The sequence below is a fragment of the Georgenia sp. Z1491 genome (assembly GCF_049856175.1).
In the GTDB taxonomy this organism is placed as follows: Bacteria; Actinomycetota; Actinomycetes; order Actinomycetales; family Actinomycetaceae; genus JB111.
Genome location: NZ_JBNDNA010000012.1, coordinates 1 through 57,360 on the forward strand (window position 1 = coordinate 1; position 57,360 = coordinate 57,360).

At 73.6% G+C, this 57,360-nt stretch carries 50 protein-coding genes (1 of these 50 only partly in view); 26 read left to right on the plus strand and 24 right to left on the minus strand.

The genetic code is table 11. The features are described from left to right. Positions 1-684: 684 nt before the first annotated feature. Positions 685-1,035 carry an antitoxin gene (locus ACPYO4_RS12390; RefSeq protein WP_425709553.1) on the minus strand — a complete coding sequence of 117 codons (351 nt, stop codon included), beginning with the start codon at positions 1,033-1,035 and terminating at the stop codon, positions 685-687. Between the two features lie 124 nt (positions 1,036-1,159). Continuing rightward, positions 1,160-1,600, minus strand: coding sequence for a hypothetical protein (locus ACPYO4_RS12395; protein ID WP_425709554.1), 441 nt, complete (start codon positions 1,598-1,600; stop codon positions 1,160-1,162). 437 nt (positions 1,601-2,037) lie between these two features. On the opposite strand from ACPYO4_RS12395, the gene ACPYO4_RS12400 reads away from it, so the two are divergent. Further along, complete coding sequence (locus ACPYO4_RS12400; RefSeq protein WP_425709555.1) at positions 2,038-3,849, plus strand: glycoside hydrolase family 15 protein; 1,812 nt, start codon at positions 2,038-2,040, stop codon at positions 3,847-3,849. 69 nt (positions 3,850-3,918) lie between these two features. Here the strand turns inward: ACPYO4_RS12400 and glp are convergent, their stop codons facing one another. The 7 genes from glp to ACPYO4_RS12435 are packed head-to-tail and all read right to left on the minus strand — an operon-like array spanning position 3,919 to position 14,362. Further along, positions 3,919-5,169 carry a gephyrin-like molybdotransferase Glp gene (gene glp / locus ACPYO4_RS12405; protein WP_425709556.1) on the minus strand — a complete coding sequence of 417 codons (1,251 nt, stop codon included), beginning with the start codon at positions 5,167-5,169 and terminating at the stop codon, positions 3,919-3,921. Between the two features lie 53 nt (positions 5,170-5,222). After that, the gene (locus ACPYO4_RS12410) at positions 5,223-6,083 is read right to left on the minus strand and encodes an NTP transferase domain-containing protein (RefSeq protein ID WP_425709557.1); all 861 of its coding nucleotides are present in this window, start codon (positions 6,081-6,083) and stop codon (positions 5,223-5,225) included. Beyond that, on the minus strand, positions 6,083-6,814 hold the full coding sequence (gene narI / locus ACPYO4_RS12415) for a respiratory nitrate reductase subunit gamma (protein WP_425709558.1): 732 nt from the start codon (positions 6,812-6,814) through the stop codon (positions 6,083-6,085). Before narI ends, ACPYO4_RS12410 begins: the two co-directional genes overlap by 1 nt. Beyond that, complete coding sequence (narJ, locus tag ACPYO4_RS12420; RefSeq protein WP_425709559.1) at positions 6,814-7,710, minus strand: nitrate reductase molybdenum cofactor assembly chaperone; 897 nt, start codon at positions 7,708-7,710, stop codon at positions 6,814-6,816. Before narJ ends, narI begins: the two co-directional genes overlap by 1 nt. After that, entirely contained in the window at positions 7,710-9,338 is a 1,629-nt protein-coding gene (gene narH / locus ACPYO4_RS12425) for a nitrate reductase subunit beta (RefSeq protein WP_425709560.1), read from the minus strand. Before narH ends, narJ begins: the two co-directional genes overlap by 1 nt. A 27-nt stretch (positions 9,339-9,365) precedes the next feature. Then, positions 9,366-13,100: a nitrate reductase subunit alpha gene (locus tag ACPYO4_RS12430; protein WP_425709561.1), complete on the minus strand. Its 3,735-nt coding sequence runs from the start codon at positions 13,098-13,100 to the stop codon at positions 9,366-9,368. Then, positions 13,097-14,362 (minus strand): MFS transporter, encoded by a 1,266-nt coding sequence (locus tag ACPYO4_RS12435; RefSeq protein ID WP_425709562.1) that lies wholly within the window; start codon positions 14,360-14,362, stop codon positions 13,097-13,099. The genes ACPYO4_RS12430 and ACPYO4_RS12435 overlap by 4 nt, the downstream gene beginning before the upstream one ends. Before the next feature lie 220 nt (positions 14,363-14,582). Between ACPYO4_RS12435 and ACPYO4_RS12440 the strand changes: the two genes are divergently transcribed. Continuing rightward, positions 14,583-15,797, plus strand: a complete 1,215-nt coding sequence (locus ACPYO4_RS12440) for a GNAT family N-acetyltransferase (RefSeq protein WP_425709563.1) — start codon at positions 14,583-14,585, stop codon at positions 15,795-15,797. A 36-nt stretch (positions 15,798-15,833) separates the two neighbouring features. Continuing rightward, a complete protein-coding gene (locus ACPYO4_RS12445; RefSeq protein WP_425709564.1) occupies positions 15,834-17,939 on the plus strand; it encodes a M3 family metallopeptidase in 2,106 nt (701 codons plus the stop codon). Positions 17,940-18,054: 115 nt separating this feature from the next. Here ACPYO4_RS12445 and ACPYO4_RS12450 read toward each other — a convergent pair whose 3' ends face one another. Next, positions 18,055-21,438: a S8 family serine peptidase gene (locus ACPYO4_RS12450; protein WP_425709565.1), complete on the minus strand. Its 3,384-nt coding sequence runs from the start codon at positions 21,436-21,438 to the stop codon at positions 18,055-18,057. A gap of 219 nt (positions 21,439-21,657) precedes the next feature. Between ACPYO4_RS12450 and ACPYO4_RS12455 the strand changes: the two genes are divergently transcribed. Next, entirely contained in the window at positions 21,658-22,974 is a 1,317-nt protein-coding gene (locus tag ACPYO4_RS12455; RefSeq protein WP_425709566.1) for a M20/M25/M40 family metallo-hydrolase, read from the plus strand. A 15-nt stretch (positions 22,975-22,989) separates the two neighbouring features. On the opposite strand, the gene ACPYO4_RS12460 is transcribed toward ACPYO4_RS12455, so the two are convergent. Further along, entirely contained in the window at positions 22,990-23,214 is a 225-nt protein-coding gene (locus ACPYO4_RS12460) for a DUF5703 family protein (protein ID WP_425709567.1), read from the minus strand. A gap of 100 nt (positions 23,215-23,314) precedes the next feature. On the opposite strand from ACPYO4_RS12460, the gene ACPYO4_RS12465 reads away from it, so the two are divergent. Beyond that, positions 23,315-23,608 carry a DNA primase gene (locus ACPYO4_RS12465; RefSeq protein ID WP_425709568.1) on the plus strand — a complete coding sequence of 98 codons (294 nt, stop codon included), beginning with the start codon at positions 23,315-23,317 and terminating at the stop codon, positions 23,606-23,608. A gap of 33 nt (positions 23,609-23,641) precedes the next feature. Here ACPYO4_RS12465 and ACPYO4_RS12470 read toward each other — a convergent pair whose 3' ends face one another. Continuing rightward, positions 23,642-24,610, minus strand: coding sequence for an aldo/keto reductase (locus ACPYO4_RS12470; protein WP_425709569.1), 969 nt, complete (start codon positions 24,608-24,610; stop codon positions 23,642-23,644). Positions 24,611-24,667: 57 nt separating this feature from the next. Here ACPYO4_RS12470 and ACPYO4_RS12475 point away from each other — a divergent pair, with 57 nt between their 5' ends. From ACPYO4_RS12475 to ACPYO4_RS12485, 3 genes are all read left to right on the plus strand, one after another. Continuing rightward, positions 24,668-25,531, plus strand: a complete 864-nt coding sequence (locus ACPYO4_RS12475) for an undecaprenyl-diphosphate phosphatase (RefSeq protein WP_425709570.1) — start codon at positions 24,668-24,670, stop codon at positions 25,529-25,531. A gap of 121 nt (positions 25,532-25,652) precedes the next feature. Beyond that, positions 25,653-27,008, plus strand: a complete 1,356-nt coding sequence (gene mshC, locus ACPYO4_RS12480; RefSeq protein WP_425709571.1) for a cysteine--1-D-myo-inosityl 2-amino-2-deoxy-alpha-D-glucopyranoside ligase — start codon at positions 25,653-25,655, stop codon at positions 27,006-27,008. Between the two features lie 68 nt (positions 27,009-27,076). Then, a complete protein-coding gene (locus ACPYO4_RS12485; protein ID WP_425709572.1) occupies positions 27,077-27,949 on the plus strand; it encodes a VOC family protein in 873 nt (290 codons plus the stop codon). Between the two features lie 4 nt (positions 27,950-27,953). On the opposite strand, the gene ACPYO4_RS12490 is transcribed toward ACPYO4_RS12485, so the two are convergent. After that, positions 27,954-28,904, minus strand: a complete 951-nt coding sequence (locus ACPYO4_RS12490; protein WP_425709573.1) for a PAC2 family protein — start codon at positions 28,902-28,904, stop codon at positions 27,954-27,956. Between the two features lie 48 nt (positions 28,905-28,952). Between ACPYO4_RS12490 and ACPYO4_RS12495 the strand changes: the two genes are divergently transcribed. Further along, positions 28,953-29,636 (plus strand): HAD family hydrolase, encoded by a 684-nt coding sequence (locus ACPYO4_RS12495; RefSeq protein ID WP_425709574.1) that lies wholly within the window; start codon positions 28,953-28,955, stop codon positions 29,634-29,636. A gap of 73 nt (positions 29,637-29,709) precedes the next feature. Here the strand turns inward: ACPYO4_RS12495 and ACPYO4_RS12500 are convergent, their stop codons facing one another. Then, positions 29,710-30,561, minus strand: coding sequence for a RecB family exonuclease (locus tag ACPYO4_RS12500; protein WP_425709575.1), 852 nt, complete (start codon positions 30,559-30,561; stop codon positions 29,710-29,712). Between the two features lie 80 nt (positions 30,562-30,641). Between ACPYO4_RS12500 and ACPYO4_RS12505 the strand changes: the two genes are divergently transcribed. From ACPYO4_RS12505 to ACPYO4_RS12535, 7 genes are all read left to right on the plus strand, one after another. Then, positions 30,642-31,505, plus strand: a complete 864-nt coding sequence (locus tag ACPYO4_RS12505; RefSeq protein WP_425709576.1) for a site-2 protease family protein — start codon at positions 30,642-30,644, stop codon at positions 31,503-31,505. Between the two features lie 11 nt (positions 31,506-31,516). Next, a complete protein-coding gene (locus ACPYO4_RS12510) occupies positions 31,517-32,743 on the plus strand; it encodes a tRNA (adenine-N1)-methyltransferase (protein WP_425709577.1) in 1,227 nt (408 codons plus the stop codon). Between the two features lie 64 nt (positions 32,744-32,807). Next, positions 32,808-34,550 carry a proteasome ATPase gene (gene arc / locus ACPYO4_RS12515; protein ID WP_425709578.1) on the plus strand — a complete coding sequence of 581 codons (1,743 nt, stop codon included), beginning with the start codon at positions 32,808-32,810 and terminating at the stop codon, positions 34,548-34,550. Positions 34,551-34,575: 25 nt separating this feature from the next. After that, positions 34,576-36,141 (plus strand): depupylase/deamidase Dop, encoded by a 1,566-nt coding sequence (gene dop, locus ACPYO4_RS12520; protein WP_425709579.1) that lies wholly within the window; start codon positions 34,576-34,578, stop codon positions 36,139-36,141. Between the two features lie 88 nt (positions 36,142-36,229). Continuing rightward, complete coding sequence (locus ACPYO4_RS12525) at positions 36,230-36,418, plus strand: ubiquitin-like protein Pup (RefSeq protein WP_425709580.1); 189 nt, start codon at positions 36,230-36,232, stop codon at positions 36,416-36,418. Continuing rightward, on the plus strand, positions 36,415-37,824 hold the full coding sequence (gene pafA, locus ACPYO4_RS12530) for a Pup--protein ligase (RefSeq protein ID WP_425709581.1): 1,410 nt from the start codon (positions 36,415-36,417) through the stop codon (positions 37,822-37,824). The genes ACPYO4_RS12525 and pafA overlap by 4 nt, the downstream gene beginning before the upstream one ends. After that, the gene (locus tag ACPYO4_RS12535) at positions 37,821-38,876 is read left to right on the plus strand and encodes an FKBP-type peptidyl-prolyl cis-trans isomerase (RefSeq protein ID WP_425709582.1); all 1,056 of its coding nucleotides are present in this window, start codon (positions 37,821-37,823) and stop codon (positions 38,874-38,876) included. Before pafA ends, ACPYO4_RS12535 begins: the two co-directional genes overlap by 4 nt. Before the next feature lie 82 nt (positions 38,877-38,958). Here the strand turns inward: ACPYO4_RS12535 and ACPYO4_RS12540 are convergent, their stop codons facing one another. The 7 genes from ACPYO4_RS12540 to ACPYO4_RS12570 form a co-directional block, all read right to left on the minus strand. Next, on the minus strand, positions 38,959-39,444 hold the full coding sequence (locus ACPYO4_RS12540; protein ID WP_425709583.1) for a DUF7507 domain-containing protein: 486 nt from the start codon (positions 39,442-39,444) through the stop codon (positions 38,959-38,961). Next, the gene (locus ACPYO4_RS12545; RefSeq protein WP_425709584.1) at positions 39,441-40,244 is read right to left on the minus strand and encodes a hypothetical protein; all 804 of its coding nucleotides are present in this window, start codon (positions 40,242-40,244) and stop codon (positions 39,441-39,443) included. The genes ACPYO4_RS12540 and ACPYO4_RS12545 overlap by 4 nt, the downstream gene beginning before the upstream one ends. Then, positions 40,241-40,978 carry a signal peptidase I gene (locus ACPYO4_RS12550; protein WP_425709585.1) on the minus strand — a complete coding sequence of 246 codons (738 nt, stop codon included), beginning with the start codon at positions 40,976-40,978 and terminating at the stop codon, positions 40,241-40,243. The genes ACPYO4_RS12545 and ACPYO4_RS12550 overlap by 4 nt, the downstream gene beginning before the upstream one ends. Then, positions 40,975-41,826, minus strand: a complete 852-nt coding sequence (locus tag ACPYO4_RS12555) for a hypothetical protein (protein WP_425709586.1) — start codon at positions 41,824-41,826, stop codon at positions 40,975-40,977. The genes ACPYO4_RS12550 and ACPYO4_RS12555 overlap by 4 nt, the downstream gene beginning before the upstream one ends. Then, a complete protein-coding gene (locus ACPYO4_RS12560; RefSeq protein ID WP_425709587.1) occupies positions 41,823-42,452 on the minus strand; it encodes a hypothetical protein in 630 nt (209 codons plus the stop codon). The genes ACPYO4_RS12555 and ACPYO4_RS12560 overlap by 4 nt, the downstream gene beginning before the upstream one ends. Before the next feature lie 127 nt (positions 42,453-42,579). After that, the gene (locus ACPYO4_RS12565; protein WP_425709588.1) at positions 42,580-43,290 is read right to left on the minus strand and encodes an alternate-type signal peptide domain-containing protein; all 711 of its coding nucleotides are present in this window, start codon (positions 43,288-43,290) and stop codon (positions 42,580-42,582) included. A gap of 477 nt (positions 43,291-43,767) precedes the next feature. After that, positions 43,768-44,379 (minus strand): hypothetical protein, encoded by a 612-nt coding sequence (locus tag ACPYO4_RS12570; protein ID WP_425709589.1) that lies wholly within the window; start codon positions 44,377-44,379, stop codon positions 43,768-43,770. 93 nt (positions 44,380-44,472) lie between these two features. On the opposite strand from ACPYO4_RS12570, the gene hisF reads away from it, so the two are divergent. Further along, on the plus strand, positions 44,473-45,243 hold the full coding sequence (gene hisF, locus ACPYO4_RS12575) for an imidazole glycerol phosphate synthase subunit HisF (protein ID WP_425709590.1): 771 nt from the start codon (positions 44,473-44,475) through the stop codon (positions 45,241-45,243). Between the two features lie 12 nt (positions 45,244-45,255). Here the strand turns inward: hisF and ACPYO4_RS12580 are convergent, their stop codons facing one another. The 3 genes from ACPYO4_RS12580 to ACPYO4_RS12590 all read right to left on the minus strand — a co-directional run bounded on the left by ACPYO4_RS12580 (position 45,256) and on the right by ACPYO4_RS12590 (position 47,860). Then, entirely contained in the window at positions 45,256-46,050 is a 795-nt protein-coding gene (locus ACPYO4_RS12580; RefSeq protein ID WP_425709591.1) for a ferritin-like domain-containing protein, read from the minus strand. 11 nt (positions 46,051-46,061) lie between these two features. Further along, a complete protein-coding gene (locus ACPYO4_RS12585; protein ID WP_425709592.1) occupies positions 46,062-46,952 on the minus strand; it encodes a hypothetical protein in 891 nt (296 codons plus the stop codon). A 71-nt stretch (positions 46,953-47,023) separates the two neighbouring features. Further along, on the minus strand, positions 47,024-47,860 hold the full coding sequence (locus tag ACPYO4_RS12590) for a TIGR03085 family metal-binding protein (protein WP_425709593.1): 837 nt from the start codon (positions 47,858-47,860) through the stop codon (positions 47,024-47,026). Positions 47,861-47,944: 84 nt separating this feature from the next. Here ACPYO4_RS12590 and hisI point away from each other — a divergent pair, with 84 nt between their 5' ends. From hisI to gltB, 9 genes are all read left to right on the plus strand, one after another. Then, complete coding sequence (gene hisI, locus ACPYO4_RS12595; protein WP_425709644.1) at positions 47,945-48,337, plus strand: phosphoribosyl-AMP cyclohydrolase; 393 nt, start codon at positions 47,945-47,947, stop codon at positions 48,335-48,337. Beyond that, entirely contained in the window at positions 48,334-49,995 is a 1,662-nt protein-coding gene (locus ACPYO4_RS12600) for an anthranilate synthase component I (protein WP_425709594.1), read from the plus strand. Before hisI ends, ACPYO4_RS12600 begins: the two co-directional genes overlap by 4 nt. After that, positions 49,992-50,690 carry a Trp biosynthesis-associated membrane protein gene (locus tag ACPYO4_RS12605; protein WP_425709595.1) on the plus strand — a complete coding sequence of 233 codons (699 nt, stop codon included), beginning with the start codon at positions 49,992-49,994 and terminating at the stop codon, positions 50,688-50,690. The genes ACPYO4_RS12600 and ACPYO4_RS12605 overlap by 4 nt, the downstream gene beginning before the upstream one ends. Before the next feature lie 44 nt (positions 50,691-50,734). Further along, positions 50,735-51,103, plus strand: a complete 369-nt coding sequence (locus ACPYO4_RS12610) for an HGxxPAAW family protein (protein ID WP_425709596.1) — start codon at positions 50,735-50,737, stop codon at positions 51,101-51,103. Continuing rightward, on the plus strand, positions 51,100-51,912 hold the full coding sequence (gene trpC, locus ACPYO4_RS12615) for an indole-3-glycerol phosphate synthase TrpC (protein ID WP_425709597.1): 813 nt from the start codon (positions 51,100-51,102) through the stop codon (positions 51,910-51,912). Before ACPYO4_RS12610 ends, trpC begins: the two co-directional genes overlap by 4 nt. A 103-nt stretch (positions 51,913-52,015) precedes the next feature. After that, positions 52,016-53,254 carry a tryptophan synthase subunit beta gene (gene trpB / locus ACPYO4_RS12620; RefSeq protein WP_425709598.1) on the plus strand — a complete coding sequence of 413 codons (1,239 nt, stop codon included), beginning with the start codon at positions 52,016-52,018 and terminating at the stop codon, positions 53,252-53,254. A 5-nt stretch (positions 53,255-53,259) separates the two neighbouring features. Next, on the plus strand, positions 53,260-54,054 hold the full coding sequence (trpA, locus tag ACPYO4_RS12625; RefSeq protein ID WP_425709599.1) for a tryptophan synthase subunit alpha: 795 nt from the start codon (positions 53,260-53,262) through the stop codon (positions 54,052-54,054). Next, complete coding sequence (gene lgt, locus ACPYO4_RS12630; protein ID WP_425709600.1) at positions 54,051-55,061, plus strand: prolipoprotein diacylglyceryl transferase; 1,011 nt, start codon at positions 54,051-54,053, stop codon at positions 55,059-55,061. The genes trpA and lgt overlap by 4 nt, the downstream gene beginning before the upstream one ends. Before the next feature lie 224 nt (positions 55,062-55,285). After that, positions 55,286-57,360, plus strand: partial view of a glutamate synthase large subunit gene (gene gltB / locus ACPYO4_RS12635; protein WP_425709601.1) — the 5' end (the start) only. It continues 2,464 nt past the right edge of the window; only the first 2,075 of its 4,539 coding nucleotides appear in the window; its start codon is at positions 55,286-55,288; the stop codon falls past the right edge of the window.

Here is a 57,360-nt window from a genome sequence, read left to right on the forward strand (position 1 = left end):
GACCGCTTTGATGAGGACCTCGTACTTCGCCACCGTTCACGATGTCGTGGGACATCCGATCCCGACAGGGGGCAGTCGTTCACGATGTCTGGGGACACCCGTTCACGATGTCCTGGAACCAGACACCCCTCCGGACACGCATGTGATGTCCCAGGACATCGCGAACGGCTGAACCCCCGGTGGCGGGGGTTCAGCCGTTTTGTCGTTGGTGGCCGTGGACGGTGCGGGCTGGGGCGCCGTCGACGGTCGCAAGATCGCATGTGGCGGCGCTCCCCTGTGGATGTCAGCGCCCTCTCGACCCGATGCGTCTGGTGGCTGTCGGGACGAACCTGCGTCGAGTGGGCAGCAGCCTGCACGAGGCGGGCCTCCCACGTGCGTGTTCCTGCCCATTCGATCTGTCTGGACCGTGGGCGCCCGTTCGACGCATCCCGTGGACGTGTGTTGCCCTCTCGCTGGCGTGCGCAGCGGAGAGCTTCTGGACGGTGACCGCTGTGATGAGGACCTCGTGCGCCGCTGCCGTTCACGATGTCGTGGGACATCCGAGTCCGGCAGGGGGCTGTCGTTGACGATGTCCGGGGACACCCGTTCACGACGTCCTGGAACCACACACCCCTCCGGACACGCAACACGGCCGGTCCCCAGCTCGGGGGCCGGTCGTTCGCGTCGGTTCGGGCGTCGGCGTGATCAGCCCCGGTTGTCGGCGTCCGGCGCGGTGCCGCGATCGGCGGTCCCGCCCTCGCGGTCGGCGCTCGCCTCGGCCTCCCGGCCGGCGTCCGGCGCGTCGTCGCTCCCGGCGCCCGCGTCCTGCGCACGTCCGTTCCCCGCGGCCTGGGTACCGTCCGCCCCTGCCTCCCGCGCACGGTCGTCGTCGTGCCCGAGGGCGTTGCCGGCGGCGTCGCGGGCCTTGTCGATCATGCCGTCGTGCTTGCCGCCGGTGGCCTTGCGTGCCGCGCCCTCCACCTTGTCGAGCAGCTGCTCGCCCCGCTCGCCACTCAGAGCGTCCTTGGCCTTGTTCAGGTAGTCGCCGATCCCCATGCCGGTCTCCTCGTCGTCGTGTCCTGCGTGTTCCGCGATCGGCCGCCGGGTCCACGGGGCCGGTCATCGGTCGGGGAGCCAGTCTGGCGGATGACGTCCGACCTCGGCGATCGCGTCGCTCCGCTCAGGATCCCTGCCAGATCGCACTGACCGGGGTGTGCGGGCACACGCGCTCCCACTCGGCCTCGTTCTCCGGGGTGCCGTGCCCGCCGCCGAAGCTCTGCTCGCTGCCGTCGAGGGCGACGACGCGTCGCTCTCCCTCGATCTCGTACTCGACCACGAGGCCGTCGTCGGTGACCCGCCCGATCGCGTTGGGCAGCATCAGCCCCGTCCCGTCGCCGTCGTAGCCGCTGTCACCCGCGAATACCGGGCACCGTTCAGGGGAGGCGAACACGTTCCCGATGCTGAGCGCCTCCATCACCGGCTGGCCCGGCGAGTGCGCCCAGGTGGGGACGGCAAAGGTGTCCGGGTCGGGTGAGCTGCCGTCGTCGGACCCGGCTCCGCCCGACGACGTGCCGTCGGATCGAGCCTCGTCCGACGACCTCTCCTCCGGCGGTGCGGTCACGTCCGTAACGGGAGTGGACCAACATCCGGCGAGCAGCGTCGCGCCGACGAGGGTGACGAACGAGACGGTCGGTCGTCGCACGGTGTCCTCCAGGTGGCGGACCGCCCGGGGAGGGACGGTGACAACCATGGTGGACGCGGGCCCGGCGCGGCTGGTGCCTCGTGGCACATCGGTGACCGACGGTCGTCGGATCGTGACCTGACCGACCTGACCGACCTGACCGACCTGACCGACCTGACCGCGCGACGCGCGGGGCTCTGGGTACGTGCACCGCGCGCCCGGGGACGCGGCTAGCCTGGACGATCGCCGTGCCGCAGGTTCCGGCGCGCACCGGTCCCGGCGCACCGGTCCCGGCACGTTCCGCTTCCGGCCCGCACCGTCCGACGGCGACAACCCCGACGTCCACCCCGACACCCCCCGAACGAGAAGGTCCGCCCGTGAGCACACCCCTGGAGCACTACGCCCTGCTGTCCGACCAGCGCACGGCCGCACTCGTCGCCCGCGACGGCAGCATCGACTGGCTCTGCTTCCCACGGTTCGACTCGTCGGCGGTGTTCACCGCGATCCTCGGGACGCGCGAGGACGGGCGCTGGCTCCTCGCCCCGCCCGAGGGCGAGCTCGTCTCCCGCGACTACGTGGACGACACCTTCGTGCTGGAGTCCCACTGGTCCACACCGACCGGGACGCTCACCGTCACCGACTTCCTGCCGATCGACGAGGACCCCGCGGCCCCGACGGCGGACCTCGTGCGCACCGTGACCTGCACGTCGGGCAGCGTCGAGGTGACGCACGACCTGCGGCTGCGGTTCGACTACGGCGCCGCGACGCCGTGGCTCCAGACGCTCGAGGTGGACGGCCGCACGGAGATCCACGCGGTCGCCGGCCCGGACTCGCTCGCGCTGCGCGGCCCGGCCCTCGAGCAGGTCAACGGGTCCTGCCGCGGGCACTTCGCGATGGAGGAGGGCGAGGAGCACACCTGGGTGCTCAGCTGGTCGCCGTCCTACCTCCCGGACGCCGCCCCGCGGCCCGAGACGCTGACACCGGTCGCGACGATCGCCTACTGGCGCGCCTGGGCGGCACGGATCGACGCGCGCGGTCCGTACGCGGACCAGGTGCGCCGCTCGCTGCTCGTGCTCCGGGCACTGACCGAGCGGCTGACCGGTGGCATCGTGGCGGCGCCGACGACGTCCCTCCCGGAGGAGTTCGGCGGCAGCCGAAACTGGGACTACCGGTACGTCTGGCTGCGTGACTCGGCCCTGACGATCGAGGCCCTCCTCAGCCACGGTTTCGTCACCGGCGCCCACGCATGGCGTACCTGGCTGCTGCGTGCCATGGCCGGCGACCCCCGTGACCTGAGGATCATGTACGGGCTCGACGGATCCCGGCACCTTCCGGAGCACGAGCTCACCCACCTGGACGGCTACGAGGACTCGCGGCCGGTGCGCATCGGCAACGGGGCGGCCGACCAGTACCAGGCCGACGTCGTCGGTGAGGTCATGGTCGCGCTCGACCTCGCCCGTGACGCGGGACTGGAGGAGACCGAGTTCTCCTGGGGCCTGCAGAAGGCGCTCCTCGACTACGCCTGGGACCGGTTCGACGACAAGGACCACGGGATCTGGGAGATGCGCGGCGAGCCTGCGTACTTCACCCACGGCCGCGCGATGATGTGGGCGGCGTTCGACCGTGGCGTCCGCGCGGTCGAGCGGCACGGGCTCGACGGCGACGTCGAGGCGTGGCGGGAGCGCCGGGACCTGCTGCGTGAGGAGATCCTCACCCGCGGGTGGAACGACGACATCGGTGCATTCACCCAGACCTACGGCTCGACCGAGGTCGATGCGTCGCTGCTGCAGCTCGCCCACATCGGATTCGTGGCCTACGACGACCCGCGCATGCTGTCCACCGTGGCCCGCATCGAGGACGACCTGCTCGACGCGCACGGCTTCCTGCACCGGTACCGGACGGCCTCCGGGCTCGACGGGCTGGCCGGCGACGAGTACCCGTTCCTCATCTGCTCGTTCTGGCTCGTCGAGCAGTACGCCCGCACCGGGCGGGTCGACGAGGCGCGGCGCATGATGGACGCCCTGGTCGCGACCGAGTCAGACCTCGGGCTCCTCGCGGAGGAGTACGACCCGCGGGCGGGCCGGCTCGCCGGCAACTTCCCGCAGGCGTTCAGCCACCTGGGCCTGGTGCGGGCCGCCGACGCGCTCGACCGCCGATCCGAATCGGCGTTCGAGGCCGCGGACAGCTAGCGCCTCGGGGCAGGAGGCCGAGAACCGGGCCAGGTGACCGAGCGCGGCCCGGTAGCGCCCGGCGGTGCCTCAGCGGGAGAGGTCGCGGACGAGCAGCGCCTCGAGGCGATCGCCGGGCTGCACGCGGTCGGCCTCCTCGGGCACGACGGCGAGGGCCTCGGCCCGGGCCAGGCTCGCCACCAGGTGCGAGCCGGCACCGAGCGGGTGCGGGGGCTCGGCCACGAGCTCGTCACCGACCCGCCGCAGCGCCACGGGCGCGTACTGCCGTCGGCCGGCGCGGGTGCGCCAGGCGCGTCCCGCGACCACCGGCACCGTGCGGCCGGCCGCCGCCGGGTCGGCCCCGGACAGCAGAGCGAGCAGGGGTCGCACGATCACGTAGAAGCTGACGAAGGTGCTCACCGGGTTGCCGGGCAGCGCGAGGACCGGCACGCAGCGGTCGTCGTCGAGCGCTCCCGCGCCCTGGGGGCGGCCGGGCTGCATGGCGACCTCATGGAGCGTGAGGCGCTGCCCGAGCGCCTCCCGGACCACCTCGTAGGCGCCCTGCGACATCCCGCCGGAGGTGAGCACGAGGTCGGCGTCCGTGCCCGCGCGCGCGAGCGTCGCGCGCAGGGCGCCGACGTCGTCCGCGCACCGCTCGAGCACCGGGACCGCCCCGGCCTGCGCGACCAGGGCCGCGAGCATCGGGCCGCCCGAGTCCGGGACGCGGCCGGGCGCGGGCACCGTGCCCGGCGGGCTCAGCTCGTCACCCGTGGCGACGACGAGGACCCGCGGCCTGGGCACCACCGGCACGGTCGCGCGCCCCACCGCTGCGGCGGCCGCGACGTGCGCGGGGGACACCCGCTCGCCCGCGGTGAGGACGACGTCGCCGACCCGTGCGTCCTCGCCCGCGACGCGCACGTGCGCGCCCACGCTCGGCCGCTCGGTCAGCCGCACCCGCGCCGGGGCGGGGCCCGGGCCGGGGCGGTGGTCGGTGAGCTCGACGGGGACCACCGCGTCCGCCCCGGCCGGCAGCGCGGCGCCAGTCATGATCCGCAGGGCCGCCCCGGGCGGGAGCGCCCGCGGCGCAGCCCCGGCGGGCAGGTCCCCGGCGACGGGGAGCTCGAGAGCGTCGTCGGGCAGCAGGTCGATGTCGCAGGCCCGTACGGCGAACCCGTCCATCGCCGAGGCGGTGAACGGGGGGACGGCGACGGCGGCCGGCACCGCGCCCGCGAGGATCCGCCCCGGTGCGTCCGCGAGCAGCGTCTCCTCCGGCTCGACGGCGCCGCGCGCGTCCAGGTAGGCGCGCCCGAGGCCGAGGACCTGCGCGAGGTGTTCAGACACGGGTACGCCGGTACCGCGGTCCGCGACCGGCACGCGGTGCCGGGACGGGGCGGTCATGCCGGCCTCAGGGTGCGGCGCACCGCGTCGAGCGCCTCGGGCAGCGGCGTGCCCCGGCCGACGGCCACGCCCACGAGATACGCCGAGACCGGCGCCATCGACCGCTGGACGCCCTCGGCCACCTCCCCGGTGAGCACGTGCACGGTGTCGACGTCGGGACCGGGATCGACGAGCCCTCGGGGCAGGCCGAGCTCTCGGCAGGCCGACTCCACCCACGGGTGCAGCCGCGCGGCCCAGTCCTCCTGCTCGGTGACCGGCGGGCGCCCGGACCGCCGGACCCGCTGCTCCCACGTGCGTCGGTCGGCGGGGGTGTCGACGTCGTCGGCCTGCGTCCCGGGTGCGGGCGTGGTCGCCAGGGTGAGCGGGGCGAGCAGGTCGCGCACCGACCGGTCCCGCGGGTCGCCCAGCTCGTCGAGCGCACGGCGCAGGGACGCGACCCTGGCCCGCAGGGCGAGCCACTCCCGGCGACCGTCCGGGCGCTCCAGGAGGATCCCGTCGACGCCGTCGGGCAGCGGTCCCGTCCGCTCCAGCGCCGTCACCACGCTCGACGCGCCCGGCAGGTCGCACGCGAGGACGAGGACCTCGTGGTCGAGGGCGCCCGTGTCCGGCGCACCCAGGGCCCGCAGTCCGGCGGCGATGCCTGCGGCCGGCCCGCCGAGCGGCGGGTCCTCCAGGGTCCGCCGCACGTCGGCGGGCACCTCGACGCCCGCGCCGGCCACGACGACGCGCGGCGCGGCGTGCGCGAGCGCCTCGAGGACCAGGTCGAGCATCCGGCGGCCGCCGACGGTGACGTCCGGCTTGGACACGCCGCCCAGGCGTCGGCCCGCCCCGCCGGCCAGGACGATGGCGGCCGGCATCAGAAGTTCACCTCCTCCCAGCCTCGGCGTCCCTGCGGCGGCACACCGGACTTCGACCGGTACACGATGTAGGGGCGGGTCAGGTAGCCCAGCGGCACGCTGAACACGTGCACGAGCCGGGTGAACGGCCACAGGGCGAACAGCAGGACGGCGGAGAAGACGTGGACCTGGAAGAGCGGCGTCGTCCCCGCCATGATCGAGGGGTCGGGCTGGAGCGTCCAGAACTGGCGGAACCAGACCGATATCGTCTCCCGGTAGTCGTAGTTGGCGATGGCTGAGTCCACCACCGTGGCGCCGACGCCGGCGAGGATCGTGATCGTCAGCAGCAGGTACATCGCCTTGTCCATGGGGGTCGTCGCCCCGAACACGCGCTTGTTCGTGCGCCGGCGGTAGATGAGCAGCGCCAGGCCGCCCACGCAGGCCACCGCCGCCGCGAGGCCGATCGTGATCGCCATGATGTGGTACATGTGGTTGGAGAGTCCGACGGCGTCGGTCCAGGACTTCGGGATCCCGAGCCCGACGGCGTGGCCGAAGAAGATCCCGATGATCCCGAAGTGGAACATCGGCGAGCCGATGCTCAGCAGCCTCGACTCGTAGATCTGGCTCGACCGGGTCGTCCATCCGAACTGGTCGTAGCGCCACCGCCAGATGTGCCCGAGCACGAAGAACGCCAGCGCGACGTACGGGACGATGACCCACATGACGGTGTCGACCGTCGACGGCTCGTTCATCACCGTGCTCCTTTCACGAGCGGCAGCAGGGGATGGCCCGAGGGGGAGGTCGTCGGTTCGACGTGGTCGTTCCCGTGGTCGTGACCGGAGCAGTCGTCGTCGCGGTGCATGAGGGGCGGCATGTCGTGCTCCGCCCCGTAGCCGTCGAGGCCGACCAGCTCCTCGGCCGGGCCCTCCTCGACGAGGCGGCGCACCGCCTCGTGGTCCTCGCCGTCGAGCTCGGGCAGCGTCGCGCACACGGCCTCGACGACGCCGTGCCAGGGCGAGCCGATGTCCGCCAGGTGGAGGCGGAGCAGCTCGAGGCCGGCCCGGTTGGCGAGCAGGATCTTCTCCGCGGCCGCCGCGTCGTGGCCGGCGCCGAGCTCGAGCACGAGGGTGAGGTGGTCGGGCAGCTCGTCGTCGCGGACGATCAGCCCGGCGCGCCGGTAGGCGTCCTTCACGCGGACGAGGGCCAGGCCCCGGCGGCGTGTGTCGCCGTGGCTGAAGTACGTCAGGTGCAGGCACCCGCGGCGGCGCGTGTCGAACGTGTCGACGTAGCTCGAGCGCAGGTCGTCGACGTCCGGGGCGGCCAGCTCGTCGAGCACGGGGTCGAGCATGTCCGCGTACCGCCGCGGCAGGCGCGTGACGAGCCGGCGCAGGTCGGGCAGGCGGGCGAGCAGCTCGTCGCCCGGGTAGTCGATGAGCCACGACGCCGCGGCCCACACCGCCCGGGTCTCCTCGACGGGGTCCCCGGCGGCGGTCGTGCCGGGCCGCGACGCCCTGCGGACCGGTGTCGACCCGGCGCGCCCGGACGCGGCGTGCCCGGGCGCGTCGCGTCCGGGCGCGCCGGCAGCGCCGTCCGCGCGCCCCGCGACGCCGGGGAAGGCGCGCTCGACGAGGCGGGCGAGGGCACCCATCAGGCGGTCCCCGCGGCCGGGCGGCGGGAGGGGAACAGCCCGGACGGCGTCCCCCTCCCGTCCCAGTTGAGCAGGTTGATGCGGCCGGACTCCGTCGGCCGGGTGTCGACCGGACCGGCGGGCACCCCGACACCGGCCATGCCCATGTCCTGCTCCGGCAGGTGCATCATGCCCGGCCCGCCGTCGGAGTTGAGCGGGCAGTCCGTCCCGACCCCCTCGAGCTGGTGGGCCTGCTCGGAGTGGCCCACCGGGATGACGTAGCGCTCGTCGTACTTCGCGATCGCCAGCAGCCGGTACATCTTCTCCATCGACGCACCGGTCATGCCGACGGCCTCGGCGATCTCCTCGTCGGGCTCGCCGCCGAGGTTGATGTCCCGCATGTAGGAGCGCATCGCGGCCATCCGGGCGAGCACCCGCTGGACCGGGACGACGTCGCCTGCGGTGAACAGGTTCGCCAGGTACTCCACGGGGATGCGCATCTGGTCGATCGCCGCGAACAGTGTGCTCGCGTCCTCGGCGTCGGCACCGGTCTCCTGCACGACGTCGACCACCGCGGACAGGGGCGGGACGTACCAGACCATCGGCATGGTCCGGTACTCCGGGTGCAGCGGGAGCGCGACCTCGAACTCCTTGATGAGGCGCCACACCGGGGACCTGCGGGCGGCCTGCACCCAGTCGTAGGGGATTCCGGCGCGCTCGGCGGCATCCTGGACCTCGGGGTCGTTCGGGTCCAGGAGGACGTCCTTCTGTGCCTCGAGGAGAGCGTGCTCGTCCTCGACCGAGGCGGCGGCGGTGACCTTGTCGGCGTCGTACAGGACGAGCCCGATGTAGCGCAGACGACCCACGCAGGTCTCGGAGCACACCGTCGGCTCACCGGCCTCGATGCGGGGGTAGCAGAACGTGCACTTCTCGGCCTTGCCGGTCTTGTGGTTGAAGTAGATCTTCTTGTACGGGCAGCCGGAGACGCACATGCGCCAGCCGCGGCACTGGTCCTGGTCCACCAGGACGATGCCGTCCTCCTCGCGCTTGTAGATGGCCCCCGACGGGCAGGAGGCGGCGCAGCTGGGGTTGAGGCAGTGCTCGCAGATGCGCGGCAGGTAGAACATGAAGGTGTTCTCGAACTCGAGCTTCACCTTGTCCTGAAGCCCCTTGAGCATCGGATCCTTGTCGCCGGCCGCGTAGGTGCCGCCGAGGTCGTCGTCCCAGTTCCCCGACCACTGGACCTGCACGCGCTCGCCGGTGATGAGCGACTTCGGGGGAGCGGTCGGGATGTGCTGCTGCTGCGGCGAGGAGAGCAGGTTGTCGTACTCGTAGGTCCACGGCTCGTAGTAGTCCTCGATGCCGGGCAGCTTGGGGTTGTTGAAGATCCGCAGCAGCTTGCTCACGCGGCCCCCGCCCTTGAGCCGGAGCCGGCCGCCCCGGCCGACCTCCCACCCGCCCCGCCACTTCTCCTGGTCCTCGTACCCGCGCGGGTAGCCCTGGCCGGGCCGCGTCTCGACGTTGTTGAACCAGATGTACTCCGTGCCCTGCCGGTTGGTCCACGCCTGCTTGCACGTGACCGAGCAGGTGTGGCACCCGATGCACTTGTCGAGGTTCATGACCATCGCCATCTGGGCCATCACTCGCATGTCTCGCTCCTTGTCCGATCCGCGTGCTCAGTACTCGACCGGGGTCGTGCGACGCCGGATCACGGTGACCTCGTCGCGCTGGTTGCCGGTGGGGCCGTAGTAGTTGAAGGCGAAGGCCAGCTGCCCGTACCCGCCCACGAGGTGACTCGGCTTGAGCATGATCCGCGTGAGGGAGTTGTGGATGCCGCCGCGTCGCCCGGACGTCTCCGACAGGGGCACGTTGACGGTGCGGTCCTGCGCGTGGTGCATGTACGCCGTCCCGCGCGGCATGCGGTGGCTGACGATCGCGCGCGCCGAGACCACGCCGTTGCGGTTGACGGCCTCGATCCAGTCGTTGTCCGCGATCCCCACCGCCTCGGCGTCCTCGACGCTCATCCAGATCGTCTGCCCGCCGCGCGAAAGGTTCATCATGAAGAAGTTCTCCATGTACATGGAGTGGATCGCCCACTTGTTGTGGGGCGTGAGGTAGCGGACCGCGATGCCCCCACCGCTGCGCTCGCCGACCCGCGTCTCGCCGAACAGGGCGGTCATGTCCAGCGGCGGACGGAACACCGGCAGCGACTCGCCCATCTCGAGCAGCCAGTCGTGGTCGAGGTAGAAGTGCTGGCGCCCGGTCAGGGTGTGCCAGGGCTTCTTCTTCTCGACGTTGATGGTGAACGGCGAGTAGCGCCGCCCACCGGTCTCGGACCCGGACCACTCCGGCGAGGTGACGACGGGCACGGGGGCGGCCTGGGTGTCCTTGAACGTCACGTGCCGGCCCGCGTTCTCCTCGGCGAGGTCGGCGAGCTGGACGCCGGTGCGCCGCTCGAGGGTGCGGAAGCCCTGCAGCGCCATCTCGCCGTTGGTGGTGCCGGACAGCCGCAGGATGAACTCCGCCGCCTGCAGGTCCGTCTCGATGCTCGGCTGCCCGGCCCCGACGCCGGACTCCACCCGCCCGTTGAGGGCGCCGAGCTCGGCGACGAACTCCTTCACGTCGTAGGTGAGCCCCTTGGTCGTCATGCCCAGCCTCTCCAGCAGGGGGCCGACGGAGACGTACTTCTCGTGGATCGTCGCGTAGTCGCGCTCGACCTCGACCAGGCGGGGCATCGTCCGGCCCGGGACCGGCTCGCACTCGCCCTTCTTCCAGTCCAGGACCTTCCCGCGCGGGGCCGCCATGGCGTCGGCGGAGTCGTGCTGGAGGGGGACGGCGACGACGTCGGTGCGCGTGCCGAGGTGGTCGACCGCCAGCTGGCTGAACCGCTCGGCGATCGTCTTCCACGCCTCCCAGTCGGTCCGCGACTGCCACGGCGAGGAGATCGCCGGGTTGAACGAGTGGATGAACGGGTGCATGTCCGTCGTCGAGAGGTCGTGCTTCTCGTACCAGGTGGCCGCGGGCAGGATGACGTCGGAGTGCAGCGTCGTCGATGTCATACGGAAGTCGAGCGTGAGCAGGAGGTCGATCTTCCCCGCGGGGGCCTCGTCGCGCCAGGTGACGTCGCGGGGCCGGAACTCCGGCGGCGTCTCCTCGGCCCGCACGTCGTTGTCGACCCCGAGCAGGTGCTTGAGGAAGTACTGGTCGCCCTTCGCCGAGCTGCCGAGGGTGTTGGCGCGCCACATCGACCAGATGCGCGGGTAGTTCTGCGGCGCGTCGGGGTCCTCGGCGGCGAACCGGATGTGGCCGTCGCGCAGCTGGTCGACGAGGTAGGGGATCGTCTCCTGGCCGGCCTCCTTGGCGCGGTCGGCCACGTCCAGGGAGCTGATGTCGAACTGGGGGAAGAACGGCTGCCAGCCGAGCCGCTGGGACAGGGCGACGGCGTCGGCGGTCGTCGTGCCGGCGAACGTGCCCGCCCCGGTCCGTGCCGCGAGCCGGTCGGCGCCGAACTGGTCGTAGCGCCACTGGTCGGTGTGCATGTACCAGTAGGTCGTCTGCGTCATCTGCCGCGGGGGCCGCGACCAGTCCAGGGCGTTGGCCAGGTGCAGCCAGCCGCTGATGGGTCGGACCTTCTCCTGGCCGACGTAGTGCGCCCAGCCGCCGCCGTTGACGCCCTGGCAGCCGGTGAGGTTCGTCAGCGTGAGGAACGTGCGGTAGATGGTGTCGGAGTGGAACCAGTGGTTCGTGCCGGCGCCCATGATGATCATCGAGCGGCCGCCGGAGTCGCGGGCGTTGGCGGCGAACTCGCGGGCGATCCGGGCCGCGGCCTGAGCGGGGACGCCGGTGATGGCCTCCTGCCAGGCCGGGGTGGCGGGCTGGGTGGCGTCCTCGTAGCCCGTGGGCCACGAGCCGGGCAGGCCCGGGCGAGCGACCCCGTAGCGGGCGAGCAGCAGGTCGTAGACGGTGGTGACGAGCCGGCCGCCGACGCGGCGGGCCGGGACGCCGCGCAGCACGTCGTGCGCCTCGCCCTGGTCGGCGGAGTCGAACCGGGGCAGCGCGACCTCGACGGATCGCTCGGCGTGCTCGATGAGGCTCAGGGCCGGCACGAGGTCGCCGAGGTCGAGGTTCCAGCGGCCCTCGCCGTCGGCGGCGAACCGGTGGCCGAGCGTGCCGCCGGGCACGGCCGGGTGGCCGGTGACGGCGTCGAGCATGACGGGCTTGAACTCGGCGTGCTCGGTGTCGGCCTCCTCGCCCACGAGCTCGGCGCCGAGGTCGTCCGCGACGACGAACTTCCCGGCCTGCCACGCGCCGCCCTCGCCTGAGGTGAGCTCGACGAGGAACGGCAGGTCGGTGTAGCGGGAGACGTAGTCGGTGAACCGCTCCGTCGGCTGCTCGACGAAGAACTCGCGCAGGATGACGTGCCCCATCGCCATCGCGAGGGCGGCGTCGGTCCCCGGGTGCGGCGCGAGCCACTCGTCGGCGAACTTCACGCTCTCCGCGTAGTCGGGCGCGACGGAGATGACCTTCTGGCCGCGGTACCGGGCCTCGGTCATCCAGTGGGCGTCCGGGGTCCGGGTGAGGGGGACGTTGGAGCCCCACATGATGAGGTAGGAGGCGTCCCACCAGTCCCCGGACTCCGGGACGTCGGTCTGGTCGCCGAAGACCTGGGGCGAGGCGGGCGGCAGGTCGGCGTACCAGTCGTAGAAGCTGAGCATCGAGCCGCCGATGAGCTGGTGGAAGCGGGCGCCGGAGGAAAACGACACCTGGCTCATCGCGGGGATCGGGGAGAAGCCGGTCGCCCGGTCCGGCCCGAGCTCCTTGACCGTGTAGACGTAGGCCGCGGCGACGATGTCCACGGCCTCCTTCCAGGTGGCCCGCACGAGACCGCCCTTGCCGCGGGCCGACTTGTAGCGGCGGGCCTTCTCGGGGTCCTCGACGATGGACTTCCACGCGAGGACCGGGTCGCCGCCGGGCACCTGCTCCCGCGCCTCCCGGAACAGCCGGACGAGCTCGCCGCGCACGTACGGGTAGCGCACCCGCGTGGGGGAGTAGGTGTACCAGGAGAAGGAGGCACCTCGCGGGCAGCCCCGGGGCTCGTACTCGGGTCGGTCCGGCCCCGCCGACGGGTAGTCGGTCTGCTGCGACTCCCAGGTGATGATCCCGTCCTTGACGTACACCTTCCACGAGCAGGACCCGGTGCAGTTGACGCCGTGGGTGGAGCGGACGACCTTGTCGTGGCTCCAGCGGTCCCGGTAGAAGGAGTCGCCGGATCGCCCGCCCTCGAGGTGGATCTCCCGGTTGTCCGGGCTGACGGGGGCCCGGGAGAACATCTTGCGCACGCCGATGAGGGCGTCCGTCAGCGAGCTGTCGAGGCCGGGCGCGGTGCCCCGCTCGGAGTCCCGGACGGTCATGAGGTCCTCCCGTGGTCGTGGTGATCGGCGTCGTGGATCGGCACCTCGTGGTCGGCGGCGGTGCGCCGGCGCGCCGCCCGGCCGACCATGAGGGTGATGACGACGGCTCCGGCCGACGCCACGGCGAGGGCCAGCAGGCCGAGCCCGTAGTTGGACTGGTTGATCCACAGCTGACCGAGGATGAGCGGCGGGACGAAGCCGCCCAGGCCGCCGGCGGCACCGACGAGTCCCGTGATGGCGCCGACCTTCGACGGGTCGGACGCCTGGCCGACGAGGCCGAACACGGCGCCGGTGCCCAGGCCGAGCCCGACCGCCATGACGAGGAAGGCGGCGGTGCCGATCCCGGACAGCGAGGGGTTGATGCTGAGGACGACCGCCATCGCCGTGACCGTGAGGTAGGAGGCGAGCAGGGTCGTGACGGCACCGATGCGGTCGGCGAGCAGGCCGCCGACGACGCGGCAGGCGACGGCCAGGACGACGAACCCGCCCATCCGGGCCGCGGCGTCGCCGGCCTCGAGGCCGTACTCGTTCTGCAGGTAGGTCGGCAGATAGACCGAGAAGGCGACGTACCCGCCGAACGCGATGGCGTAGAGGTACATCGCCTGCCACGTGAGGGCCAGGCCGGCTGCGCCCCGCACCTTGGCGACCATCGACGTCCTCGAGGGCGTCCAGGCCGGGGCGTCGCGCATGAGGAACCAGGCGAGAGCGGCGTAGAGCGCCAGGACGGCCGCGGCCACGAGGAAGGGGACGGTCTCGCCCGCGCCGACGTGGAGCGGGACGGTGGTGAACGCCGAGATGGCGGTGCCGACCATGCCGGCGCCGTAGATCCCCAGCGCGAGGCCGCGCCCGCTGGGCGGGAACCAGGCGTTGACGAAGGGCACACCGACGGCGAACACCGTCCCCGCGATTCCGAGGAAGAATCCACCGACGAGCAGGGCCGTGTAGCTGTCCTGCCCGAAGAATCCGAGGAACAGTACCGGGACGATGCTGACGACCGAGATCAGCGGCATCATCACGCGACCGCCGTACCGGTCCGTGAGCGCGCCGACGGGAATCCGGCCGAGCGAGCCGACGAGCACCGGGACCGCGACGAGCAGGGCCGAGTCCGCCGTCAGACCCTTCTCGACGAAGGTCGAGCCCAACGGGCTCAGCAGCGCCCAGGCCCAGAAGTTCAGCATGAAGCCGACGGTCGCCAGCACGAGCGCCCGCGTGCGCGGCCCTCGGCCCGTGTCCGTGACTGCGGAGCCCGAACCTGCGTCCACGTCCACCCTCCCCGACCATTCAACGGCTTTCGAGGAGCATAACCACGACACGTATTAAGAAAGACATTGATGCGGTAATCATTCGGTGTGCATTCCGGACATAAACGACGTGAGTGATCATGGCGGTCGGGTGTTCCTTCCGCTTTTTCTCATTGGTCGTTCATCGTTCAGCGTTCGTCGCCCGTGCGGACGACCCGCGCGGGCCACCTACCATCGCGGCATGGAGCCCTTCACCCTGACCGACGGCGTCGTCGAGCTCTCCGTGCCCACCGAGAAGGACGTCGACGCGGTCCTCGGGGCCTGCCAGGACCCGGCGATCCAGGAGTGGACCACCGTCCCCTCGCCGTACCGCCTGCGCGACGCCGAGACGTTCGTGCGTGACGTCTCCGTCCGCGGCTGGGAGCTCGACACGCCCCACTGGGCGGTCCGGGAGATCGGTCCGGACGGTCCGACGCTCGTAGGTGTCGTCTCCTGCGGCCCCGTCCGAGCGGGTGCCCGCACCGAGATCGGCTACTGGATGGCGCCGGCCGGCCGCGGGCGCGGGCTGCTGGCGCGGGCGCTCGACCTCGTCCTCGACGAGCTCTTCGCCCGGGGGGTCGCGGCCGCCGGGTGGTCCGCGGAGATCCACGACGGCGAGCCCAACTGGGACTCGTGGCGCGTCGCGTGGCGGCTCGGGTTCCGCGCCGAGGGTGTGTCTCGCGCCGCCTTCCCCAACAAGGGCGTGCTCCACGACGGTCTTCGCGCCACACTCCTCGCCACGGACCCGCGCGAGCCGGCGGCACCGTGGGACGGCCCGGCTCGCGCGAGCGGTGACGAGTGGGCCGTGCTCGACGACGACCCCGGCGTCGGTGCCGACTCCGACGCGGGCGCCGACCCCGACGCGGGCGCCGACTCCGACGCGGGCGCCGACCCCGACGCGGGCGCCGACTCCGACGCCAGCGCGGACGGGCCGGCGCACGGCGGTCCCACGATGCCGGACCCGCGCGACCCCGAGGCGCTCGTGCGGCAGTTCCACGCGACCTACGAGCTGCCGGTGGTCACCACCGGTCCCGAGGCCGACGTCGAGCGGGTGCACATGCGCACCGGGCTCGTCGTCGAGGAGGCGGCGGAGCTCGTCGGTGCGGTCTACGGTCGGCGCGCCGAGGAGATCCTCGTCGAGGCGTTCGCCCGCGCGGTCGAGGCGGACGACGGCGCTCGGGACACGGTCGAGGTCGCGGACGCCCTCGGGGACCTCGTCTACGTCGCCTACGGGATGGCGCTCGAGTGCGGCATCCCGCTGCCCGCGGTGCTGCGCGAGATCCAGGCTTCCAACCTGTCCAAGCTCGGCGAGGACGGCCGCCCGATCTACCGCGAGGACGGCAAGGTGCTCAAGGGGCCGGGATACTTCCCGCCCGACGTCGACGGCGTGCTGCGCCGGGAGCGCCTGACCGGCTGACGACACGCACCCGCGGAGCAGTGCCACCATGGTCCGATGACCAGCCCCGACGCCGTGACTCTGCCCGACGACAACCCGTTCTCCCGACCCTCGCCGCTCCCGTTCGGGATGCCCGAGTTCGGCGCGATCAGGCCCGAGCACCTGCTTCCGGCGCTTCGCGCGGGCCGGGCGGCCCAGCGCGCCGAGTGGGAGTCCGTCGCGTCGGACCCGCAGGAGCCCACGGTGGAGAACACGCTCGTGGCGCTCGAGCGCTCGGGCGAGCTGCTCACTCGCGCGGCCGTCGTCCTGTCGACGCTCGCCGGCTCCGTCGGCGGCCCTGAGTACGACGCGATCTCCGCCGAGAACGCCCCGGAGTCCTCCGCGCACGGCGACGCCTTCTGGTTGGACGCGCGCCTCTACGACCGCTTCCGGGTGCTGCAGTCCGCGGGGGGCCTCGACGAGCAGGACGCCTGGGCGGTCGACGAGTACGTGCGCGGGTTCGAGCGTCGCGGCGTCGGCCTGGACGAGGCCGGGACCGCCCGGCTGCGTGCCCTCAACGCCGAGATCGCCGAGCTGACGACCGACTTCCGCAACCGGGCCGCCGCGGGCATGGCCGCCGCCGCGCTGCCGGTGCGCGACGAGGCGGCGCTCGCCGGCCTCGACGAGTCGCGCCGCCGGACCCTCGCGGAGTCGGCCGCGGCCCGGCCCGCCGCGGCCGACGGCGCCGAGCACCTCGTCACCTACGTGCTGCCCAGCCAGCAGCCCCTGCTCACCGAGCTCACGGACCCGGCCACGCGCGCCGAGGTGCTCGCCCGGTCCGTGGCGCGCGGGACCGGCACGGACCCCGCGACCGACACCCGTGCCCTCGTGCGGGCGATCGCGCGCGCCCGCGCCGAGCGCGCCCGCCTGCTCGGGGCCGAGCACCACGCGGAGATCGTCGCCCGCGGGGCCACCGCCCCGGACTCCGACGCGATCACCGCCATGCTCAGCCGCCTCGCGCGCCCCGCGGTGCGCAACGCCGCCCGGGAGGCCGAGGACCTCGCGGCGCTCGCGGCCGCCGACCCTCAGCGGCCGGCCGACGCCGGCGAGCTCGCGGCGGGCGACTGGTCCTACTACGCCGAGCGGCTGCGGACCCAGCGGTTCGACGTCGACGACGCGGTCCTGCGCCCCTACCTCGAGCTGGACTCCGTGCTGGAGCGCGGCGTGTTCCTCGCCGCCGGACGCCTGTACGGCCTCACCTTCACCGAGCGCCCCGACATCGAGGGCTACGCCGACGGCGTGCGCGTGTGGGAGGTCCGCGAGGAGGACGGCACGTCGCTGGGCCTGTTCGTCGGCGACTTCTACGCCCGCGAGCACAAGCGGGGCGGTGCGTGGATGCACGACCTCGTCACCGCGTCGACGCTGACCGGGAAGGCGCCGGTCGTCGTCAACAACGCCAACATCACGCGGCCGCCGGCGGGGGAGCCGACGCTGCTCGTGTGGGACGAGGTGCGGACCCTCTTCCACGAGTTCGGGCACACGCTGCACTCGCTGCTCACCTCCGCGCGCTACCCGGGCTTCGCCGGGACGGCCCTGCCGCGGGACTTCGTCGAGTACCCCTCCCAGGTCAACGAGCAGTGGATGGAGCACCCGGAGGTGCTGGCGTCCTTCGCCCGCCACCACGTCACCGGCGAGCCGCTCCCGGAGGCGACCGCCGGGCGGCTGCGGTCGATGGGCGCCTACGGCCAGGGCTTCGCGACGTCCGAGTACCTCGGCGCCGCGCTCGTGGACCAGGCCTGGCACCGCCTCGGCCCGGACGAGGTGCCCGCGGACGACGCGGGGGTCCTGCCCTTCGAGGCCGCGGCCCTCGCCGACGCCGGACTCACCGACCCGCGGATCCCGCCGAGGTACCGCACCACGTACCTCAACCACTCCTTCGGCGGCGGGTACGACGCGAGCTACTACGCCTACATCTGGTCCGAGGTGCTCGACGCCGAGACCGTCAACTGGTTCCGCGCCCACGACGCGGGCAACCTCGGGCTCACGCGCGCGGCCGGCGAGACGTTCCGCGACGAGCTGCTCTCGCGCGGCAACTCCCGCGACCCGCTGGCATCCGTCGAGACGCTCCTGGGCCGCACGCCGTCCATCGAGCCGCTGCTCGCCCGCCGCGGCCTGGACGACTGACACCCGCACGCTCGAGGTCGACGAACCGCACGCTCGAGGTCGACGAACCGCACGCTCGACGACCGACGACGAAGGGCCCCCGCCGCAGGCGGGGGCCCTTCGCTCGTTCAGCGGATCAGCGCTGGACCGTCAGGGTGTCGGTCCCGTTGCCGTCCCAGTCGCCCACGTGGACGACGTCGTTCGCCCGCCCGTAGCGGATGGTCTGCTCCGCCCAGCCGTCGGTCAGCGAGTTGCGCAGGAAGTACTCGTTCCCGCGGCGGACGGCGAGCGTGTCGATCTCGTCGCCGTCCCAGTCACCCACGTAGATCTCGTCGCCCGCGCGACCGTAGGTGAACACGGAGTCCGCCCAGCCGTCACGCACCGTGTTGGCCACGAAGTACGTGTTGCCGCGGCGCACGGTGAGGGAGTCGGTCCGGTCGCCGTCGAAGTCGCCCACGATGACGTCGTCACCTGCGCGACCGTAGGTCACCTCGGCGTCGGCCCAGCCCGTCTGCATCGTGTTGCTGACGAAGTACTGGGCGCCACGACGCACCGTGAAGGTGTCGAAGCCGTCGCCGTCCCAGTCACCCACGAGCACGACGTCGTCCGCGCGGCCGTAGTGGATCTCGTCCACCGCGGCGTTGCCGACACGGTCGTTGTTGATGAGGTACCGGTTCCCACGACGCACGGAGATCGTGTCGACGCCGTCGCCGTCCCAGTCACCCACGAGCACCTCGTCGTCCGGACGTCCGAACTCGTAGGTGTACTCGGCGGGGCCGTCCGCCCAGGTGTTCGACGTGAAGAACGTCGACACCGGGCCGCTGGTGGGCGGCGGGACGTCGTCGCCGCCGCGGTCGATGGTGAACGCGCCGGACGTCCACCGCTCGAGCTCGCCGGCCTCCTCCGAGCCCAGCGGGGCGACCGCGGTGAGCTCGAAGACGTAGTCGCCGTCCGGCAGGGCCACGCGGCCCGTCCGGTCGTCGGTCAGGACGGTGCCGTCCCAGGTCCACAGGTCGACCCCGGGGGAGAGGCCGACCGTCTGCTCGGTGCGGACGATGCCACCGCCCGTGCGGGCGCCTGCCTGGTCGGCCGGGTACACGCGCAGCGTCAGCTCCTGGGCGCTGTGCTCGAGCGCCCAGACGGCTGCGGGCTGGTCGAGCAGCTCGAGGCTGAACGTGCTGCCCGCCTCGACGGGCTCGAACGTCGCGCCGGCCTGGCACTCGCCGCCGACGAACCGGTCGCACCCGACGAGCTGGCCGAGCGTCCCGTTCTCCTCACCCTCGACGAGGTCCTCGAGGAGGTTGACCGACTGGTAGTCGCCCGCGAAACCGTAGAACGGCAGCGAGATCGGCTCCACCGACTCGTCGGTCGGCGTGAGGACGACGTAGCCGCCGTACTGCGCGCCGAGCTCCTCGAGACTCGCGTCCGGGGTGATGGCGTACGAGAACGTGGCGGAGCCGCCCGCGGGGACGGTGACCTCGGACGGGCCGGCGTAGGTCGACGCGCCCTCGTAGATCCCGTAGTTCCACGAGCCCGTCGACGCGATCGCGTCGACCGTGGAGATCTCGTAGGTGACGTCGGCGCCCGACGTCGACGTCAGGGTGACCTCGCCGGACGACGGACCGTGCTCGGACTCGCCGAGGACCAGCTGGCCCGGGCTCGCGATGACGCCGGCCTGGATCGACTCGTCGATCTGGATGAGGCCGGCGCCCTGGCGGTGCACGGCGTCGAGCAGCCCGAGCTCCGGGTTGCCGTTCCAGTTCGCGGGCTCGGCGTAGTTCTGCAGGACGTCGCGGATCAGACCCGAGTCGGTGCCCGGGTGCGCCTCGAGGTACAGCGCGACCGCGCCCGCGACGTGCGGGGCGGACATCGACGTGCCGGTCAGCGTGGCGTAGCCGCCCGACTCGAGCGGGTACGGGGCGTAGATCGAGCCGCCGGGCGCGCCGAGGTTCGGCTTGAGGTCGAGCTCGGCGCTGCCGCCCCACGAGGAGCCGACGTTGATGAGTCCGGCGGTCGGGCTGACGACCTCGATCTCCTGGTCCGTGACCGTGACGGAGAAGCCGTCGGTGCCGATGGACTCGGCGAGGGCGATCCCGTCGTCCTGGCTGACGATCGTCACCGGGATGGTGATCGCCGGGTCGCCCGCGACGGTCGCGGCGGCGAGGCCCGGGGCGTTGTTGTAGATGATGAGCGCCTCGGCGCCCGCCTCCTGCGCGTTGAGCGCCTTGATGTGGAACGTGCAGTCGCCGCGCTGGATGAGCACGAGCTGACCCGTGTGGTCCTCCTCGAGCGGGGTGCAGCCCTGGGCGGACGCCTCACCGGGCGTGCCGATCGAGGCGATCTCGGTGTAGGTCGTCCCGGGCACCGGCTCGGGCGCCTCGGTCGCGGGCATGTGCCCGATGAGCTCGCCGTCCGGGCCGATCTCGAGCGCGTCGGCCGTCACCGCGAGGTTGTCGTACATCGCGACGCCGATGACGCTCTCACCGTTGCCGGGGGAGCCGGCGGCCCAGGGGCCGAGCTCGCCCTCGTTGCCGATGGAGGCGGTGACGACCATGCCGAGGTCGTGCAGGCGCGAGGCGATGACCGAGGTCGGGTAGTCGTTCCAGCCGGCGAAGGCGGAGCCGATCGACATGTTGAGGACGTCCGCGCCGTCCGCGTACGCGAGCTCCATGGCGGCGTTCATGATGTCGGTCTCGGTGGAGCCGTCGCAGCCGAACACCCGGTAGGAGCCGAGGGTGACCCCGGGGGCGACGCCGCGGACACCGCCCGCGGTGGTGTCGCCGTCCGCGCCGACGATGCCGGCGACGTGGGTGCCGTGGCCCTGGCAGTCGTCGGGGTCGTTGTCCGGGCGGGGGATCGGCTGGTAGTTGGGCGAGGCCGGGTCGGCGTTGTAGTCGTCGCCGACGAAGTCGTGACCGGTCGTCACGCGCGCGGTCGGGAAGGTGTCGCCGTCCGGGACGCCCGAGCCGCCGAAGTCCTGGTGGTCGTAGTCGATGCCGGTGTCCATGACGGCCACGTGCACGCCCGCGCCATCGAACCCGAGCTCGCTGTAGACGGTGTCCGCGCCGGTCATGGTGACGGCGTTGGCCATCTCGGGGGAGTTGTTCGGGAGCGTCTCCGGCGCGTCGACGATCTCGACGGGCCAGACGCCCGAGACGCCCTGCATGCCGAGGATCGTGTCGATGTCGGAGTCGGCCACCTCGATCGACAGGCCGTTCCAGACGCTGGAGTACTCGTGGCGCACGTCGATCGACACGCCCTCGTTGGCCGCGTCGGTGAGGAAGTTCGCCTGCTGGGCGTCGACGCCGGCCCGGCTGCCGCCCAGGGCGGTCGCGGTGCGGTCGAGGCCGACGAACCAGGCGCCCGACTCGGAGCCCGCGGCGAGCGCGGCGGCGGTGTCGGCGGACATCGAACGGCGGGCGTCCGGGTCGGCCGGGTCGATCTCGGCGACGTCGGCCGAGGCGGGGACGGCGAGAGCCCCGACCAGGAGCGCGCCGGAGGCCGCGGCCACGCCCAACATCCGTCCACCTCCCCGTCGTGCTCGGGTCAAGGGCAGGGTGGACACGCGTTGAACCTCCGGTACATAGACGATGACGATCGTCGGCGACCGTCACGGTGCGCATCACATCATGCCCTGCCCCACCAGGGAAGACCCACGATCGGGTCGAGCGGGACACCGTGATCGGTTGCGAAACGGTAACGGTGGGGTGTTCCGCCGGTCGCGGGTAGGTTCGAGGGCATGACCGAGCGCATCTCACCCGAGGACGAGGTCCTGTCGATCTGCCGCGACCTCATCCGCATCGACACGTCCAACTACGGCGACGGCTCCGGCCCCGGCGAGCGCGAGGCCGCCGAGCTCGTCATGGGCCTGCTCACCGAGGTCGGGTTCGAGCCCGAGCTCATCGAGTCGGCGCCGCGGCGGTCCAGCGTGCTGCTCCGCATCCCCGGGGAGGACCCCACGCGCGGGGCGCTGGTCCTGCACGGGCACACCGACGTCGTGCCGGCGGCGAAGGACGACTGGAGCGTCGACCCGTTCGGGGCCGAGGTCCGCGACGGCATGGTGTGGGGCCGCGGCGCGGTCGACATGAAGAACATGGACGCGATGATCCTGTCGGTCGCCCGGTCGATGGGCCGGGACGGGTGGCGGCCCCCGCGCGACCTCGTGGTCGGGCTGCTCGCCGACGAGGAGGCCGGCGGACGCTTCGGCGCGCACTGGCTCGTCGACCACCGGCCCGACGTGTTCGAGGGCGCGACCGAGGCGATCAGCGAGGTCGGGGGCTTCTCCGCGCAGATCGCCGGGCAGCGCGTCTACCTGCTGCAGACCGCCGAGAAGGGGCTGGCCTGGCTGCGCCTGGTGGCGCAGGGCCGCGCCGGCCACGGTTCCCAGGTCAACGAGGACAATGCGGTCGCCCACCTCGCCGCGGCGGTTGCGCGCATCGGCCGCCACGAATGGCCCCTGCACCTCAACAAGACCGTGCGCGCCCTGTTCGACGGCGTCGCCGAGCTCACCGGGACCACCTACGACCCGGAGGACCCGGACAGCGTCGAGAAGCTGGTCGAGCAGTTCGGGTCGGTGCGCAACTTCGTCGGCTCCACGATCCGCACCTCGGCCCACCCCACGCAGCTCGACGCCGGGTACAAGGCCAACGTCGTCCCGGGCTCCGCGACCGCCTCGCTCGACGTGCGCCCGCTGCCGGGCCACGAGGCCGAGGTGCGGGCCACGCTCGCCGAGCTCGCGGGCGACAAGGTACGGATCGAGGAGATCCACACGGACATCGGCCTCGAGGTGCCCTACTCGGGCGACCTGGTCGACGCGATGGTCGGCGCCCTCGGTCAGGAGGACCCGGACGCGTCGGTGCTGCCGTACATGCTCTCGGGCGGAACTGACAACAAGGCCCTGTCGCGGCTCGGCATCACGGGCTACGGGTTCGCCCCGCTGCGGCTCGACCCCGAGCTGGACTTCGCCGGCATGTTCCACGGCGTCGACGAGCGGGTGAACATCGACGCGCTCACCTTCGGCGCCCGCGTGCTCGAGCGGGTGGTGCGGACGAGCTGAGCAGCTCGAACCGGGTCAGTGGTCGGCGAGCGTGGAGACCACCCGCATCGCCCGACGCCGCAGCACGATCTTGCGGGCACCGCCCTCGTAGAGGACGGACCGGGCGAGCTCCCACCGGCCGTACTCGGCCTCGGCGGTGATGAGGCGGCGCGCGTCGGACCGGCCCACGTCGGGCGGGATCGTCATGGTCCGGAACTCGTAGTAGGTGTCGCTCGCGTACCTCGAGCCCGCTCGCGCCATGCCGCCTCCTCGGTGCGTCGGTCGTGCCCGGTCGGGTCGACCGGTCGGACCATCCTGGCCCAGGCTGGCACTTCGCGCGTGCACCGCTAGGCTCGGTCTCATGGCTACGGACCCGCGTGCAGCCCTGGACCGCCTCGTCGCGGCGCTCGAGGAGCACCACCTCGCCGCCGCCGCGGCCCAGGACCCCGACTCCCCGCGCGTGGTCGCGGCCGCCTCGACGATCGCCGAGGTGTTCGTCACCTACGACGACGCCCTCTTCACCGAGTACGGCGTCGACCTCCCGTTCGATCTCTACGACGACGACGACGTGGACGACGACTACGACGACTACGGGGACGACGAGGACGACGACCTCGAGGACCTCGACGACGAGGACGACGACGAACGCCGGTAGCGCCCCGCGCCCGGACCGGCGGGCCCGGAGGGCTCAGAGCCGCTCGGGGTAGCCCAGCGGGATGGCGCTGACCTCGTCGAGCGCGCGCTCGATGGACTCCGGGAGGTCGAGCTCGGCCCCCTTGAGGGTCTGCCGGAGCTGCGCGGCGCTGGAGGCCCCCACGAGGGAGACGTCGACGCCCGAGCGCACCGACCACGCGAGCGCCACCTCGGCCGGCGAGACGTCCAGCCCGTCGGCCGCCGTCGCGACGGCCTCCGCGATCGAGGCCGACCGCGCGTCCAGGTACGGCTCGACGAAACCCCGCAGGTGGGCCGACGCCGCGCGCGACGCGGGCGGCACGCTCGAGCGGTAGCGGCCGGCGAGCACGCCGCGACCGAGCGCGGACCAGGCGATCACCCCCAGGCCCAGCGCGCGTGCGGCCGGCAGGAGCTCGCGCTCGGTCCCGCGCTGGAGCAGCGAGTGCTCCACCTCGACGGCGGCCAGGTGCGGCGCCGGCAGGAGGGTCCGGGACAGGGTCGCCGCGTGCGCGGTCGACCACGCCGGGTGGTTGGCGAGCCCCACGTAGCGGGCGCGGCCGGTGCGCATCGCGTGGTCGAGCGCCCCGAGCGTCTCCTCGAGCGTCGTCTCGGGGTCGGGGCGCTGGACCAGCCACAGGTCCACGCGGTCCGTGCCGAGCCGCACGAGGGACGCGTCGAGCTCGGTGAGCAGGGCCGCGCGGGAGGCGTCCACGACGCCGGTCCCGCCGCGTACCCGGGTGCCCGCCTTGGAGACCACGACGACGTCGTCGCGCACGCGGCGCTCGGCCAGCTGGGCGCCGAGGATCTCCTCGGCCGCCCCGTCCGCGTACGACGCCGCGGTGTCGATCACGGTCCCGCCGACGTCGAGGAACGCCTCGAGGTGCTCGGCGGCGTCGTGCTCGTCGGTGTCCCGGCCCCAGGTCAGGGTGCCGAGGCCGACGGCGGACACGGCGAGGCCCGTGGCCCCGAGGCGGGAGGTGCGCATGGCGTCACGGTAGCCGCCACGGCCGACGGACCTCGCGAGCGGATACCGTGTCCCCCCGTGACATGGTGGGAGACGATCGTCCTCGGGATCGTGCAGGGACTCACGGAGTTCCTACCGATCTCGTCGTCCGCGCACATCCGGATCTTCGGCGAGCTGCTGCCGTCGAGGACGGACCCGGGCGCCGCGTTCACCGCGATCTCCCAGCTCGGCACCGAGGCGGCGGTCGTCGTCTACTTCCGCAGGGACATCGCGCGGATCGTCTCGCACTGGTTCCGGGCGCTCCCGGTGGGGCCGTGGAAGAGGCAGCTGCCCGCGAGCGACCCCGACGCCCGCATGGGCTGGTTCGTCATCGTGGGCTCGATCCCCATCGGGGTCCTCGGCCTGCTGCTCGAGTCGTGGATCGACACCACGTTCCGCCACCTGTTCATCACCGCCGCGATGCTCGCGCTGTTCGGCCTGCTCCTGCTCGTCGCGGACCGCACGGCGAAGCAGACCAAGGGCCTGGACCACCTCTCGTGGTGGGACGCGATCCTCCTCGGCCTCGCTCAGTCCCTCGCCCTGGTGCCCGGCGTGTCCCGGTCGGGCGCGACGATCACGATGGGACTGTTCCTCGGCCTCACGCGCGAGGCGGCGGCCCGGATGTCGTTCCTGCTCGCCATCCCGGCCGTCATCGCGTCCGGCATGTACAAGCTGTTCTCGGACGTCCTCCTGAGCGACGCGCCGCCGGCCCCCGGGGAGCCGAGCCTGTTCGCCACCTTCCTGGCGACGGTCGTCGCGTTCGTCGTCGGCTACTGGGTCATCGTGTGGTTCCTCAAGCTCGTCTCCACCCGCACGTACCTCCCCTTCGTCGTCTACCGGATCGTCCTCGCCGTCGCGATCGTCGCCCTCGTCCTCGGCGGCGTCATCTCGGCCACCGCCTGACCTCGGCTGCCGGCACGGCCCCGGGGCGGGACGCGGACGGCCCGGCCCGCGTCCCACCCGATCCTCGACGGGGCGCGGACGGCCCGGCCCGTGCCCGCCCGATCCGAACTAGGGTCGAGCGGTGAGGTCCTGGTCCGCCCCCGTCGTCCCCGAGCTTCCCGACCGCGGTGGGGAGGTGCGTCTCGCCTCCACCGTGGGCCTGCCGCCGGCCTCGCCTCCGGAGCCCCAGGAACCGGGCGCGCGCCGGCTCTACGTCTGCGGCATCACCCCCTACGACGCCACCCACCTCGGTCACGCCGCCACCTACGTCGGCTACGACCTGCTCGTGCGTGCCTGGCTCGACACCGGGGTCGACGTCCGCTACGTGCAGAACGTCACCGACGTCGACGATCCGCTGCTCGACCGGGCGCGGGAGACCGGCGTGGACTGGGTCGAGCTCGCCGCGGAGCAGACCGAGCTGTTCCGCTCGGACATGACGGCGCTGCGGGTCGTGCCGCCCACCGACTACGTGGGTGCGGTGGAGTCCGTGCCCCTCGTCGTCGAGGCCGTGTCGCGGATGCTCGCCTCCGGCGCCGCCTACCGGGTGCCGGCCGACGACGCCCTCGACGCCGCCTCGCCGGGCGACGTCTACGCGGACCTGTCCGCCGACCCGGGATTCGGCAGCGTGTCCGGGATGAGCCGCGAGGAGATGCTCACCGCGTTCGGCGAGCGCGGGGGCGACCCGGAGCGGCCCGGCAAGAAGGATGCGCTGGACCCCCTGCTGTGGCGCGTGGCGCGGGCGGACGAGCCCGCCTGGGACGGCGCCGAGCTGGGCGAGGGACGGCCCGGGTGGCACATCGAGTGCGCGTGCATCGCCGCGACGCACCTGGGGCTGCCGATCGACGTCCAGGGCGGCGGCAGCGACCTGCTGTTCCCGCACCACGAGATGTCGGAGTCGCACCTGCGCGTGCTCACCGACCGTCCGGGCGCCGTGCGGCTGCACGCGCACGGCGGGATGGTGGGCTACGAGGGCACGAAGATGAGCAAGTCGCTGGGCAACCTCGTCCTGGTCTCGCGGCTCGTCGCCGCGGGGGAGGAGCCCGCGGCCGTGCGGCTCGCGCTGCTGGCCGGTCACTACGCGGCCGACCGGGAGTACTCCGACGGCGTGCTGGCGTCCGCCAAGGAACGGCTCGCGACCTGGCGGGCCGCTGTGGCCGCGGCGTCGCCGGCCCCCGCGGCGGAGGGCGGGGAGTCGGGCGTACCGGCGGGGCCCGAGGGCCTGGCGGCCGGTGCCCCGACCGAGCGGGACGTGCTCGACGGCGTGCGCGCCGCCCTGCGCGACGACCTCGACTCGCCCCGCGCGCTGGAGGTCGTCGACGAGTGGGCCGCGGCCGTCCTCGCCGCGGCGGCGACCACCGGTGGTGAGCCGGGCCGGGTGCCGGGCGCGCTCGTGCGCGACACCGTCGACGCGCTGCTGGGGGTCGACCTCTCCGTGTGACGCACGGCTCCGAGCGGTCGTGGCGTCGGACGCAGGAATAAGTTGAGGCTTCAACTAGTTTTGCCGGTATGACCACGACCTCCGCCCAGCTGCTGCCCGCCACCACGTCCATGGGGACCGTCCGCCTGCGCGTCCGGGACCTCGACACCGTCGTCCGCTTCTACGAGGAGGGGGCCGGCCTCGTCCGCGTCGGCGAGGACCCCGCGAGCGTCCGCCTCGGCCTGCCCGCCGCCGGCGACGAGCCGGCACGGGTGCTCGTCGAGATCACCCACGCGCCCGACCTGCCGGTGCGCCCGAGCGGCTCGGCCGGCCTGTTCCACACGGCGATCCTCTACAGCACCCCGGCCGACCTCTCGGCCGCGGTCCTGCGCCTCGCGCGGGCCGGCGCCCGCTTCACCGGCTCGTCGGACCACCTCGTCTCCGAGGCCTTCTACTTCGACGACCCGGAGGGCAACGGGGTCGAGCTCTACATCGACCGTCCCCGCGACGCCTGGACCTGGACGGACGGCCAGGTCCAGATGGCGACGATCTTCCTCGACCCGAACGCCTACCTGGACAAGCACCTCGACCGCGAGCACGGTGTCCCGGTGGGCGCCACGGTCGGCCACGTCCACCTCCAGGTCGGGGACACGGCGACCGCGCGCGACTTCTACGTCGACACCCTCGGGTTCGACGCCACGTTCGAGATCCCCGGTCAGGCCCTGTTCGTCTCCGCCGGCGGCTACCACCACCACATGGCGATGAACGTCTGGGGGACGCGCGGCGCGGGCCTGCGTGCCCCGGCTCTCGGGCTCGGCCGGTCCGTCCTCGAGATCGGGGACGCCACGGCCGTCGGCGAGGCCGCCGAGCGCCTGCGCGCGGCCGGCCACCAGGTCGACGACGACGGCGCGGCCCTCGAGGTCGACGACCCGTGGGGCAACCGCCTGCGGCTCGTCGGCTGAGCCGTCACCTGCCGGTCGGCGGCGGCGGGCCGGAGCCCTTGTCCGGGCTCCCGCCGTCGCGCCGACGGAGGTAGCGCTCGAACTCCCGCGCGATCGCCTCGCCGCTGGCCTCCGGCAGCTCGGCGGTGTCCTTGGACTCCTCGAGCATCTCGACGTACTCCGCGACGTCGTCGTCCTCCTGCGCGAGCTCGTCGACGGCCCGCTGCCACGCGGCGGCGTCCTCGGCGAGGTCCCGTGTGGGCAGCGACATGCCGACGAGGTCCTCGAGCGCGACCAGCAGCGCGAGCGTCGCCTTCGGCGACGGCGGCTGGGAGACGTAGTGCGGCACCGCCGCCCACATCCCGATGGCGCTCAGGCCCCGCTCCTGGCTCAGCGCCCCGAGCACGCCCACGATGCCGGTGGGCCCCTCGTAGTCCGGGGAGGACAGGCCCAGTGCCTCCTGGATCGCCGGGTCGTCGGACGAGGACTGCACCGGGATGGGGCGCGTGTGCGGCACGTCGGCGAGCAGTGCACCGACCGAGACCAGCGTCCGCACGCCCGCCGCCTCGAGAGCGTCGAGGATCTCCGCGCAGTAGCGCGACCATCGCAGGGAGGGCTCGACCCCCCGCACGATGACGAGCCGCTCGCCGGTGGAAGGGGACGTGGCGAGCAGCACCTCGGTGCGCGGGAACGTGAGGATCCGAGAGCCGTCGGGCCCGCGCTCGACCCGCGGCCGGTTGACCTGCAGGTCGTGGTACTCCTCCGGGTCCAGGACGGCGAGCGTCTCGGTGTCCCAGTCCTCGGCGACGAACGCCAGCGCCGAGGTCGCCGCGGAGCCGGCGTCGTTCCAGCCGTCGAACGCGGCCAGCGCGACGAGGCCGTCGCGCGGGGGAGGGACGCCGTCGTCGGGGCTGTGCCCGGCCTCGTCGGCCGGACCGGTGGCCGCGGTGTCGGGCCGTGTCGTGTCGTCCTGCATGCGCACCAGCGTAGGTCGGGGCGCCCGCGGCCCGGGTAGGGTCGAGCCGTGACGCTCCCCGATCTGCCCGAGGCCGTCCTGTGGGACATGGACGGCACCATCATCGACTCCGAGCCGCTGTGGTTCCTCCACCAGAGGACGCTGATCGAGGAGCACGGCGGGCGCTGGGAGGACGAGATGTCCCACGAGCTCGTGGGGCTGAACCTCGAGGACGCCGCCACCACGATGATCGAGAAGGGTGGCATCGATCTCGAGCCCGCCGCGTTCCTCGACGAGCTCGTGGGCCGCGTGGTGGACCACGTGCGCAACGAGGGCGTCGAGCGTCGTCCCGGTGCGTTCGAGCTCATCGAGCAGCTGCGCGAGGCGCGCGTGCCGCAGGCTCTCGTCACGGCGTCCTACTCGCCGTTCGCCGAGGTCGTCTCCGAGCTCGCCGGCGGTTTCGACGTGCTCGTGCCCGGTGACCGGGTCGAACGGGGCAAGCCCGATCCCGAGGGGTACCTCCTGGCCGCCCGGCTGCTGGGCGCCGACATCGAGCGCTGCGTGGCCATCGAGGACTCGCCGAACGGGCTGCGGGCCGCCCGTGCGTCGGGCGCGCGCTGCCTCGGGATCCCGCACATGGCGGAGATCCCGCACGCCCCCGGCCTGTCGCGCGCCGCGACCCTCGCCGACGTGAACCTGAGCACGATCCGGGAGATCGGCCGGGGCCGGGACGTCGACCTCCTGGCCGCCTGAGCCTGCCGGGCCGTTCGAGCCCGACGGCTGCCTGAGGCCGCCGGCCGCCCGGGCCTACCGGCTCCAGGGGCCCTCAGGCGCGCCGCACCGTGAGCAGCCGTTCGATCCCGGCCGCCGGCATCTCGGGGGGCGTCCCGCCGAACTGCGGGCACATGTCCTGGAACGAGCACCAGCCGCACAGCTTCGAGGGGCGCGGCGAGAACACGCCGCTCAGGGCCGCCTCCTCGACGCGTCCCCAGATCTGCTCGATGCGCTCCTGGGCCGCCAGCAGCTCGCGCTCCTCGGGATCGACCGTCAGCGTGCGGCCGTCCGCGAGGTAGACGATCTGCAGCCGGCTGGGCGCCACGCCCGTCGACCGCCACAGCACGAGGCCGTAGAACATCAGCTGGAAGGTCGCCTCGCCCGCGAACCGGGGCGACGGAGACTTCCCTGTCTTGTAGTCGACCACCCGGGTCGCCCCCGTCGGGGCCCGGTCGAGCCGGTCGACGATGCCCCGGAGCAGCACCCCCGAGCCCAGCTCGGCCTCGACGTGCAGCTCACGTCCCGACGGCTCGAGCCGCCGGGGGTTCTCCATGCGGAAGTACTGGGAGACGAGCGCGCGGACCTGGTGCATCCACGCGTCGGCGTCCTCGGGCGAGGTGAACAGGTCCGTCAGGCGCGGGTCCGCCTCGCGCACGTCCTGCCACGCCTGGTCCACGAGACCCAGCGCCACGGGCTCGGTGCGCTCGGGGGCCGGCTGGTCGTAGAGCCGTTCGAGGACCGAGTGGACCACCGTGCCGCGGGTCGCGGCCGGCGAGGGCGGCTCCGGCAGCCGGTCGACGACGCGCAGGCGGAACATCAGCGGGCACTGCTCGAAGTCCTTCGCCCTCGAGGGGGACAGCGCGGCCCGGTACGGGGCCCGGCGGGGGGCCGGTGAGGAGGACATGCGAGCAGGCTAACCAGCGGGACCGACACCGCCGCGGACCGCGGACCACCCCTGTGGAGAAGGTGTGGTGGGCTGGTGCGGTGCACACCGAGCCCCGCCGGACGCCCGGCCTCGTCGTCGCCCGGGTCGCGGGCGCCCCGGTCGTGCTCACGTGGAGCTGGCTCCTGCTGGTGGTCGTCGTCGCGCTCGTCTACGGGCGGATCCTTGCCCGGCCCGAGCAGTCGGGCCTCGTCATGGGCCTGCTCGCGGCGCTCGCCGTCTCGATCGCCGTGCTCGTCCACGAGCTCGGCCACGGCCTGACCGGGGCCGCCGTCGGGCTCCGGCCCAAGGAGTTCGTCCTCACCTTCGTGGGTGGGCACACCGCCTTCGACGGGACCGGCCGGGGCCCCTGGGCGGCCGCGGCCGTCACCGCGGCCGGGCCGGCCGCCAACCTCCTGCTGGCCGGCGCGGGCCTCCTGGTCGCCCCGCTGGTCGAGGGTGTCAGCCCCTGGGCGGCCGCCGTCGACGTCGCCGTGGTGATGAACGTCGTCCTCGCGCTGTTCAACCTCGTGCCCGCGCTGCCGCTGGACGGCGGTCGGCTGTGGCTCGAGGTCGCGGAGGGCCTCACGGGCCGGCCGTTGGCCGGCCTGCGGCCCCTCGGCGTGCTCGGGTGTCTCCTGGCGCTCGTGGTCGTCGGCGCCGCCGTCGTGCTGTTCGTGCGGTTCGGGGGATGGCCGGGCCTCATCGTCGTGGCCGCGGCCGCCTCCGCCGGGGCCACCCTCTGGTCCGGCGGCGCGCAGGCCGTGCGCGACGCGGGTCGGCTGCGGCGCGAGCGCGGCCGTGACACCGGTGGTGGGCCGGGTCCGCGGCCGGGCCCCGTGGCCGGCACCGACACCGACCGCCACACCGGCCACGAAGGCGACCACGGCACCGCCCCCGATGCCGACCCGGGACCGCGCACGTAGACTTCCCGGCCGTGACCACCGAGCCCCAGACCGATCCCGACCGCTCCGACCGGCCGGGCGGCCCAGGCCCACGGCGCGGGCCGCTGCGGGCGGGGGAGCGCGTCCAGCTCACCGACGTCAAGGGGCGCCACCACACCGTGCTGCTCACCCACGACGGCTACTTCCAGTCCCAGCGCGGCTCGTTCCACCACCGCGACCTCATCGGCAGGCACGAGGGCACGGTGCTCAGCACCCCGACCGGGCACGACCTGCTCGCCCTGCGCCCGCTGCTGGCCGACTACGTGATGTCGATGCCACGCGGCGCGGCCGTCGTCTATCCCAAGGACGCCGGGCAGATCGTCCAGATGGGCGACATCTTCCCCGGCGCGCGCGTCGTCGAGGCCGGGGTCGGCTCGGGCGCGCTCAGCATGTCGCTGCTCTCGGCGATCGGCGAGTCCGGGACCCTGCACTCGGTGGAGCGGCGCGCGGAGTTCGCTGAGATCGCCGAGGCGAACGTCGACTCCTGGTTCGGGGGCCGCCACCCCGGGTGGACCGTCACGGTCGGCGACCTCGCCGACGTCCTGCTCGCCCACGAGGCGGGCACCGTCGACCGGCTCGTCCTTGACATGCTCGCACCCTGGGAGAACATCGCTCCCGCCGCGCACGCGCTCGCGCCCGGGGGCCTGCTCATCGCCTACGTGGCCACGACGACGCAGCTGAGCCGGGTGGTCGAGGACCTGCGGGCCAGCGAGCGCTTCACCGAGCCACGGCCGTGGGAGTCCATGGTGCGCGGCTGGCACATCGAGGGACTCGCGGTCCGGCCCGACCACCGGATGGTCGCCCACACCGGCTTCCTCGTCACCGCGCGCGCCCTCGCTCCGGGATCGGCGCCCCCGCAGCGCACACGGCGGCCCGCCAAGGGCGCCGGACCGCTTGGCGCCGGTGCGTCGACGACCCCCGCCGCGCGGACGTCGCGACACGCCCCGCCCGTCGGTGTGGACTCCGGAGAGCACGCCGCGAGCCGCGGTGACGAGGCCGATCCGGCCGACGGCGACGACTGGACCGGCGCGCTGTCCGCCGGCGAGCGGACGATCTCCGTGAAGAAGCTGCGCCGCGTGGGGCGGGACGTGCGTCGCCGGGCCGAGATCGAGGAGTCCGGGTACGCCTCCCGGCCCGCCGCGCCCGGACAGGAGCCCGAGCATGGGCCGGGACCCGAGCCAGCAGCCGGGTCCGGACCCGATTCGTTTCCCGAGGAGTGATCCTCGTCCTGGCGGATCGCCGCGTTCGGCATACGCTGGATATCTGCAAGGTGACGGGAGCGTAATGACGCAGGAGATGTACGGCGAGGCCCGGGCCCGCGAGCTCGAGCAGCAGGCGATATCGCTCGCCGCGAAGAACGAGCGGCTCACGGAGTCGCTCGGCAAGGCGCGGCAGCGCCTGGTCGACCTGCAGGAGCAGGTGGACTCGCTCACCGCGCCCCCCAGCACCTACGGCACGGTCGTCGACGTCGAGCCCGTCGACCGGGTCGCCGACGTCCTGGTCGGCGGCCGCCTCATGCGGCTCACCGTGTCCACGGTCGTCCCCGTCGGCGCCCTGCTGCCCGGTCGGCGGGTGGTGCTCAACGACCAGCTCGCGATCGTCGCCGCGGCCGGCTACGAGCCCAACGGCGAGGTCCTCTCCGTCAAGGAGGTCCTCCCGGACCACCGGGTCCTCGTCATCGGGCGGGGCGACGACGAGCGCGTCCTCACCGTCGGCGGCACGCTGCGCGAGACCCGGATGCGCCCCGGCGACCTCGTACGCGCCGACCTGCGGACCTCGTTCGTGCTCGAGCTCGTCCCGCGTGCCGAGGTCGAGGACCTGCTCCTGGAGGAGGACCCGGACACCGAGTACGCCGACATCGGCGGTCTCGGCCCGCAGATCGAACGCATCCGTGAGGCCGTGGAGATGCCGTTCCTGCACCCCGGCCTGTACGCCGAGCACGGTCTGCGCGCGCCGCGCGGCGTCCTGCTCTACGGCCCCCCGGGCAACGGCAAGACCCTCGTCGCCCGGGCTGTGGCCACCTCGCTCGCGCGCTCCGCCGCCGAGGAGTCCGGCGCCGACCGCGCCCACTCCTACTTCCTGTCGGTCAAGGGTCCCGAGCTGCTCACCCGCTACGTGGGCGAGACCGAGCGGCAGATCCGGGTGATCTTCTCCCGTGCGCGCGAGAAGGCCCGCACGGGCGTGCCGGTCATCGTCTTCTTCGACGAGATGGAGGCTCTGTTCCGCACGCGCGGCTCCGGCGTGTCCTCCGACGTCGAGACGACGATCGTCCCGCAGCTCCTCGCCGAGATCGACGGCGTCGAGGCCCTGGGCAACGTCATCGTCATCGGGGCCTCCAACCGCGAGGACATGATCGACCCCGCGATCCTGCGGCCCGGCCGGCTGGACGTGAAGATCCGCATCGGGCGCCCCGACGCCGAGGGCGCCCGGGAGATCATCTCCAAGCACCTCACCCCCGACCTGCCGATCCACGCCGACGAGCTCGCCGCCCACGGCACGCCGGAGGCGGCGGTGGCCGCGATGGGCGCCGCCGTCGTCGACGCGATGTACGCCGCGGACGACTCGACCGCCGTCCTGGAGCTGACGTTCGCCTCGGGCGACCGCCGGGTCCTGCACGTCGGCGACCTCGCGTCGGGCGCGATGCTCGCCTCGATCGTCGACCGGGCCAAGAAGCGGGCCATCCAGGACCTCGTCGCCGGCCGCGGCCGCGGTCTGCGCACCGACCACCTGCTCGCCGGCCTGCGCACCGAGACCCGCGAGAACGAGGCGCTGCGCACGACGATCAAGCCCGCGGACTGGGCCCGGGTCGAGGGCGCCGACAGCGAGCCCGTGACCGCGATCCGCCAGCTGCCGTCCCGCGGCGCCCACGCCCCGGGTCGCGCCGCGGACGGCCCGGGAACGCACGGAGACCCGGCGCCGCGGGACGCGGACGGTCGCGCCGCGGAGCGCGACGACGAGCGCCCGGCCGGGCCGACGGACACCCGCCGCGTCATCGACGACGTGCCGACCACCGGCGGCTACCTGTGAGCGCGTCATGACGGTGCGCCGGATCATGGGCACGGAGACCGAGTTCGGCGTGCTCGACCACACCGACCTGGCCGCGAACGCGGTCCGGCTCTCGACCCGGGTGGTGCACGCCTACCAGGGCGCCGACGGCACCGCCGCCCACCCGAGCGCGCGCTGGGACTACGTCACCGAGGACCCGCTCAACGACCTGCGCGGCCACCGGGTCCCGCGGGCCTCGGCGCACCCCTCGCAGCTCACCGACGATCCGGAGCGCCCCGCGCCCGCGGGCCCGGCCCAGCAGGTTGAGCGCCCGAGCGTCGAGGAGCTCGACCTGCCCGTGGCCGGCAACGCCCTGCTGAGCAACGGCGCGCGGCTCTACGTGGACCACGCCCACCCCGAGTACTCCGGCCCCGAGACCGTCGGGCCGTTCGAGGCGCTCGTCCACGACCGGGCCGGCGAACGGGTGGCCGTCCGGGCGATGCACGCCGACGGCGGCGAGGGCCTGACGCTGTACAAGAACAACGTCGACGGCAAGGGCGCAAGCTACGGCACGCACGAGAACTACCTCCTCTCCCGCGACGTCGACCTCGGGGACCTGGTCCGCTACCTCACCCCGCTGCTCGTCACCCGACAGGTCGTCGCCGGCGCGGGCCGGGTCGGTCTCGGCCAGCGCAGCGAGCGGCCCGGCTTCCAGATCGCGCAGCGCTCCGACTACGTGGAGAACGACGTCGGCCTGGAGACGACCTTCAACCGGCCGATCGTCAACATGCGCGACGAGCCCCACGCCGACGCCGGACGGTACCGCCGGCTGCACGTCATCGGCGGGGACGCCAACCTGTTCGACGTCCCGTTCGTCCTGCGTACCGGCACGGTCGCGCTCCTGCTGTGGCTCCTCGAGCGCGGCCAGGTGCCGATCGGGCTCGACACCCTCGTCATCGCGGCACCGGTGCCCGAGGTCCAGCGCATCAGCCACGACCCGACGCTGCGCCACCGGATCGCCATGCGGGAGGGGCCCGACCGCACGGCGCTCGACATCCAGCGCACCTACCGTGACATCCTCGCGCACGCGGTCGACGAGGCCGGTGGCCCCGACGCCGAGACGTCCCGCGTCCTCAACCTGTGGTCGCACGTGCTCGACACGCTGGCCACGGACATCGACGCCGCGGCGCCGGACGTCGAGTGGGTGAGCAAGCTGCAGCTCCTCGAGCGCATGCGCGAGCGCGACTCGCTCGGCTGGGACAGCCCGCGTCTGGCCGCGCTCGACCTCCAGTGGCACGACCTGCGCCCGGAGCGCTCGGTCGTCGCCCGCCTGGACGCGGCCGGACGGGTGACCCGGCTGGCCGACGAGGACGCGGTGCGTCGCGCCGAGCACGAGCCCCCGGTCGGCACCCGGGCCTACCTGCGCGGAGAGGTCCTGCGGCGCTACCCGAGCCAGGTCACCGGCGCGGGCTGGGCGAGCGTCGTCCTCGACCTGCCCGGGCGCGAGCGGCTCGCCCGTGTCACGCTGCCCGAGCCGGCGCGCGGCACCCGTGAGCTCGTCGGAGAGCTGCTCGACGCGAGTCCCGACGCGGCCGCGCTCCTCGACGCCCTCACCGGTGGCCCGGCCGGCTGACCGGCGGGCCCCACGACCACCCAGGACCACCACCCAGCACGACCACCGCGGACGCCGCCACCGGCGTCCGCACAGGAAGGATCCCGACATGTCGGAGCAGGACCAGACCCGCACACCCCGTCCGGAACCCGCCGGCGACGACGGACCGGCGCCCGCCCCGGCCCAGCGCGCCGAGCAGGTCTCCCGCGTGGACGACATCCTCGACGAGATCGACACCGTGCTCGAGACCAACGCCGAGGCCTTCGTCCAGGGCTTCGTCCAGAAGGGCGGACAGTGACGGCCGACGAGGCCGCGCCCCACGACCACCCGCTCCGGCGACTCTTCGGGGTCGAGACCGAGTACGGACTCACCTTCTTCCCCGACGACCCGGACCACGTCCTCAGCCCCGACGAGGTCGCGCGCCACCTCTTCCGCCCCGTCGTCGAGCGGGGCCGGTCGACGAACGTGTTCCTGCGCAACGGCGCCCGCCTCTACCTCGACGTCGGCTCGCACCCGGAGTACGCGACCGCGGAGTGCGACGACGTCGTCGACCTCGTGGTCAACGACCGTGCGGGCGAGGCCACCCTGATCGAGCTCGGCGAGCGCGCCGAGGCCTCGCTGGCCGCCGCCGGCACGCCTGGCACCCTGCACCTGATGAAGAACAACCTCGACACGCTCGGCGCCTCCTACGGCTGCCACGAGAACTACCTGGTCCGACGCCGGCGCGACTACCGCGCCACTGCGGAGTCCCTCGTCACGTACTTCGTCACCCGACAGGTCCTCACCGGCGCGGGACACCTGCGGCGCCGGCCCGGCGGCACGGTCGCGTGGGCCTTCTCCCAGCGTGCGGACCAGACCTGGGACGCCGTCTCCGCGGCGACGACCCGGTCACGCCCGATCATCAACACCCGTGACGAGCCGCACGGCGACGCCGAGCTCTACCGGCGCATGCACGTCATCGTCGGCGACTCCAACGTGGCGCCGGCGACCACCCTGCTCAAGGTCGGGTCCGCGGAGCTGCTCATCGCCTGCGTCGAGGACGGCATGCGGCTCGACGACCTGGAGCTCGGCGAGCCCATGCGTGCGATCCGCGAGATCAGCCACGACATCACCGGGAGCGTCGACGTCGAGCTCGCCACCGGCCGCCGGCGCACCGCGGTCGACATCCAGTCCGAGCTGCTCGACCGCGTCCGCGACCACATCGACCGGCGCGGGTGGGACCCGATGCTCTCCGACGGCCGCCGCCGCGTGCTGGACCTGTGGGCGCGCGGTGTCGCGGCACTGCGCGACGGCGACCTCTCGCCCATGGCGACCGAGCTCGACATCGCGGCCAAGCGCGCGCTGGTCGACCGCTACTGCGCGCGCAACCGCGTGGCGCTGGACGACCCGCGCGTCGCCCGCCTCTCGCTGGCCTACCACGACATCACGGCCCACGGCCTCGGGCGCCGCCTGCTCGAGGGCGGGCTGCTCGCGCCCGTGGGCACGGACGAGCAGGTCGAGACCGCGCGCACCGTCCCACCGGCCACGACCCGCGCGGCCCTGCGCGGGAGGTTCGTCGGCGCCGCCGAGGACTCCCGGCGCGACGTCGCCGTCGACTGGGTGCACCTCAAGCTCGTCGACGCCGCGCAGCGGGCCGTCGCGCTCAAGGACCCGTTCCGCGCCGTCGACGACCGGGTGGACGCGCTTCTCGCGGAGATGGCGTGACCGGACGGATGCGTGCTTCGACCGCGCGCGTCTCGGCCGCGGGTGGCCCGACCGCGCGTGGCCCGGCGCTGCGCGTCGCGGCCGCCACCTGCGCGCTCGCCCTCGGGCTCGGGGCCTGCGGTCCCGGCGAGGACGGGAGCACCGGGGAGTCCGGTAGCGAGGCACCGTCCGGGGCCGGGCCGGCCTCAGAGGTGCCGGGCGTCTCGGTGGCCGGAGCGCCCGGGCACCCCGTGGTCGTCATCGACACCCCGCTGCCCGTGACCGACCCGGTGGCCGCCGTCGTCGACGAGGGCGACGGGCGGGCGCTCACCGCGGGCGGTCCGGCGCTGCTGGACGTGGCGGCCTGGGACGGGACGACCGGTGCCAGCTCCTCGCCCGGCGAGGACGTGCCGCCCCGCCTGGCCACGGTGTCCGATGCGGACGTCGGCGCGACGCTGGCGGAGATCCTGCCCGGGGTGCCCGAGGGCAGCCGGATCCTCGTGGCCGAGCCTGTCGACGTCGAAGGGGCGCTGACGATGCAGGTGGTGGTCGTCGACGTCCTGCCCACCGTCGCCGGCGGCGCCCCGGCCGAGAGCGCATCGGGGGAGGCCGGGTCGGGGGAGACGGGGTCGGCCGGCTCGCCGTCCGCGGGGCCGGAGAGCCCGAGCGAGGGCGACGGCGGCGACGGCACTGCCGGCCCGACGGTGGGCAGGGGAGCCGACGGCGCGCCCGTGGTCGGGATCCCGCCCGGCGACCCGCCGACGGACCTGGACAGCCGCGTGGTGGTCGAGGGGGACGGGGCGACGGTCCGGCCCGGTCAGGAGCTCGTGCTGCAGACGCTCACCCTCGACTGGGCCACCGGCGAGGTTTTCTCGTCGACCTGGGCGGACGGGGCCCCGACGACGGCCGGCGTCGGCGAGCTCGCGGAGGGCGTGCGCCTCGCGCTGCTCGACCGGCGCGTGGGGTCCCGGGTCCTCGTCGTCGTGCCCCCGGGGCTCGGGGACGGCGAGCACACGCTCGTCGTCGTCGTGGACGTGCTCGCGGCCTCCGGAGGGGACGACGTGGTCCGCTGAGCGGCGCGGGGGCATGGACCGGTGAAGGCGGGGGCGTGGACCGGTGAGGGGGGATCCCGGTCCACGCCCCGCTGTGGCGGGCTCAGGGCCCGCCGAGCACCGCCGTGACGGTGCAGATCATCTGCTCGGTGGGCACGAGCGTGGTCAGCGGGCACTCGACGGCGGCACCCTCGCTGTCGGTGAGGACGATGTCGGTGACGTCGACGTCGCCCGTGTTCGTTACGAAGTAGCTCCACGCGACCATCGCGTCCTCCGCGACGAGCTCGGGCAGCGGGTCGTACTCCACCACCGTGATCGACGCCTCGCCGGGGTCGTCGGGCAGTTCTTCGGCGGGTGGGGCAGCCGGGTCCGGGGTGGGAGCGGGGGCGGGCTCGGGTGCGGGGGCGTGTGCTGGATCGGGCTCCGTTGGGGGACCAGGTGTCGGTGCGGGCTCCGGTGACGGCGCGCCCTCGCCGGCCTCGGGCCCGGGCGTGCCCGCCTCGGCGGTCGCAGCGGACCCGACGGCCCCCAGGAGGAGGACGGTGACGGCGAGCAGCGCACCCGCGGCCGGACGACGTGCGGTGGTCATGAGGACGCTCCCGTCCCGCCGGCGCCGAACCGCTGCCGTGCGGCCCGGGCAGCGAGCCCGCCGCCTGCGAGCGCGGCCGCGATCATCAGCGTGGTGAGGATGTCCGGACCTGTCTGTGGCAGGGCCACGGGGCCGGCCGCTCGCGGACCTGCGACCGGCAGCCCCCCGGCGGCGGTGCCGCCGCCGGAGACCCCGCCGCCCGCCACACCGCTCGTGGCAGGCGTCGACACGGGGCGCTCGGGCGGCGACGTCGGCGTCTCGCCGGGGGGCTCGGTCGTCGGGACCTCGGGGGTGTCCCCGGTCATCGTCACACGGACGCCGAAGCTCGCACCTCGCGCGCCGACCTCCGAACGATTGCCGGAGGTCGCCTCGACCGGGAAATGAAGCTCGAGAGGAACGTCGACGATCTCGCCGCGCTCGATCGGGGCCTCGACCAGGGCGGTGTCGACGCCGAGGAGCGACGTGACCGGGTGGTCGTTGATCGTGACGTCGTCGAAGAACTCGTCGAGCTCGCCCATCTGCGTGACGTCGACGATGTCGACGGTCATGGTGGCGGCGGTCGGACCATCGTTCCGCACGCGAAATGTGCGCTCGATATCGCCGCCGGGCACGATCACAGCGTCGAACAGCTGGACCGTGACCACGGGGGCAAACCCCTCGCCGACGTCGATGACGATGGCGTCGGCGGCGGACGATGGGTCGTCGGCGGCGGCGCTGCCCGTGGCGAGGACCCCGAAGCCAAGGGTGAGTGCGCCGATGGCCGCGCCGCGGCGGCGTGCGGACCGCGGGTGGTGTCTCATGTCGTCGCGACCTCGGTTCGGCTCCGGCTCGTGGGGGCGTCGGCGGGAGCAGGCGCGGGGGTGTCTACATCGGTGGGCCCGGCATCGGTGGGATTGGTTCCAGCGGCGACCGGCCTGGTTCCCGTCTCCGGGTCGGCCTGTTGACCGGCGGCGGCCTTGTCATCGCGGGACGGCGGCGTCGTCCCACGGTCCGTCTCCTCGGCGTCGTCGGCCTCGTCGTCCTTCCCCCGACCGCCGAGGATCGAGGACAGCACGAGCCACGCGAGGATCGCGATCGCCGCGCCGCCGAGCCAGGGCCGCACCTCGGGCTGCGTGAGGTGGCCGACCCACGGGACCCCGTAGATCACCTGTCCCTGGATCTGCTCCATCGTCACCGGGTCGTCGACCGCGTCATTGGCATCGCCCTGGGTGGTCACGCCGAGGGCGCCGTCGTTCCCGACGGTGACGCCGATGATCCGGTGCGTGACGAGTGTCGGGTCGCCAGACACCGGCTGGACTGTGACGACGTCGCCGATCACCGGGTCCGCGTAGTCGGGGTCGACGACGACGACGTCGCCGGGGGAGTAGGTCGGCTCCATGGAGCCAGACAGGATCGTCAGCGGGACCCAGCCCATGAACCGGGGCACGATGAAGGCCGCGGCCGCGACGAGAACGGCGAGCACGGCGACGACGGCGATGAATCCGCGTGCGACGCCGCCCCACAGCTCGTGGCGTCCGGAACGGGTGGTGCTCATGGTGTGACCTCGATGACGGGGGTGAGGACGACCTCGATGTCGTCGGCGGTGAGGGTGTCGTGGACGGTGACCGCCCAGTCCTCCTGGGCGGAGACGTCGCCGGCCTCGGAGGTGCCGCTCGCGCTCACGCTGCCGGATCGGTCCGTGGTGGCGGCCTCGAGCTCGAGGCACAGCAGCGTGGAGGTGTCGAGCTCGAGCTCGACCGGCGTGCCGTCGTCGACCGGAAGGTCGACGTCGGTGACCGAGCACTGCTCCGGTGCCGTGACCGTGTAGACCTGCATGCGCCAGGCGAGGTCCGGCACGTCCGTCATGAGCGAGACGTCGAACGTCGCGAGCTCGTCCTCCGTGAGGCCGTGCTGGATCAGCGATGCACCGCGGCCGTGCGCGTTGATCTGGTAGACGAGCTCGGCGGGCAGGTCGATTCGGACGGGGGCCGGGGGCTCCTCCGGCGCGGGCGCCTCTGGAGAGGTCTCGCCCGGTGCCGGCTCGTCCTGGGTCGGCCCACCTGGTGCGTTCGGGCCGTGGCCGGCGGTGGCGGACGCGGGGGAGCCCCCGGAGGGGGACTCGGTAGAGCCGGCGCTCGCGGACTCGGCTGGGCCGTCGGTGGAGGACTCTGACGGTCCGTCGGTGGGGGACTCGGCGGGGCCCTGGCTCGGGGCCTCGTCCGGCCCGTCGGTGGCGGACTCCGCGAGACCGCGGGCGGGGTCAGAGAAGCGCTCGGCCCCGATCGATCCCTCGCCGCTCGCGCTCGCCGTCCACAAGGCGAGCGTTCCGGCCGACGCCGCGGCGCCGAGGACACCGGCAGTGACGAGGGCCAGCAGCGCTCGGTCGCGTCGCGTGGCGCTCATGACGCCTGCTCCAGCGTGAGGTCGCCACGCACCGTGACGACGTCGAGCTCCGCGGGGTCGCCGGGCGCAAGGGGGTACGGGTTCTCGACCAGTACGTAGAGGAACCAGTCGGCGCTACCGTCGAGAGAGTCGGGCAGGTCGGCCTCCGTGAGGCCCTCGCGGGTCGCTTGCGCCGCCGACGACGGACCGAACACGTGGCCGGGGATACCGTCGGCGATCGCGGCCCGCGGGTCGGTGATCGCGGGGTCGGTCGAGACGAACCACTGGTACGGGTAGTCCAGGTCGGCCGAGAGGGTGACGTCGACGGTCGCGTCGGCGACGAGGTTGTGGCCGTCGAGCGCGAGGTCGAAGCCCTGGACGGCCCAGGCGTGCTCGCCCGAGCCGAGCACGCCCTGCTCCTCGGCGTCCACGTCCGTGGTCCACTCGAGGTCTCCGACGGAAGCTGCGTCCAGGTCTCCGGCGGTGATGGAGCTGCCGGAGCCTGCCGCGACGTCGGTGCTCCACAGCGCGTACGTGCTCGCGCCACCCAGGACGGCGACGCCGGCGGCAGAAAGTGCCAGCGCGGCGGCGGGGCGCCGGACGGTGGGTCTGCGCCGAGCGGTGGTGCTGCGACGGGCGTCGGGCATGGGGTCCTCGATCGGGGGTCTCGAAGGGTGAAGGCCTGATGCGGTGCGACGGCCGGGCGGCCGGCCCCCCCCGGAAAGGGGAGGCCGACCGTCCGACCGATCGTCGGTCTGTCCCGCGCGGTGCGGGTCAGGGGAGGGAGCGGCGGGTCTGCTCGAGCTCGACGTTGAGGTTGTCGAGCGCGGTGGAGGCCTCGGTGCTGGTGGTGCCGGAGGTGGCCTCGTCGAACTCCGCGAGGACGACGAACGTCAGCTCCGTGTCGTGGGCGAGGACCGGCCAGCCCGGGTCGGGCGTGCCGGCGCCCTGACCGGACTGCGGAGCCTGGAATTCCAGCTCGATGACGTCGTCGAACGAGGCGCTGGTGACGATCCACTGGTTGGTGGTGTTGTTGTAGACGCCGTAACGGACCGTGAGGCCCTCGAACTCACCGGCGTAGTCCGCCGAGGGACCGATTGTCAGGTCGGCACGGAGGTTGTCGCCCTCGAGGTCGAGGACGATGGACTGCTCGCCGACGATGAAGTCGCCCGGGACCACCCGGTAGGTGTCCATGTCGTTGATCGGGTGAGCGAAGTCGTGGCGCAGGGTGGGCAGGTCGAAGTCCCAGCCGGGGGTGCACCCGAAGAATGGGATGCAGACCGGCGGCACCGAGAAGTTGTCGATGTTGAAGGTGGTGTCGTGCCACTGGAAGGCACCCTGGGTCTCGACCTCGAGGTTACCGGCGGTGATCGTCCCGGCGTCGATGGTGTCGGAGTCCGACCAGAGGGCGAACGTGCCGCCCGAGCCGAGGGCAACAGCTGCGGCGGCGGCACCTGCGAGGGCGCCGACAGTCTTCTTGCGCACGATTGTGCTCCATTCATGGGTGGGTGCGAGGGGAAAGGGGATATGTCGGTGCAGTCATTGCTCCGACGCGACGAAACGTAGCAGGGAATGCGGGCCCTGCAAGAGCTGGCCGAACTGTCGAAATGCCGTGCCGGCGAGCTGCGCCGCGGTCGTGATCCGGCGCGATCCTGCCGCTCCCGGGCGGTGACGTGGGTGACGTCGAGGACCGTCGAGACGGCGTAGGGCCTGTTGTTCCAACGATTATGGGCGGTGGTTCCACTGGATCTGGACACCGTCTCGACGCTGCGTCCGTGCGGTCCTGGCGGGGTGCAGCGCTCGTCTGGCATTCACCTCGTGTCTTTCTGGCAATGGTCCGATCGCGCGTCGACGGCGTATCGGCGCATTGTTTTCTCAACCTGGACGGAAATGCGCGCTCAGAATGCGCGAGGGCATCCCCGTCAATACGGAAACCGTCACCGGGGCGGGCGGTCGGACGACCTATTCCGACGCGGTGAGGCGCAGGTCGGCATACCGGTACGGGGCCGCGAGAGCGAGGGCCTCGTCCTCCTGGCGCGCCCAGGTCTTCCACCACGAGCTCACGTCGCCCTCGCGGGCCTCGGCGCGCGCCCGGCGCATGGCCTCGGGCTCGTCGAGCCACGCCAGCGCGTCGAGGTGGTCGTGCAGGAGCGTGGCCCCGCATCCCTCGACGACGACGAGACGCGGGTGCGGTCGGCCCGGTGCCGGGACGACCCGGACCGGCCCGGGGGCCGAGCGGTGCCAGTCCCAGGTCGGCGCGGAGCCGGCCTCGCCCCGGCCGAGAGCGGCCAGCACGGGGCGCACGGCCTCGGCCCCGGCCCGCAGGCCGGTCCAGCCCTGGTAGTGGTCGTCCAGGCGGACGAGCGCGACACGGCCTCGGTACGGGGAGCGGCGCTCGAGGATCGTCACGACGTCGCTCGCGAGCGTCGACTTGCCCGCTCCGGACCGCCCGTCGATGCCGAGGACGACGGTGCGCCGATCGCGCGCCGGGGTGCCCGCGGGGGCGTCGCCGTCGTCGCGCGACCCGACCTGCTCGAGCACGAGGTCGGCGACCAGGGAGGCGGGCGTGGGCATGGCGTGCCAACCTACCGGGCGCCGCGGCGGGCGCGCGCTCGTGCTCGGTACGGTGGGAGGGAGGCGCCGCCGGCGCCACCTGGAGGAAGCACCATGTCGCTGGCCGTTCGCGTGATCCCCTGCCTGGACGTCGCCGCGGGCCGCGTCGTCAAGGGCGTGCGGTTCGAGGGGCTGCGGGACGCGGGCGACCCGGTCGAGCTCGCCCGCCGGTACGACGCCGACGGGGCCGACGAGCTGACCTTCCTCGACGTGTCTGCCTCGGTCGAGGAGCGCTCCACCACCTACGACGTCGTGGCCCGTACGGCCGAGGAGATCTTCGTGCCGCTGACCGTCGGCGGGGGCGTGCGCACCGTCGACGACGTCCACCGCCTCCTCACCCACGGGGCCGACAAGGTGAGCGTCAACACGGCCGCCGTCGCCCGGCCCGAGCTCATCTCCGAGGTCGCCGACCGCTTCGGCTCGCAGGTCCTCGTCCTCTCGGCCGACGTGCGACGCACCACGGGCGAGACCATCACCGACTCGGGCTTCGAGGTGACGACGCACGGCGGCCGGCGCGGGACCGGGACGGACGCCCTCGAGTGGTGCGTCCGAGCGGCCGAGCTCGGCGCCGGCGAGATCCTGCTCAACTCGATCGACGCCGACGGCACCGAGGCGGGCTTCGACCTCGAGATGCTCCGGGCCTTCCGCAGCGAGGTGCGGGTCCCGCTCATCGCCTCGGGCGGCGCCGGGTCGGCCGAGCACTTCGCGCAGGCCGCCCACGCGGGCGCCGACGCCGTGCTCGCCGCGAGCGTCTTCCACTTCGGCACGCTGAGCATCGGCGGCGTCAAGGACACGATGCGCGGCGCCGGCGTCGAGGTGCGCTGAGCGCGCGGCCGCTCAGGCGGGCACGCCCTCGGCCTCGAGCGCGTCGTCGAACACGGTGACGCCCGCCATGCCCGGCAACCGCGCGATGTTCTGGTCGATGCGCCGGACCTCGGCCCGTCCGTCGGGCTCGGAGAACAGGTGGCCCATCACGTGGCGGACCTCGGTGCGGCCCATGATGCTCGTGCCGACCGGGCGCCAGAACCGCTCCAGGGTCAGCCGGGCCACCCTGCGGGCCGGCTCGCTGGCGGTGAGACGCTCCCTGGCCCGGGTCGCGTAGAAGGCGACGTGCCGCGTCTCCTGTTGGGCGATGCGGCGCAGCAGGACGGCGAGGACCGGGTGCCGCTCGAGGTCGGCCATCCGTCGGTAGGCCGCGACGGCGGACCACTCGTTGGCCGCGCCCCAGAGCATGTGGGTGGCGACGAAGTCGGCGCCCACGAGGTTGGCGAGCACGGACTGCTTGAGCGAGGACAGCGCCTCGCGCCAGCCGAGCTTCGTCCGCCTGGCCTTGAGCTCGTCGTAGTCGACGGTGATGTCGTGGGCGGCGAGGACCGCGGCCAGGGCCTCGCCGTGCCAGAACTCCTCGCGGTTCCACATCGTCATGAAGCCCGCCACGTCGCCCTCCCGGCTCGACGGGGTGACGAGCAGGTCCCGCAGGTAGCAGACCGTGTGGTACTCGACGTCGCACATGTACCGCAGGCAGCGCAGCGAGTCCTCGGGCAGCGGGTCGTCCCGGAAGGAGCTCATGTCGAGGTCCTCGAACCGCACGGGCGTGCTGTCCGCGGCGAAGGTGTCGATGTCGAAGGTCATGCGTGTGCTCCTCAGCCGGCGGCCCGGTCGAGGTCGGCGCGCTCGTCGAGCGGTCCGGCCGGCCGGACGGGACGTGGTGGTCGGACGGGTGCCGTCGGTGGGACGAGGGGACGTTCGCGGCGTAGCGCGGCCGCCAGCGGCCCGTGCCCTGCGAGGCCCGGGAGCGCCACGATCGGGGCGTCGGCGTCGCGCACGACCCGCTCCCCGCCGGGGCCCGCGAGCAGGACGCGCAGCAGGCGGTGGCTCGCGCGGGCGCGGAGACGGCCGGGTCGCAGCGGGTGGAAGCCCCGCGTCAGCAGCGCCCGCACGAACCGGGTCGCGCACGCGTCGTCGTCGAGCCGCATCGCCGCCTCGGCCCGGAAGAAGGCCACGTGCTCCACCCGCCGCTCGCGCACGGGGGCGAGCAGCTCGTCGAGCCCGCCGCCGGCGAGCCGGGCGAGCCGGTCGTAGGCGACGAGCACCGCGCTCTCCTCGGCGAGGCCCCGGGCAGCGTGCAGCGCCGTCGTCGGCTCGCCGAGGAGTGTCGTCCACACGGGGGCGACGTGCTGGGCGAGCAGGTCCTGGGCGTGCGCGACCCGGTCGAGCCGCGTCGGCCGCTCGTCCTCGGGGACGCGGCCCGGCCCAGGGCCGTCGAGCGCCCGCGTCAACCGGTCGGCGAACCAGTAGCGGTCGTGCGCCCAGGTCGTGAGGAACGCGGTGTAGCGCGCCTCCCGGGAGGTCGACGTCGCGAGCACGCGGCGCAGCGTGTCGGTCGCGGTCCGCTCGAGGTCGCGCAGGTAGGTCAGGGCGCCGCGGTGGTGGGGGTGGAGAGCGGTCGGCCCGAACGGCGCGGGCACGGGTGGCCGGTGGTCCCCGAACGCGGTGCGGGTGAACCGGGCGACGTCGAAGCTCGTCGTGCGCACCGGTGCGACCGTTCCGTCGGCGCTGTGCAGGAGGCCGGGCCGCCCCCCGGCCGGGGTCGCTCGCGCATCGGTCACCACACGTCCAGGTTAGGTGGTGCTCCGCGTTCCGGGCTCTGCTCCTCGCGACGCCCGGGCTCTGCCCCTCGCGACGCGGAGCCCTCCGCCGACCCGGCGAGGCCCTCCGCCGACCCGGCGAGCCCTCCCGACGGTGCGACGGGGCCCGCGTCGCCGGGCACGTCCCCGGACAGGCCCGCGAGGAACCGGTCGATCGTCTCCGGCCGGCCCTCGAGCGTGACCTGCGCCGCGCGCCGGCGCCCGTTCGCGTGCAGCGCGAGCTCGACCGGGTCACCGACGACGGCGACCGCGTCCGCGCCCCGGCGCACGGTGGCTCGCGGCCCGCCGGGGACCACGAGCACCACGCCGGTGCCGCTGCTGCGGTACATGAGGCCCGCGGTGGAGCGCACCCGCTGCCACAGCTCGCGCAGCAGGTCGGGGGTGAGGTCGTCGCGCGGCTCCGCCGGTTCCGAGGCGCCGTCCGCGTCGCGCGGCCCACGCCGGACGTCCTCGTGGTGGACGACGAGCTCGACGAGGTTCGTCGTCGACTCCGCCAGCCGCAGGGGCGACCACCGCGGCGGGCCCGTGGCTACCCGTGCCGCGAGCGCCCGGTAGCCGACCGGGTCCAGCGCGTCCGCGACCAGGCGCTGGAGATGCGGCTCCCGGCCGGGCTCGGCGCCGGAGAGGAGGTCCCGCAGGACGAGGTCGGGCCGGCGCTCCCGCAGCACGAGATGAGCGGCGAGGTCGACGACCCGCCATCCGGCGCAGAGCGTGGGTGCTCCGGGATCGGCGGCGGCCAGCGTCCGTGCGATCGCGGCTCGCTCCACGTCCACCGGTCGTCGCTCGTCGCTCACACGAGGACGCTCCCACACGCGCGGCGGCCGCGCACGCCCGACAAGGCGGCACCCCTGTCGTGGCACCATGAGGCGGTGCCCGACCTGAGCGAACCGACGCCCGACGGCGCCGCGCCGACACCCCTGCTGGACCCCGCGATCGCCGACCGGCTGCGCCGCGACCCCCACGGCCTCGTGTGCGCGGTGGTGCAGGACGCGACGACGCTCGGCGTCCTCATGGTGGCCTGGATGAACGACGAGGCCCTGCACCGGACGCTGACCTCGGGACGGGCCTGGTACTGGTCCCGCTCCCGCGCCGAGCTGTGGCGCAAGGGGGACACCTCGGGGCACGTCCAGCACGTGCGCTCGGTGGCCCTGGACTGCGACGGGGACGCGTTGCTCGTCGTCGTCGACCAGGTCGGTCCCGCCTGCCACACCGGGACGACGAGCTGCTTCGAGGCCGGCGGTCCGCTCCCCGTGACGGGGGCCGGCCGATGACCCGCCCGGACGGCGCCGCCGCAGCACCTGGCCAGGAGCCGCCCGAGGACCCGACCGGGGCCGGGGCCGAGCAGCCGGTCGAGCCGGCCTGGGGCGAGACGTGGCCGAGCCTGCCGCGGTTCCGCGAGCTCGCGCGCGACCGGCGGGTGATCCCGGTCGTCCGCAGGCTCCTGGCGGACGACGTCACGCCGGTCGGCGTCTACCGGCGGCTCGCCGCCGGCAGGCCCGGCACGTTCCTCATGGAGTCGGCCGAGGCCGGGCGCTGGTCCCGCTGGAGCTTCGTCGGCGTGGGCTCGCGCGCGACGCTCACCTCGCGGGGCGGACGCGCGGCCTGGCGCGGCGACGTCCCCGTCGGGATCCCCACCGACGGGCCGGTCCTCGAGGTCCTCGCCGCCGCCCTCGACGTCCTGGGGACCCCGGCGATCCCGGGCCTGCCCCCGCTGACCGGCGGCTTCGTCGGCTCGCTCGGCTGGGACGTCGTCCACGAGTGGGAGCCGACGCTGCCGCGCGTCGCGCCGTCCGACGACGACCTGCCCGAGGTGGCGCTGTGCCTCGCGAGCGACGTCGTCGCCCTCGACCACCTGGACGGGACCCTGTGGCTCGTGGCCGACGCGGTCAACACCGACGGCTCTCACGAGCGCGTGGACGAGGCGCACGCGGACGCCGTGGCACGCCTGGACGCCATGCAGGAGGGGCTGCTCGCCCCGGCCCCGGCGCTCGCCTCCGTCCTCGACCCCGCCGGCGAGCTGCCCGAGGTCACCGCGCGGTTCGCCGACGAGGACTTCCAGGAGGCGGTCCGGGTGGGCAAGCAGCGGATCGTCGACGGCGACATCTTCCAGGTCGTCCTGTCCCAGCGCCTCGACGTCACCACCGACGCCGACCCCCTCGACGTCTACCGGGTGCTGCGCACGGTCAACCCGAGCCCGTACATGTACCTGTTCGCCCTCGACGACGGCATCGGCGGGATGCTCCACGTCGTCGGCTCCTCCCCGGAGACCCTCGTCAAAGTGAGCGGCGAGGAGGTCATCACGTTCCCGATCGCCGGCTCCCGGCCCCGCGGCACGAAGCCGGCCGAGGACCGCGAGCTCGCCGAGGAGCTGCTCGCGGACCCCAAGGAGCTCTCCGAGCACGTCATGCTCGTCGACCTCGCGCGCAACGACCTGTCCAAGGTGTGCCGGCCCGAGACCGTCGAGGTCACCGAGCTGATGGAGATCAAGCGCTTCAGCCACATCATGCACATCAGCTCCACGGTGACCGGTCGGCGACGCCCGGACGCCACCGCCCTGGACTGCCTGCGCGCCACGTTCCCCGCCGGCACGCTCTCCGGCGCGCCGAAGGTCCGGGCGATCGAGATCATCGACTCGCTCGAGCCCTCGCGGCGGGGCGTGTACGGCGGCGTGGTCGGGTACCTCGACCTCGCGGGCGACGCCGACCTCGCGATCGCCATCCGCACCGCCGTCCTGCACGGCGGACGCGCCTCCGTGCAGGCCGGCGCGGGCGTCGTCGCGGACTCCGTGCCCGCCACGGAGCTTCAGGAGGCGACGAACAAGGCCGCCGCCGCGCTGCGCGCCGTCCGCCTCGCCTCGCGGCTGCGCCCGGCCGCGGCCGGGTCTCCCGCCCGTGACGACCACGGGGCCGCGCCGGAGGGCACGCCATGAGGAGCGACCCGGCGAGCACGACGGCCCGGCGACGCACCGGCTCGGGGCCCGGCCGGGGGCAGCTCGTCCTCATGATCCTGCTCGTCGTCGGCGCCACCTTCCTGCTCGCCCTGCCCACGTGGGCCATCGGGAGCGTGGAGACGGCCACGGGCGAGGCGGACCTGAGCGCGACCGGCATGTCGGGCGCCCCGGCGGTGTGGGCCGGCGCGCTCGTGGCGGGGGCGGCGGCGCTGCTGGCCGCGCTGTCGGGCCGCGTCGGCACGATCGTCGCCGGACTGGCCACGTTCGTCGCGGGAGTCGTCGTCGCGCTCGGCGGCCTGGGGGCGGTCCGCGACCCGGCCGCCCTCCTGCACGCCGAGGCACGCCTGCTCACCGGCACGAACGCGCCCACCGTCGACGCCGCAGCCACCGAGGTCTGGCCCTGGGGCGTCCTCGTCACCGGGTTCCTCCTCGCGGGCGCGGGCGTTCTCGTCATGGCCGGGTCAGCTCGCTGGTCCGCCGCCGGCCGCCGGTTCGAGCGCGCCGGGGGCCGCGCCCCCGCCGGCACCCGGGACGGCGCACCCGGCGCGGCGGGCGCCTCCTCGGCGGTGCCGACCGGTTCCGCCTCCGCGGCCGCCGACGCCGCCCGCGACCGGTACGTCGACGACTGGGACGCCCTCGGACGCGGCACGGACCCCAGCGTCGACGACCGGTAGGCTCGGGGAGGACGTCCCCGACCCGACCCCATGAAGGAGCAGCCGTGACCGGCACGAGCCTCGAGCAGCACCAGACCGGCTACCGGCTGCCCGTCGCAGCCCCGCCCCACAACGAGGGCAAGACCGTGGCCGGCTGGGCCGTGATGATCATCGTCTCCCTCGGCGTCCTCGTCTCCTGCGCCGGCCTCGTCGTCGACGCACCCGTGATCATGTGGGTCGCGGGCCCGGTCGTCGCCGTCGTGGGGCTCGTCGTCGGTCTCGTGCTGCGCCTGACGGGCCGGGGCCAGGAGCGCCGCACCGCTCCCGCCCGCGACTGGTACGAGTCGCCGGAGCAGGAGCGCTCCGCCGGCGGCCGCGAGCGCGCCGCCGGGGCCGACGCGCGCACCATCGAGGAGGAGGCCCGAACCCGATGAACGTGCTCGATGACATCGTCGCGGGCGTGCGCGAGGATCTCGCCCGCCGCGAGGCCGAGCTCCCGCTGGAGAAGGTCAAGGAGATCGCCGGACGCCGGCCCGCCGCGCGGGACGCGGTCTCGGCGCTGCGCGGCGACGGCTCGGTGACGATCATCGCCGAGTGCAAGCGGCGCAGCCCGTCCAAGGGAGTGCTCGCCGACGTCCCGGACCCCGCCGTGCTCGCTGCCGCCTACGCCGACGGCGGCGCCGCCGCCATCTCGGTCCTCACCGAGGAGCGCCGGTTCGGCGGCTCGCTCGCCGACCTGGACGCCGTGCGCGCCGTGGTCGACGTCCCCGTGCTGCGCAAGGACTTCATCGTCACCCCCTACCAGGTGTGGGAGGCCCGGGCGCACGGCGCCGACCTCGTGCTGCTCATGGTCGCCTCGCTGGAGCAGACCGTGCTCACCTCGCTCGTCGAGCGCGTGCACTCCCTGGGCATGACCGCGCTCGTCGAGGCCCATGACCGCGAGGAGGCACTCCGGGCTCGCGACGCCGGCGCCCGCGTCATCGGGATCAACGCCCGCAACCTCAAGACGCTCGAGGTCGACCGGTCGGTGTTCGACCAGGTCGTCGACGTGGTCCCGGACGGGATCGTCAAGGTCGCCGAGTCCGGCGTCGCCTCCGTCCACGACGTCCTGGACTACGCGCGTCAGGGGGCCGACGCCGTGCTCGTCGGCGAGGCCCTGGTCACGCAGGCCGACCCGCGCCGGGCCGTGGCCGACTACGTGGCGGCGGGCGCCCACCCGTCGCTCAGCGCCGGCCGGGACTGACCGGCGTCCACCGGGACCGCCCGCCGGCGGCCCCACGCACCACCGGCCGCGCCCGACGGCGCCGGCCGCGCTGACTCGGGCGCGCGCCCGGAAGGAGCTGCACGTGCAGTACACCGACGACCCGGGCAAGCTGTCCGAGGCGCACGGACCCTACTTCGGGCAGTTCGGGGGCAGGTTCGTCTCCGAGGCGCTCATCGTCGCGCTCGACGACCTCACCGCCGCGTGGGAGGAGATGCGGGACTCGCCGGAGTTCGCCCGCGAGATGGGCGAGCTGGCGGCCACCTACATCGGCCGCCCGTCGCTGCTCACCGAGGCGCCCCGGTTCGCCGAGCACGCGGGCGGCGCACGGGTCCTGCTCAAGCGCGAGGACCTCAACCACACCGGTTCCCACAAGATCAACAACGTCCTCGGCCAGGGTCTGCTGACGAAGAAGGTCGGCAAGACCCGCGTCATCGCCGAGACCGGGGCCGGTCAGCACGGCGTCGCCACCGCCACCGCGGCCGCCCTCATGGGACTCGACTGCACGATCTACATGGGCGCCGAGGACGTGCGTCGACAGGCGCTCAACGTCGCCCGGATGCAGCTGCTCGGCGCCGAGGTCGTCTCGGTGACCAACGGCTCGCAGACCCTCAAGGACGCCATCTCCGAGGCCTTCCGCGACTGGGTGACGAACGTGGCCACGACCAACTACGTGTTCGGTACCGCCGCGGGGCCGCACCCGTTCCCCGAGCTCGTCCGCGACCTGCAGAAGGTCATCGGCGAGGAGGCCCGCGAGCAGGTGCTCGAGCTGACCGGTCGGCTGCCTGACGTCGTCACGGCCTGCGTCGGCGGCGGCTCCAACGCGATCGGCATCTTCAACGCCTTCCTCGACGACGAGGGCGTGCGTCTCGTCGGGCTCGAGGCGGCCGGCGACGGCGTGGAGACCGGCCGGCACGCGGCCGCGATCGGCGGCGGGCGCCCGGGAGTCTTCCAGGGCTCCCTGTCCTACCTGCTGCACGACGACGACGGGCAGACCATCGAGTCGCACTCCATCTCCGCCGGGCTGGACTACCCGGGCGTCGGGCCGGAGCACGCCTGGCTCGCCGACCTCGGCCGCGCCGAGTACCAGCAGGTCACCGACGCCGAGGCCATGGACGCCTTCGCCCTGCTGTCGCGGACGGAGGGCATCATCCCGGCCATCGAGTCCGCCCACGCCCTCGCCGGCGCCCTGCGCATCGGCCGCGAGTGGCAGGACGCCGGTGGGCAGGGCAAGCCGCCGGTGATCCTCGTCAGCCTGTCGGGCCGCGGGGACAAGGACATGGAGACGGCGATCGAGTACTTCGACCTCGGGGGCGAGAAGTGAGCAACGTGACCGCCGGGGACCGGATCGACGCCGCACTGGCGCAGGACCGGGCGGCCCTGGTCGCCTACCTCTCCGCCGGCTACCCCGACCTCGACGGCTCCGTGCGCGCGGCGGAGGTCGCCGTCGAGCACGGCGCGGACGTCATCGAGCTCGGCCTGCCCTACTCCGACCCCGGCATGGACGGGACGGTGGTCCAGCGCTCCGGTGAACGGGCGCTCGCGGCCGGCACGCGCACGCGCGAGGTGCTCCTGGCCGTCGAGCAGGTGGCCGCGACCGGCGCGGCCGTGCTCGTGATGACCTACTACAACCCCGTCTACGCGTACGGAGTGGAGCGCTTCGCCGCGGACCTTGCGTCCGCCGGCGGGGCCGGGCTCATCACGCCGGACCTCGTCCCGGAGGAGGCCGGCCGCTGGTCCGCCGCGGCGGACGAGCACGGCCTGGACAAGGTGTTCCTCGTCGCTCCCGCCTCGTCGGACGAGCGGCTGCGCACGGTGGCCTCGGCCTCGCGCGGGTTCGTCTACGTCGCGAGCCGCATGGGCGTCACGGGCGTGCAGGACTCGCTCGCGGAGGGCGGGGACGAGCTCGTGGCGCGCACCCGTGCCGCGGGGGCGGACCGTGCGTGCGTCGGCATCGGCGTCTCGAACCGGCAGCAGGCCGCCCGGGTGGCCGCCTACGCCGACGGCGTCATCGTCGGCTCCGCGCTCATCCAGGCGCTCGGCGAGGGTGACGCCGCCGGACTCGACGCGCTCGGGGCGCTGACCGCCGAGCTGGCGCAGGGCGTGCGCGAGGGCCGGGCATGATTCCCGGCGCCCAGGCCGCACTGGCGAGCGCCGGGGCCTGGGCCGGAGTGCGCGGCATCCCCAGCCCTCCGGAGAACGTCTGGTACCTCGGGCCGTTCCCGCTGCGCGCGTACGCGCTCGCGATCATCCTCGGCGCGGTGCTCGCCTGGTGGATCCTCGACCGGCGGTACACCGCCAAGGGAGGGCCGGCCGAGACCGCGCTCGACATCGCCCTGTACTGGATGGTGCCGTTCGGCATCGTGGGCTCGCGGATCTACGAGATCGCCGTCAACCCGCAGAACTACTTCGGCGAGGGCATCAGCCCGTGGGAGATGTTCAAGGTCTGGGAGGGCGGCCTCGGCATCATGGGGGCCGTGACGTTCGGCGCGCTGGGCGCCTACCTCGGGCTCAGGCGGCGCGGGCTGCGGATCGGCCCGTTCGCCGACGCCCTCGCCCCGGGCATGCTCGTGGCCCAGGCCGTGGGCCGGCTCGGCAACTACTTCAACCAGGAGCTCTACGGCACCGCGACCGACCTGCCGTGGGGTCTGCGGATCGACCGCGAGCTCCCGGAGCTCGTCCACCCGACCTTCCTCTACGAGGGGCTGTGGAACCTCGCCGGGGCGCTGGTCCTCGTGCTCGCCCAGCGCCGCCTGCGGCTCGACGGCGGACGGGTCTTCTGGCTCTACGTCATCATCTGGCTCACCGGTCGCACGCTGACGGAGTCCCTGCGCACCGACCCCTCCAACCTCGTCGCCGGCATGCGGATCCACCAGATCATCGCCATCGCCGGCTGCGTGATCGGCGTGGCGATGATCGTCTGGCTCACCCGCCGGGCGCGGGCGACGCCCGACCGGGACGAGATCTGGCTCCCCGGTCGCGGCCCGCTCGCCACCGCGGAGGGCCCCTCCGCCGCCGGCGCCCCCGCCGTCGGCGACACCGCCCCGGAGGGGGAGGGCACGGTCGCCGACGCCTCCGCCACGGGGGAGAGGGCCGCGTCCGACGACGAACCGGAGCGTGCCGGTCCTTGACCGGATCATGACGCGACCGTCGATTGTTTCGGCGAAACATCGACGAAACACGACGGCAACCCCCGTCCGACGATCCGGCGTCCTCGTGCGGATCCGCGCCGTCCCACAGCCATGGGCGGGTAGTGCCATGAAACGGCCAAGTCTGCGTATCGTGCTGTCCGACCCACCGGCGTCCGCGCCGGGGCACGACTCGGGCGCCTGCGCGCCCGGAGGGAGGACGGACGATGGTCCAGACCGGGATCCCTGCACGACGAGGCCTGTACGACCCCGCCCACGAGCACGACGCCTGCGGCGTCGCCATGGTCGCCACCACGCGCGGCCGCCCCGGACGGGACATCGTCGACGCCGCGCTGACGGCTCTGGCGAACCTCGAGCACCGCGGCGCCGTCGGCGCCGAGGAGGCGACGGGCGACGGCGCGGGCATCCTCCTGCAGGTTCCCGACGCCTTCCTCCGTGAGGTCGTCGACCTCGATCTCCCGCCGGCCGGCGCCTACGCCGTGGGCATCGCGTTCCTGCCGGGCATCGGAGAGCGCGCGGAGGCGGTCGAGCTCGTCGAACGGATCGCCGCCGAGGAGGGCGTCGAGGTCCTCGGCTGGCGAGCGGTCCCGGTCGACCCGTCGGGCGTCGGCCCCACGGCCCGCGCGACCATGCCCACGATGCGCCAGCTGTTCGTCGCCGCCGACGGGCTCACGGGCCTGGACCTGGAGCGCCGCGTGTTCCGCCTGCGCAAGCGCGCGGACAACGCCGGGGTCTACTTCGCCTCGCTGTCCCCGCGCACCATCACCTACAAGGGGATGCTCACCACGGGACAGCTGAAGGACTTCTTCCCGGACCTCGCCGACGAGCGCGTGGTCTCCTCGATCGCGCTGGTGCACTCGCGCTTCTCGACGAACACGTTCCCGAGCTGGCCGCTCGCGCACCCCTTCCGGTACGTCGCCCACAACGGCGAGATCAACACCGTGCGCGGCAACCGCAACTGGATGGCCGCCCGCGAGGGCACGCTCTCCTCCGACCTGCTCGGCGACCTCGCGCCGCTGCTCCCGATCAACACCCCCGGCGCCTCGGACTCCGCGACGTTCGACGAGGTCCTCGAGCTGCTCCACCTCGGGGGCCGCTCCCTCCCGCACGCGGTGCTGACGATGGTCCCGGAGGCGTGGCAGAACGACGAGACCATGCCCGCCGACGTGCGCGCCTTCTACGAGTACACCGGCACGATCATGGAGCCCTGGGACGGGCCGGCCGCGATCTGCTTCACGGACGGCGCGGTCGCCGGCGCCGTCATGGACCGCAACGGACTGCGACCGGGACGCTGGTGGGAGACCGCCGACGGCCTCGTCGTGCTCGCCTCGGAGTCCGGCGTCCTCGACCTCGACCCGGCCACGGTCGTGCGCAAGGGCCGCCTCGAGCCCGGCACGATGTTCCTCGTCGACACGGTCGAGGGGCGGATCGTCCCCGACGAGGAGATCAAGTCCTCCCTGGCGTCCGCTCACCCGTACCAGGAGTGGCTCGACGACGGGCTCGTGCAGCTCGAGGCGCTGCCCCAGCGGGAGCACACGGGCCACTCGGCCGACTCGGTCGTGCGGCGTCAGCAGATGTTCGGCTACTCCGAGGAGGAGGTGCGGCTCCTCGTGCGACCCATGGCCGCCACGGGCGCCGAGGCCATCGGCTCGATGGGGACCGACACGCCCATCGCGGTGCTCTCCGCCCGGCCGCGCCTGCTGTTCGACTACTTCTCCCAGACGTTCGCGCAGGTGACCAACCCACCGCTCGACGCCATCCGCGAGGAGCTCGTCACCTCGCTGGTCGGGGCGATCGGTCCGGAGCCGAACATGCTCGAGGAGTCGCCCGAGCACGCCCGCAAGATCGTGCTCCCCTTCCCGACGATCGACAACGACCAGCTCGCCAAGGTGCGGCACATCGACCGTGCACGGCGCACGGGTCGCGGCTTCACCGCGGTGACGATCTCCGGCCTCTACCCGGTCGACGGCGGGGGAGAGGCGCTGCGGGCCCGCCTCGAGGAGATCTTCACCGAGGTCGACGAGGCGGTGGACGCGGGCGCCAGCTTCGTCGTGCTCTCCGACCGGGACGCGACCGCCGCGCTCGCCCCCATCCCCTCGCTGCTGCTCACGTCCGCCGTGCACCACCACACCCTGCGACGGCGCACCCGCACGAAGATCTCCCTGCTCGTCGAGGCGGGCGACGTCCGCGAGGTCCACCACGTGGCCCTGCTCGTGGGCTACGGCGCGGCGGCGGTCAACCCCTACCTCGCCATGGAGACGGCCGAGCGGCTCGTGGCGGA

What these genes read in the sequence shown, in the direction of transcription:
- ACPYO4_RS12390 (WP_425709553.1), bottom strand. Translation starts at nt 1,035, where the DNA reads ATGGGGATCGGCGACTACCTGAACAAGGCCAAGGACGCTCTGAGTGGC.
- ACPYO4_RS12410 (WP_425709557.1), bottom strand. Translation starts at nt 6,083, where the DNA reads ATGCCGGCCGCCATCGTCCTGGCCGGCGGGGCGGGCCGACGCCTGGGC.
- narI (WP_425709558.1), bottom strand. Translation starts at nt 6,814, where the DNA reads ATGAACGAGCCGTCGACGGTCGACACCGTCATGTGGGTCATCGTCCCG.
- narJ (WP_425709559.1), bottom strand. Translation starts at nt 7,710, where the DNA reads ATGGGTGCCCTCGCCCGCCTCGTCGAGCGCGCCTTCCCCGGCGTCGCG.
- narH (WP_425709560.1), bottom strand. Translation starts at nt 9,338, where the DNA reads ATGCGAGTGATGGCCCAGATGGCGATGGTCATGAACCTCGACAAGTGC.
- ACPYO4_RS12430 (WP_425709561.1), bottom strand. Translation starts at nt 13,100, where the DNA reads ATGACCGTCCGGGACTCCGAGCGGGGCACCGCGCCCGGCCTCGACAGC.
- ACPYO4_RS12440 (WP_425709563.1), top strand. Translation starts at nt 14,583, where the DNA reads ATGGAGCCCTTCACCCTGACCGACGGCGTCGTCGAGCTCTCCGTGCCC.
- ACPYO4_RS12445 (WP_425709564.1), top strand. Translation starts at nt 15,834, where the DNA reads ATGACCAGCCCCGACGCCGTGACTCTGCCCGACGACAACCCGTTCTCC.
- ACPYO4_RS12450 (WP_425709565.1), bottom strand. Translation starts at nt 21,438, where the DNA reads ATGTTGGGCGTGGCCGCGGCCTCCGGCGCGCTCCTGGTCGGGGCTCTC.
- ACPYO4_RS12455 (WP_425709566.1), top strand. Translation starts at nt 21,658, where the DNA reads ATGACCGAGCGCATCTCACCCGAGGACGAGGTCCTGTCGATCTGCCGC.
- ACPYO4_RS12460 (WP_425709567.1), bottom strand. Translation starts at nt 23,214, where the DNA reads ATGGCGCGAGCGGGCTCGAGGTACGCGAGCGACACCTACTACGAGTTC.
- ACPYO4_RS12465 (WP_425709568.1), top strand. Translation starts at nt 23,315, where the DNA reads ATGGCTACGGACCCGCGTGCAGCCCTGGACCGCCTCGTCGCGGCGCTC.
- ACPYO4_RS12470 (WP_425709569.1), bottom strand. Translation starts at nt 24,610, where the DNA reads ATGCGCACCTCCCGCCTCGGGGCCACGGGCCTCGCCGTGTCCGCCGTC.
- ACPYO4_RS12485 (WP_425709572.1), top strand. Translation starts at nt 27,077, where the DNA reads ATGACCACGACCTCCGCCCAGCTGCTGCCCGCCACCACGTCCATGGGG.
- ACPYO4_RS12490 (WP_425709573.1), bottom strand. Translation starts at nt 28,904, where the DNA reads ATGCAGGACGACACGACACGGCCCGACACCGCGGCCACCGGTCCGGCC.
- ACPYO4_RS12500 (WP_425709575.1), bottom strand. Translation starts at nt 30,561, where the DNA reads ATGTCCTCCTCACCGGCCCCCCGCCGGGCCCCGTACCGGGCCGCGCTG.
- arc (WP_425709578.1), top strand. Translation starts at nt 32,808, where the DNA reads ATGACGCAGGAGATGTACGGCGAGGCCCGGGCCCGCGAGCTCGAGCAG.
- dop (WP_425709579.1), top strand. Translation starts at nt 34,576, where the DNA reads ATGGGCACGGAGACCGAGTTCGGCGTGCTCGACCACACCGACCTGGCC.
- ACPYO4_RS12525 (WP_425709580.1), top strand. Translation starts at nt 36,230, where the DNA reads ATGTCGGAGCAGGACCAGACCCGCACACCCCGTCCGGAACCCGCCGGC.
- ACPYO4_RS12540 (WP_425709583.1), bottom strand. Translation starts at nt 39,444, where the DNA reads ATGACCACCGCACGTCGTCCGGCCGCGGGTGCGCTGCTCGCCGTCACC.
- ACPYO4_RS12545 (WP_425709584.1), bottom strand. Translation starts at nt 40,244, where the DNA reads ATGAGACACCACCCGCGGTCCGCACGCCGCCGCGGCGCGGCCATCGGC.
- ACPYO4_RS12550 (WP_425709585.1), bottom strand. Translation starts at nt 40,978, where the DNA reads ATGAGCACCACCCGTTCCGGACGCCACGAGCTGTGGGGCGGCGTCGCA.
- ACPYO4_RS12555 (WP_425709586.1), bottom strand. Translation starts at nt 41,826, where the DNA reads ATGAGCGCCACGCGACGCGACCGAGCGCTGCTGGCCCTCGTCACTGCC.
- ACPYO4_RS12560 (WP_425709587.1), bottom strand. Translation starts at nt 42,452, where the DNA reads ATGCCCGACGCCCGTCGCAGCACCACCGCTCGGCGCAGACCCACCGTC.
- ACPYO4_RS12570 (WP_425709589.1), bottom strand. Translation starts at nt 44,379, where the DNA reads ATGCCCACGCCCGCCTCCCTGGTCGCCGACCTCGTGCTCGAGCAGGTC.
- hisF (WP_425709590.1), top strand. Translation starts at nt 44,473, where the DNA reads ATGTCGCTGGCCGTTCGCGTGATCCCCTGCCTGGACGTCGCCGCGGGC.
- ACPYO4_RS12580 (WP_425709591.1), bottom strand. Translation starts at nt 46,050, where the DNA reads ATGACCTTCGACATCGACACCTTCGCCGCGGACAGCACGCCCGTGCGG.
- ACPYO4_RS12600 (WP_425709594.1), top strand. Translation starts at nt 48,334, where the DNA reads ATGACCCGCCCGGACGGCGCCGCCGCAGCACCTGGCCAGGAGCCGCCC.
- ACPYO4_RS12605 (WP_425709595.1), top strand. Translation starts at nt 49,992, where the DNA reads ATGAGGAGCGACCCGGCGAGCACGACGGCCCGGCGACGCACCGGCTCG.
- trpC (WP_425709597.1), top strand. Translation starts at nt 51,100, where the DNA reads ATGAACGTGCTCGATGACATCGTCGCGGGCGTGCGCGAGGATCTCGCC.
- lgt (WP_425709600.1), top strand. Translation starts at nt 54,051, where the DNA reads ATGATTCCCGGCGCCCAGGCCGCACTGGCGAGCGCCGGGGCCTGGGCC.